The organism is Streptomyces sp. NPDC091292, assembly GCF_044757265.1.
Classification (GTDB): Bacteria; Actinomycetota; Actinomycetes; order Streptomycetales; family Streptomycetaceae; genus Streptomyces.
The window spans coordinates 309,045-366,000 of record NZ_JBIVUQ010000006.1; the positions used below are offsets into that span (position 1 = coordinate 309,045).

At 71.0% G+C, this 56,956-nt stretch carries 50 protein-coding genes and 1 pseudogene (1 of these 51 running past the window's edge); 22 read left to right on the forward strand and 29 right to left on the reverse strand.

Annotated elements, in window-relative coordinates; translation table 11 throughout:
• The 6 genes from ACIQNU_RS19745 to ACIQNU_RS19770 all read right to left on the reverse strand — a co-directional run.
• Positions 1-355 (reverse strand): LacI family DNA-binding transcriptional regulator (locus ACIQNU_RS19745; RefSeq protein ID WP_401367771.1); only part of this gene is annotated, 355 nt, incomplete at its 3' end.
• 83 nt (positions 356-438) lie between these two features.
• A complete protein-coding gene (locus tag ACIQNU_RS19750) occupies positions 439-759 on the reverse strand; it encodes an L-rhamnose mutarotase (protein WP_401367774.1) in 321 nt (106 codons plus the stop codon).
• 42 nt (positions 760-801) lie between these two features.
• A complete protein-coding gene (rhaS, locus tag ACIQNU_RS19755; RefSeq protein ID WP_401367777.1) occupies positions 802-1,884 on the reverse strand; it encodes a rhamnose ABC transporter substrate-binding protein in 1,083 nt (360 codons plus the stop codon).
• A gap of 95 nt (positions 1,885-1,979) precedes the next feature.
• Positions 1,980-3,065, reverse strand: coding sequence for an ABC transporter permease (locus ACIQNU_RS19760; RefSeq protein ID WP_401367780.1), 1,086 nt, complete (start codon positions 3,063-3,065; stop codon positions 1,980-1,982).
• Complete coding sequence (locus tag ACIQNU_RS19765; RefSeq protein ID WP_401367783.1) at positions 3,058-4,098, reverse strand: ABC transporter permease; 1,041 nt, start codon at positions 4,096-4,098, stop codon at positions 3,058-3,060. The genes ACIQNU_RS19760 and ACIQNU_RS19765 overlap by 8 nt, the downstream gene beginning before the upstream one ends.
• On the reverse strand, positions 4,095-5,618 hold the full coding sequence (locus ACIQNU_RS19770; protein ID WP_401367785.1) for a sugar ABC transporter ATP-binding protein: 1,524 nt from the start codon (positions 5,616-5,618) through the stop codon (positions 4,095-4,097). Before ACIQNU_RS19770 ends, ACIQNU_RS19765 begins: the two co-directional genes overlap by 4 nt.
• Before the next feature lie 197 nt (positions 5,619-5,815).
• Between ACIQNU_RS19770 and rhaI the strand changes: the two genes are divergently transcribed.
• From rhaI to ACIQNU_RS19805, 7 genes are all read left to right on the forward strand, one after another.
• Complete coding sequence (rhaI, locus tag ACIQNU_RS19775; protein ID WP_401367788.1) at positions 5,816-6,985, forward strand: L-rhamnose isomerase; 1,170 nt, start codon at positions 5,816-5,818, stop codon at positions 6,983-6,985.
• Between the two features lie 62 nt (positions 6,986-7,047).
• Entirely contained in the window at positions 7,048-9,093 is a 2,046-nt protein-coding gene (locus ACIQNU_RS19780; RefSeq protein ID WP_401367790.1) for a bifunctional aldolase/short-chain dehydrogenase, read from the forward strand.
• Positions 9,090-10,541: a rhamnulokinase family protein gene (locus tag ACIQNU_RS19785; protein WP_401367792.1), complete on the forward strand. Its 1,452-nt coding sequence runs from the start codon at positions 9,090-9,092 to the stop codon at positions 10,539-10,541. The genes ACIQNU_RS19780 and ACIQNU_RS19785 overlap by 4 nt, the downstream gene beginning before the upstream one ends.
• Before the next feature lie 169 nt (positions 10,542-10,710).
• The gene (locus ACIQNU_RS19790; protein ID WP_401367794.1) at positions 10,711-11,466 is read left to right on the forward strand and encodes a (Fe-S)-binding protein; all 756 of its coding nucleotides are present in this window, start codon (positions 10,711-10,713) and stop codon (positions 11,464-11,466) included.
• Positions 11,463-12,947 carry a LutB/LldF family L-lactate oxidation iron-sulfur protein gene (locus ACIQNU_RS19795; RefSeq protein WP_401367797.1) on the forward strand — a complete coding sequence of 495 codons (1,485 nt, stop codon included), beginning with the start codon at positions 11,463-11,465 and terminating at the stop codon, positions 12,945-12,947. Before ACIQNU_RS19790 ends, ACIQNU_RS19795 begins: the two co-directional genes overlap by 4 nt.
• Positions 12,944-13,591 (forward strand): lactate utilization protein C, encoded by a 648-nt coding sequence (locus ACIQNU_RS19800; RefSeq protein ID WP_401367800.1) that lies wholly within the window; start codon positions 12,944-12,946, stop codon positions 13,589-13,591. The genes ACIQNU_RS19795 and ACIQNU_RS19800 overlap by 4 nt, the downstream gene beginning before the upstream one ends.
• Before the next feature lie 22 nt (positions 13,592-13,613).
• Positions 13,614-14,777 carry an ABC transporter ATP-binding protein gene (locus tag ACIQNU_RS19805; RefSeq protein ID WP_401367806.1) on the forward strand — a complete coding sequence of 388 codons (1,164 nt, stop codon included), beginning with the start codon at positions 13,614-13,616 and terminating at the stop codon, positions 14,775-14,777.
• A gap of 123 nt (positions 14,778-14,900) precedes the next feature.
• On the opposite strand, the gene ACIQNU_RS19810 is transcribed toward ACIQNU_RS19805, so the two are convergent.
• The 10 genes and pseudogenes from ACIQNU_RS19810 to ACIQNU_RS19855 form a co-directional block, all read right to left on the reverse strand.
• On the reverse strand, positions 14,901-15,842 hold the full coding sequence (locus tag ACIQNU_RS19810; protein ID WP_401367807.1) for an ABC transporter substrate-binding protein: 942 nt from the start codon (positions 15,840-15,842) through the stop codon (positions 14,901-14,903).
• Positions 15,839-16,516: an ABC transporter permease gene (locus ACIQNU_RS19815; protein WP_401367809.1), complete on the reverse strand. Its 678-nt coding sequence runs from the start codon at positions 16,514-16,516 to the stop codon at positions 15,839-15,841. The genes ACIQNU_RS19810 and ACIQNU_RS19815 overlap by 4 nt, the downstream gene beginning before the upstream one ends.
• Positions 16,513-17,193 (reverse strand): ABC transporter permease, encoded by a 681-nt coding sequence (locus ACIQNU_RS19820; RefSeq protein WP_401367812.1) that lies wholly within the window; start codon positions 17,191-17,193, stop codon positions 16,513-16,515. Before ACIQNU_RS19820 ends, ACIQNU_RS19815 begins: the two co-directional genes overlap by 4 nt.
• 105 nt (positions 17,194-17,298) lie before the next feature.
• Positions 17,299-18,012: a GntR family transcriptional regulator gene (locus tag ACIQNU_RS19825; RefSeq protein ID WP_401367814.1), complete on the reverse strand. Its 714-nt coding sequence runs from the start codon at positions 18,010-18,012 to the stop codon at positions 17,299-17,301.
• 110 nt (positions 18,013-18,122) lie between these two features.
• Positions 18,123-19,124: a proline racemase family protein gene (locus ACIQNU_RS19830; RefSeq protein ID WP_401367815.1), complete on the reverse strand. Its 1,002-nt coding sequence runs from the start codon at positions 19,122-19,124 to the stop codon at positions 18,123-18,125.
• 70 nt (positions 19,125-19,194) lie between these two features.
• Positions 19,195-20,058: a dihydrodipicolinate synthase family protein gene (locus ACIQNU_RS19835; protein WP_401368082.1), complete on the reverse strand. Its 864-nt coding sequence runs from the start codon at positions 20,056-20,058 to the stop codon at positions 19,195-19,197.
• A 261-nt stretch (positions 20,059-20,319) separates the two neighbouring features.
• Positions 20,320-21,741, reverse strand: a pseudogene (locus tag ACIQNU_RS19840) (FAD-dependent oxidoreductase); the annotation flags it as partial.
• On the reverse strand, positions 21,722-22,030 hold the full coding sequence (locus ACIQNU_RS19845; RefSeq protein WP_401367818.1) for a (2Fe-2S)-binding protein: 309 nt from the start codon (positions 22,028-22,030) through the stop codon (positions 21,722-21,724). The pseudogene ACIQNU_RS19840 and the gene ACIQNU_RS19845, both read right to left, overlap by 20 nt.
• Positions 22,031-22,032: 2 nt before the next feature.
• Entirely contained in the window at positions 22,033-23,205 is a 1,173-nt protein-coding gene (locus ACIQNU_RS19850) for an NAD(P)/FAD-dependent oxidoreductase (RefSeq protein ID WP_401367821.1), read from the reverse strand.
• Between the two features lie 134 nt (positions 23,206-23,339).
• Positions 23,340-25,664: a M9 family metallopeptidase gene (locus ACIQNU_RS19855; protein ID WP_401367824.1), complete on the reverse strand. Its 2,325-nt coding sequence runs from the start codon at positions 25,662-25,664 to the stop codon at positions 23,340-23,342.
• Positions 25,665-26,233: 569 nt separating this feature from the next.
• Between ACIQNU_RS19855 and ACIQNU_RS19860 the strand changes: the two genes are divergently transcribed.
• Positions 26,234-27,979 carry a stealth family protein gene (locus ACIQNU_RS19860; protein ID WP_401367827.1) on the forward strand — a complete coding sequence of 582 codons (1,746 nt, stop codon included), beginning with the start codon at positions 26,234-26,236 and terminating at the stop codon, positions 27,977-27,979.
• Between the two features lie 6 nt (positions 27,980-27,985).
• Here ACIQNU_RS19860 and ACIQNU_RS19865 read toward each other — a convergent pair whose 3' ends face one another.
• The gene (locus ACIQNU_RS19865; protein WP_401367830.1) at positions 27,986-29,242 is read right to left on the reverse strand and encodes an MFS transporter; all 1,257 of its coding nucleotides are present in this window, start codon (positions 29,240-29,242) and stop codon (positions 27,986-27,988) included.
• A gap of 97 nt (positions 29,243-29,339) precedes the next feature.
• Between ACIQNU_RS19865 and ACIQNU_RS19870 the strand changes: the two genes are divergently transcribed.
• The 4 genes from ACIQNU_RS19870 (at position 29,340) to ACIQNU_RS19885 (ending at position 31,548) form a co-directional block, all read left to right on the forward strand.
• Positions 29,340-29,918 carry a sugar O-acetyltransferase gene (locus tag ACIQNU_RS19870; protein ID WP_401367833.1) on the forward strand — a complete coding sequence of 193 codons (579 nt, stop codon included), beginning with the start codon at positions 29,340-29,342 and terminating at the stop codon, positions 29,916-29,918.
• Positions 29,919-29,941: 23 nt separating this feature from the next.
• Entirely contained in the window at positions 29,942-30,493 is a 552-nt protein-coding gene (locus ACIQNU_RS19875) for a TetR/AcrR family transcriptional regulator (RefSeq protein WP_401367836.1), read from the forward strand.
• Between the two features lie 125 nt (positions 30,494-30,618).
• Positions 30,619-31,173 (forward strand): hypothetical protein, encoded by a 555-nt coding sequence (locus tag ACIQNU_RS19880; RefSeq protein WP_401367838.1) that lies wholly within the window; start codon positions 30,619-30,621, stop codon positions 31,171-31,173.
• Between the two features lie 72 nt (positions 31,174-31,245).
• Positions 31,246-31,548 (forward strand): hypothetical protein, encoded by a 303-nt coding sequence (locus ACIQNU_RS19885; protein ID WP_401367841.1) that lies wholly within the window; start codon positions 31,246-31,248, stop codon positions 31,546-31,548.
• Positions 31,549-31,587: 39 nt separating this feature from the next.
• On the opposite strand, the gene ACIQNU_RS19890 is transcribed toward ACIQNU_RS19885, so the two are convergent.
• Together ACIQNU_RS19890 and ACIQNU_RS19895 are read right to left on the reverse strand one after the other, a co-directional pair.
• A complete protein-coding gene (locus tag ACIQNU_RS19890; protein ID WP_401367844.1) occupies positions 31,588-34,533 on the reverse strand; it encodes an FAD-binding and (Fe-S)-binding domain-containing protein in 2,946 nt (981 codons plus the stop codon).
• 82 nt (positions 34,534-34,615) lie between these two features.
• Positions 34,616-35,791 (reverse strand): pyridoxal-phosphate-dependent aminotransferase family protein, encoded by a 1,176-nt coding sequence (locus tag ACIQNU_RS19895; protein WP_401367846.1) that lies wholly within the window; start codon positions 35,789-35,791, stop codon positions 34,616-34,618.
• Positions 35,792-35,890: 99 nt separating this feature from the next.
• Here ACIQNU_RS19895 and ACIQNU_RS19900 point away from each other — a divergent pair, with 99 nt between their 5' ends.
• Both ACIQNU_RS19900 and ACIQNU_RS19905 read left to right on the forward strand, forming a co-directional pair.
• Entirely contained in the window at positions 35,891-36,643 is a 753-nt protein-coding gene (locus ACIQNU_RS19900) for an IclR family transcriptional regulator (protein WP_401367849.1), read from the forward strand.
• A 310-nt stretch (positions 36,644-36,953) separates the two neighbouring features.
• Positions 36,954-38,444, forward strand: a complete 1,491-nt coding sequence (locus ACIQNU_RS19905) for an SLC13 family permease (protein ID WP_401367852.1) — start codon at positions 36,954-36,956, stop codon at positions 38,442-38,444.
• 58 nt (positions 38,445-38,502) lie between these two features.
• Here ACIQNU_RS19905 and ACIQNU_RS19910 read toward each other — a convergent pair whose 3' ends face one another.
• Entirely contained in the window at positions 38,503-39,375 is an 873-nt protein-coding gene (locus ACIQNU_RS19910; protein WP_401368084.1) for a serine hydrolase, read from the reverse strand.
• Positions 39,376-39,461: 86 nt separating this feature from the next.
• The gene (locus ACIQNU_RS19915; RefSeq protein WP_401367855.1) at positions 39,462-40,451 is read right to left on the reverse strand and encodes a LysR family transcriptional regulator; all 990 of its coding nucleotides are present in this window, start codon (positions 40,449-40,451) and stop codon (positions 39,462-39,464) included.
• A gap of 86 nt (positions 40,452-40,537) precedes the next feature.
• Here ACIQNU_RS19915 and ACIQNU_RS19920 point away from each other — a divergent pair, with 86 nt between their 5' ends.
• A complete protein-coding gene (locus ACIQNU_RS19920; protein ID WP_401367858.1) occupies positions 40,538-42,190 on the forward strand; it encodes a penicillin-binding transpeptidase domain-containing protein in 1,653 nt (550 codons plus the stop codon).
• Between the two features lie 33 nt (positions 42,191-42,223).
• Here the strand turns inward: ACIQNU_RS19920 and ACIQNU_RS19925 are convergent, their stop codons facing one another.
• Together ACIQNU_RS19925 and ACIQNU_RS19930 are read right to left on the reverse strand one after the other, a co-directional pair.
• Positions 42,224-43,870 (reverse strand): APC family permease, encoded by a 1,647-nt coding sequence (locus tag ACIQNU_RS19925; protein WP_401367861.1) that lies wholly within the window; start codon positions 43,868-43,870, stop codon positions 42,224-42,226.
• 92 nt (positions 43,871-43,962) lie between these two features.
• Positions 43,963-44,946, reverse strand: a complete 984-nt coding sequence (locus tag ACIQNU_RS19930; protein ID WP_401367863.1) for a LysR family transcriptional regulator — start codon at positions 44,944-44,946, stop codon at positions 43,963-43,965.
• A gap of 84 nt (positions 44,947-45,030) precedes the next feature.
• Between ACIQNU_RS19930 and ACIQNU_RS19935 the strand changes: the two genes are divergently transcribed.
• Positions 45,031-45,792, forward strand: a complete 762-nt coding sequence (locus tag ACIQNU_RS19935) for a sulfite exporter TauE/SafE family protein (protein WP_401367864.1) — start codon at positions 45,031-45,033, stop codon at positions 45,790-45,792.
• 11 nt (positions 45,793-45,803) lie between these two features.
• Positions 45,804-46,370: a hypothetical protein gene (locus ACIQNU_RS19940; protein WP_401367867.1), complete on the forward strand. Its 567-nt coding sequence runs from the start codon at positions 45,804-45,806 to the stop codon at positions 46,368-46,370.
• Positions 46,371-46,380: 10 nt separating this feature from the next.
• Here ACIQNU_RS19940 and ACIQNU_RS19945 read toward each other — a convergent pair whose 3' ends face one another.
• Entirely contained in the window at positions 46,381-46,593 is a 213-nt protein-coding gene (locus ACIQNU_RS19945; protein WP_401367869.1) for a DUF4287 domain-containing protein, read from the reverse strand.
• Between the two features lie 141 nt (positions 46,594-46,734).
• Here ACIQNU_RS19945 and ACIQNU_RS19950 point away from each other — a divergent pair, with 141 nt between their 5' ends.
• Positions 46,735-47,349, forward strand: a complete 615-nt coding sequence (locus tag ACIQNU_RS19950; protein WP_401367872.1) for a TetR/AcrR family transcriptional regulator — start codon at positions 46,735-46,737, stop codon at positions 47,347-47,349.
• 42 nt (positions 47,350-47,391) lie between these two features.
• Here ACIQNU_RS19950 and ACIQNU_RS19955 read toward each other — a convergent pair whose 3' ends face one another.
• From ACIQNU_RS19955 to ACIQNU_RS19965, 3 genes are all read right to left on the reverse strand, one after another.
• Entirely contained in the window at positions 47,392-48,117 is a 726-nt protein-coding gene (locus tag ACIQNU_RS19955; protein WP_401367875.1) for a uridine kinase, read from the reverse strand.
• A gap of 29 nt (positions 48,118-48,146) precedes the next feature.
• Complete coding sequence (locus tag ACIQNU_RS19960) at positions 48,147-49,493, reverse strand: diacylglycerol/lipid kinase family protein (protein ID WP_401367878.1); 1,347 nt, start codon at positions 49,491-49,493, stop codon at positions 48,147-48,149.
• Between the two features lie 142 nt (positions 49,494-49,635).
• Positions 49,636-50,085, reverse strand: coding sequence for a hypothetical protein (locus ACIQNU_RS19965; protein ID WP_401367880.1), 450 nt, complete (start codon positions 50,083-50,085; stop codon positions 49,636-49,638).
• A 140-nt stretch (positions 50,086-50,225) separates the two neighbouring features.
• Here ACIQNU_RS19965 and ACIQNU_RS19970 point away from each other — a divergent pair, with 140 nt between their 5' ends.
• Positions 50,226-51,059, forward strand: a complete 834-nt coding sequence (locus ACIQNU_RS19970) for a helix-turn-helix domain-containing protein (RefSeq protein ID WP_401367883.1) — start codon at positions 50,226-50,228, stop codon at positions 51,057-51,059.
• Between the two features lie 6 nt (positions 51,060-51,065).
• Here the strand turns inward: ACIQNU_RS19970 and ACIQNU_RS19975 are convergent, their stop codons facing one another.
• The gene (locus tag ACIQNU_RS19975; protein WP_401367886.1) at positions 51,066-51,521 is read right to left on the reverse strand and encodes a MarR family winged helix-turn-helix transcriptional regulator; all 456 of its coding nucleotides are present in this window, start codon (positions 51,519-51,521) and stop codon (positions 51,066-51,068) included.
• Positions 51,522-51,720: 199 nt separating this feature from the next.
• Between ACIQNU_RS19975 and ACIQNU_RS19980 the strand changes: the two genes are divergently transcribed.
• Positions 51,721-53,181, forward strand: coding sequence for an MFS transporter (locus ACIQNU_RS19980; protein WP_401367888.1), 1,461 nt, complete (start codon positions 51,721-51,723; stop codon positions 53,179-53,181).
• A gap of 99 nt (positions 53,182-53,280) precedes the next feature.
• On the opposite strand, the gene ACIQNU_RS19985 is transcribed toward ACIQNU_RS19980, so the two are convergent.
• Positions 53,281-54,390: a hypothetical protein gene (locus ACIQNU_RS19985; protein WP_401367891.1), complete on the reverse strand. Its 1,110-nt coding sequence runs from the start codon at positions 54,388-54,390 to the stop codon at positions 53,281-53,283.
• A 381-nt stretch (positions 54,391-54,771) separates the two neighbouring features.
• Between ACIQNU_RS19985 and ACIQNU_RS19990 the strand changes: the two genes are divergently transcribed.
• The gene (locus ACIQNU_RS19990) at positions 54,772-55,284 is read left to right on the forward strand and encodes a DUF2690 domain-containing protein (protein WP_401367893.1); all 513 of its coding nucleotides are present in this window, start codon (positions 54,772-54,774) and stop codon (positions 55,282-55,284) included.
• An 8-nt stretch (positions 55,285-55,292) separates the two neighbouring features.
• Positions 55,293-56,956 carry the 5' portion of a hypothetical protein gene (locus ACIQNU_RS19995; RefSeq protein ID WP_401367895.1) on the forward strand. It continues 1,369 nt past the right edge of the window, so only the first 1,664 of its 3,033 coding nucleotides appear in the window; it begins with the start codon at positions 55,293-55,295; its stop codon lies beyond the right edge, outside the window.

Consider the following 56,956-nt stretch of genomic DNA (forward strand, 5'->3'; position numbering starts at 1 on the left):
GGGGGTGTGCGGCTATGTGGGGATGTTTCTGGGCGGCCGGGGGGGGTTTGTGGTCGTTGTGCGACCCATCGCGGCCCTCCCCCGGCGCGCGGGGGGGGGGGGGGCCGCCGCGCGCGACGTCCACGAAGAAGGGGTTGCCCATGTCGAGGACGAGGAGGGACATGATCCGGCTGCGGCCGGCGCGCAGTTGGCGCGCCGACTCGCTGCGTACGTATCCGAGCCGCTCTATGACGGACTGGACCCGGCGCCGGGTCTCCTCGGAGACCATGTCGGGCCGGTTGATCACGTTCGACACGGTGCCAACGGACACTCCGGCGTGCTTCGCCACGTCCTTGATGCCGACCATGTGTGCCACGTGCTCCGTCCTGCCGCGGGGGCGGCCCGTTGCGGGCCGAAGGTGTCAGGGTATGCCGCCCCGGGCGCCTCCGGGGCGGCATGTCATCCGAGGTGGAACACCTCTTCGAGCGGGCGCATGGCGGCATCCGGTGCGGAGCCGTCGAGCGCCTCGAAGAATCCGGCCATCTCACGCTGCCAGCGGGCGTTGACGCCGGTCGCGTCCATGGCGGCGCGGGCACGGTCGAAGTCCTCGGTCTCCAGATAGCCGACGAGCAGCCCGTCGTCCCGGAGGAACAGCGAGTAGTTGCGCCATCCGGCCGCGCTGAGCGCGTCGAGCATGGCGGGCCACACCTCGGTGTGGCGCTCCCGGTACTCGTCGACGCGGTCGGCGCGGACCTTCAGCAGGAAACAGACGCGCTGCACGGCTCGGCCTTTCGGAACGTGACTCTCGGAACGTGAGTTCTCTCAGAACTTGAACTGGTCGATGTTGTCCTTGGTGAACACCGTCGGCGCGCCCAGGTCGACGACGCCCTTGTCGCCGATGGTGAAGCTGCCGAGGTCGCCGGCCTTGAAGGTCTCGCCCTTGGCGCCGGTGATCTGCCCGGACTTCAGTGCGACGGCGGCGTGCGCGGCGAGGGCGCCGAGCTTCGCCGGGTCCCACAGCTCGAAGCCCTCGACGGTGCCGTTCTTGACGTACTGGCGCATGTCGTTGGGCGTGCCGAGACCGGTGAGCTTGACCTTGCCCTTGTACTTGGAGCCCGACAGGTACTGGGCCGCCGCCTTGATGCCGACGGTGGTGGGCGAGATGATCCCGGCCAGCTTCGGGAACTCCTGGAGGAGGCCCTGGGTCTGCTGGAAGGACTGCTGCGCGTCGTCGTTGCCGTAGGCGGTCTTGACGAGCTTCATGTCCTTGTACTTGGGCTTCTTCAGCTCGTCCTTCATGAAGTCGATCCAGGTGTTCTGGTTCGTCGCCGTCTGCGCGGCGGACAGGATCGCGATCTCGCCCTTGTAGCCCAGCTGCTCACCAAGGAGTTCCACCTGGGTGCGGCCCAGGGCCTCCGCGCTGGCCTGGGAGATGAACACGTCACGGCACTCGGGGTTGGTGTCCGAGTCGTAGGTGACGACCTTGATGCCGTTCTTCATGGCCTGCTTGAGCGCGGTGCACAGGGCGCCGGGGTCCTGCGCGGACACGGCCATCGCGTCGACCTGCTGCTGGGTGAGCGTGTTGACGTAGGAGACCTGGCCCGAGGTGTCCGTGGCGCTGTTGGGGCCGGTCTCCTTGTAGGTGGAGCCCAGCTCCTTCAGCGCCTGCTCGCCGCCCTTGTCGGCGACCGTGAAGTACGGGTTGTTGACCTGCTTGGGCAGGAAGGCGACCGTGAGGCCCTTCTTGGTGGCCGCGTTCGGGTCGGCCTTGGCGTCGGACGTCTTGGCGGTCTCCTCACCCTTCGATGAGTTCTTGGTGGTGCCGCCGCAGGCGGTGGCGGCGAGGGCGAGGGAGGTCACCGCGGCGAGCGCCGCGCAGGAGCGGCGGAGAGCGGGAGAGAACATCGTCGGTCCCTTTCGGACTGTGCGTTGAGGGTGGGGCGGGACAGGGGGGCGGCTGGACTGCTGGGACTGCGGGTAAGGCGGGTGGTGCTGTGGGGTCAGGGGACGGGAGCGGTGGCCTGCTGGCCCTCTCCCTTGCGGGGTCCGCCACCGGCCGCGTCGCCGCCGACCGGATCGCCACCGGCCGGGCCGCCACCGGCTCTGCGGCCGGCGCGTGCCGTGCCGATCTGCCGGGCGACGCGCGGCCCGAGGACCGAGACGACCAGCAGGACGCCGGTGACGACGATCTGCGACTGGGCGGAGACGTTGAGCAGGCTCATCGCGTTCTGGAGGGCGCCGAGGAGGAACACTCCGGCGATGGCGCCGCCGAGGGTGCCTTTGCCGCCGTCGAAGTCGATGCCGCCGAGCAGGACGGCCGCGACGACGGACAGTTCGAGGCCGGTGGCGTTGTCGTAGCGGGCCGACGCGTAGTGCAGGGCCCAGAAGACGCCGGTGAGCGAGGCCATCAGCCCGGTCGCGACGAACAGCCACAGCTTGTGCCGCTTGACGCGGATCCCGGCGAACCGGGCGGCCTCCTCGCCTGCGCCGATGGCGAACAGGGAGCGCCCGAACGGGGTGGCGTGGAGCACGACCACGGCGATGGCGAGCAGGACGAGGAAGGGCAGCAGGGCGTACGGGAGGAAGGTGTCCCCGATCCGGCCCGCCGCGAAGTCCAGGTACTGGGTGGGGAAGTCGGTGACGGCGTCGGAGCCGAGGACGATCTGTGCGATGCCCCGGTAGGCGGCCATGGTGCCGATCGTGACGGCCAGCGAGGGCAGGCCGAGGCGGGTCACGAGGAGTCCGTTGACGAGGCCGCAGACCACACCGAGCAACAGACAGATCGGGATGATCGTCTCGATGGACAGGCCCGCGTTCCACAGGGAGCCCATGACGGCGCCGGAGAGTCCGGCCGTCGAGGCGACGGACAGGTCGATCTCGCCGGAGACCACGAGCAGCGTCATCGGCAGGGCGATCAGCGCGATCGGCAGGGTGTTGCCGATGAGGAACGACAGGTTGAGGGCGTTCCCGAAGCCGTCCACGAAGGAGAACGACATCAGGAGCAGCACCACCAGGAGGACCCCGACGGCCGTGTCCCAGCGCAGCGGAAGGGAACGGCGGGCGAGTGGCGCGGATGTGTCAGCCATGGCGGGCGTTCCTCTTCTTCAGGGCCTTGGCGACGCGCAGGGCGACGATCCGGTCGACGGCGATGGCGAGTACGAGCAGCACGCCGTTGATGGCGAGGACCCACACCGAGCTGACGCCGAGCGCGGGCAGCACGCTGTTGATCGAGGTCAGCAGGAGGGCGCCGAGCGCGGCTCCGTAGACGCTGCCCGAGCCGCCGGTGAAGACGACACCGCCCACGACGACGGCGCTGACGACGGTGAGTTCGTAGCCGGTGCCGGTCGAGGAGTCGACGTTGCCGAAGCGGGCGAGGTAGAGGGCGCCCGCGAGTCCGGCGAGCGCGCCGCAGGCCGTGTAGGCGGCGAGGATGCGCTTGCGGACGGGGATGCCGGCGAGGCGCGCGGCCTCGGGGTTGGAGCCCAGCGCGTACAGCTCGCGTCCGCCGCCGAACTGCCGCAGGTAGTACGCGGTGGCGGCGACGACGGCCGCGGCGATGAGCGCGAGGTAGGGCACCGCGGAGATGCCGCCGGAGCCGAAGTCGACGAAGCCGCCGGGCAGGTCGGACGCGGTGATCTGGCGGGAGCCGACCCAGATCGAGTCGATGCCCCGGATGATGTAGAGGGTGCCGAGGGTGACGACGAGGGCGGGGACCTGGCCGAGGCTGACGAGGGCGCCGTTGAGGAGGCCGCAGCCGATGCCGAGCGCGACGGCGATGGTGAGCGCGACGACGCCGTTGCCGCCGCCCTGGAGGTAGGTGCCCGCGGCGAAGGCGCTGATGCCGAGGGTGGAGCCGACGGACAGGTCGACGTTCTTGGTGATCACCACGAGTGCCTGTCCGGTGGCGACCAGGACCAGGATGGTGGCGTTGAGGAGCAGGTCCTTGATGCCCTGCTCGGACAGGAACTCGCTGTTGCCGGCCTGGGTGACGCCGATCATGACCAGGAAGACCAGCAGGATGGCGAGTTCCCGCATCTTGAAGACCCGGTCCACGAGCCGGGTTCCGGCGGCCTTCTCTGGGTCGACGGCGGGGGCTGCGGGGCGTTCGGTGACGGTCACGCGGCCCTCCCGTGGTCGCGTCCGGTGGCGGCGGCCATGACGGACTCCTCGGTGGCGTCGGCGCGGGGTATCTCGGCGGTGAGGCGGCCCTCGTGCATGACGAGGACGCGGTCGGCCATGCCGAGGATCTCGGGCAGGTCGGAGGAGATCATCAGGACGGCGACGCCGTCGGCGGCGAGGCCCGACAGGAGCCGGTGCACCTCGGCCTTGGTGCCGACGTCGATGCCGCGCGTGGGCTCGTCCACGATCAGGACCTTGGGGCCGGTGGCCAGCCACTTGGCGAGGACGACCTTCTGCTGGTTGCCGCCGGACAGGGTGCCGACGGCGTCCGCGATCCGCGCGTACTTGACCTGGAGGCGTACCGCCCAGTCCAGGGAGCGGCTGCGTTCGGCGCGGCGGTCCATCAGGCCCGCGCGTACGGTGTCGCGCAGCCCGGTGAGCCCGATGTTCCGCTCGATGGACATGTCCATCACGAGGCCCTGGGCGCGCCGGTCCTCGGGGACGAGCGCGATCCCGGCGGCCATCGCGGTGCTGGGCGCGCCGTTGACAAGGGCGTGCCCGTCGACCTCGACGGTGCCGGCGTCCCAGCGGTCGACGCCGAAGACGGCCCGTGCGACCTCGCTGCGGCCCGCGCCGACGAGTCCGGCGAGCCCGACGATCTCACCGCGCCGCACCTCGAACGACACATCGGTGAAGACGCCCTCGCGGGTCAGCCGCCGCACGCTCAGGGCGACCTCGCCGATGTCGGTGGTCTGCTTGGGGTACAGCTCGTCCAGGTCGCGGCCGACCATGCGGCGTACGAGATCGTCCTCGGTGAGGCCGTCCAGGGGTTCGCTGGCGATCAGGGCGCCGTCGCGCAGGGTGGTGACGCGCTGGCACAGCTCGAAGATCTCCTCCAGGCGGTGCGAGATGAACAGCACCGCGGCGCCCTGGGCGCGCAGGGTCCGTACGACGCCGAAGAGGCGGGCGACCTCGCTGCCGGTGAGGGCGGCGGTCGGCTCGTCCATGATCAGGACGCGGGCGTCGAAGGAGAGGGCCTTGGCGATCTCCACGATCTGCTGGTCGGCGATGGACAGGCCGCGCGCGGGCTGCTCCGGGTCCAGGTCGACGCCGAGCCGGGCGAAGAGAGCGGCGGCGGCGGCGCGTACGGCCTTGTGGTCGACGCGGCGCAGGGAGCGGCGGGGCTGGCGGCCCATGAAGATGTTCTCGGCGACGGACAGGTCCGGGAAGAGCGTCGGCTCCTGGTAGATCACGGCGATCCCGGCGTCGCGGGCGTCGGCGGGTCCGTGCAGGACGGCGGGCTCGCCGTCGAGCAGGACGGTACCGGTGTCCGGGCGGTGCACGCCGGCCAGGGTCTTGATGAGTGTCGACTTGCCGGCGCCGTTCTCGCCCGCGAGGGCGTGTGCCTCCCCCGCGTACAGCCGCAGGGACACGTCCCGCAGCGCGCGCACGGCGCCGAAGGATTTGCTCACCCCCCGGAGCGCGAGGACCGGAGCGGTGTCCGGTTCCGACTGGGTCATGAGGCTGCTCCCGCTGACGAAGAGATGAAATGTTTCAATCGAGTTGCCGGGAAGCTAACCGTGGGCCGGAACCACGTCAAGAGGTTCCGGCCTTCCAATTGCCTAAAGCGCCCAAGTGTAGGTGGGGGTCTTGACGTCGGGGCCGAGTCGCGCAAGGGTGCCGGTTGTTCGATTGAATCGTTTTCAGAGGTGGCCTCATGCCAGACCTGTCGGCCGTGAAGTCGGCGCTCGCGACCCAGCGGATCGAGACACCCTCCTGGGCGTACGGGAACTCCGGCACCCGGTTCAAGGTGTTCACGCAGCCCGGGGTTCCGCGTAACCCCCGCGAGAAGCTCGACGACGCGGCCCGTGTCCACGAGTTCACCGGCGTGGCGCCGACCGTGGCGCTGCACATCCCGTGGGACCGGGTGGACAGCCCGGACAGCTACGGCGCGCTCGCCGCGTACGCGGCGGAGCGCGGCCTGCGGCTCGGCGCGATCAACTCCAATGTGTTCCAGGACGACGACTACAAGCTGGGCTCGGTCACCAACCCCGACCCGGCGGTCCGGCGCAAGGCGCTCGGGCACCTCCTGGAGTGCGTCGACATCATGGACGCCACGGGCTCCCGCGATCTCAAGCTGTGGTTCTCGGACGGCACCAACTACCCGGGGCAGGACGACCTCCGCGACCGCCAGGACCGGCTCGCCGAAGCGCTCGCCGCGGTCTACGAGCGGCTGGGCGAGGGGCAGCGGATGCTCCTGGAGTACAAGCTCTTCGAGCCCGCGTTCTACGCCACCGACGTCCCCGACTGGGGCACGGCGTACGCGCACTGCCTCAAGCTCGGCCCGAAGGCGCAGGTCGTCGTGGACACCGGGCACCACGCGCCCGGCACCAACATCGAGTTCATCGTGGCCACGCTGCTGCGCGAGGGGAGGCTCGGCGCCTTCGACTTCAACTCCCGCTTCTACGCGGACGACGATCTGATGGTCGGCGCCGCCGACCCCTTCCAGCTGTTCCGGATCATGTACGAGGTGGTGCGCGGCGGCGGGTTCACCGACGACACGGCGTTCATGCTCGACCAGTGCCACAACATCGAGGCGAAGATCCCGGCGATCATCCGCTCGGTGATGAACGTCCAGGAGGCGACCGCGAAGGCGCTCCTCGTGGACGCGGACGCGCTGCGCGACGCACAGTCGGCGGGTGACGTCCTGGCCGCGAACGCGGTGCTGATGGACGCCTACAACACCGACGTCCGGCCACTCCTCGCCGAACTGCGCGAGGAGTCCGGGCTCGCCCCCGACCCGATGGCCGCCTACCGGGCGTCCGGCTGGCAGGAGCGGATCGTGGCCGAGCGGGTCGGCGGCGAGCAGGCCGGGTGGGGCGCGTGAGCGGGACGACGGGGAGCGGAGCGGCGGGGAACGGGACGAGTGTGACGGGTGACATGACAGGTATGACGCAGCGTCAGAATGTGGTGGTCGGTGAGCTGTTGGGCCGCTCGCACCGGCTGGGGGCGGACCCCCGTAACACCAACTACGCGGGCGGCAACGCCTCCGCGAAAGGCTCGGAGGTCGACCCGGTCACCGGTGCCGACATCGACCTGATGTGGGTCAAGGGCTCCGGCGGCGACCTCGGCACGCTCACCGAGGCGGGCCTCGCCGTCCTGCGCCTCGACCGGCTGCGCGCACTGAAGGACGTGTACCCGGGCGTCGCGCGCGAGGACGAGATGGTCGCGGCCTTCGACTACTGCCTGCACGGCAAGGGCGGCGCCGCGCCCTCCATCGACACGGCGATGCACGGCCTGGTGGACGCCCCGCACGTCGACCATCTGCACCCCGACTCCGGTATCGCGCTGGCCTGCGCGGCCGACGGTGAGCGGCTGACCGCCGAGTGCTTCGGCGACAGCGTGGTGTGGGTGCCCTGGCGCCGCCCCGGCTTCCAGCTCGGCCTGGACATCGCGGCGGTGAAGGAGGCGCACCCCGAGGCGATCGGGTGCGTACTCGGCGGCCATGGCATCACCGCGTGGGGCGCCACCTCCGAGGAGTGCGAGCGCAACGCCCTGCACATCATCCGCACCGCCGAATCCTTCCTCGCCGAGCGGGGGCGGCCGGAGCCGTTCGGGCCGGTCGTCGCCGGGTACGAGGCGCTGCCCGGGGACGAGCGCCGGGCGCGGGCCGCCGCTCTCGCGCCGGTGATCCGGGGCCTCGCCTCGCAGGACAGGCCGCAGGTCGGCCACTTCACGGACTCCGACGTGGTCCTCGACTTCGTCGCGCGCGCCGAGCACCCGCGCCTCGCGGCCCTCGGCACCTCCTGCCCCGACCACTTCCTGCGCACCAAGGTCAGGCCGCTGGTCCTCGACCTGCCGCCGACGGCACCCCTGGACGAAGCGGTCGCACGGCTGCGGGAGCTGCACGAGGAGTACCGGACGGAGTACGCCGCCTACTACGGGCGGCACGCCGACGCGGACTCGCCCGCGATGCGCGGCGCCGACCCGGCGATCGTCCTGGTGCCGGGCGTCGGCATGTTCAGCTTCGGCAAGGACAAGCAGACCGCGCGGGTCGCCGGCGAGTTCTACGTCAACGCGATCAACGTGATGCGCGGCGCCGAGGCCGTGTCCTCGTACGCGCCGATCGAGGAGTCGGAGAAGTTCCGTATCGAGTACTGGGCGCTGGAGGAGGCCAAGCTGCGGCGGATGCCGGCGCCGCGTCCGCTGGCCACCCGGGTCGCGCTGGTGACCGGGGCGGGCTCCGGGATCGGGCGGGCCATCGCGCACCGCCTGGTCGCGGAGGGCGCGTGCGTCGTCGTCGCCGACCGGGACACGGCGAACGCCGAGACCGTCGCGAAGGAGTTGGGCGGCCCGGACAAGGCGGTGGCCGTCACGGTCGACGTGACGAGCGAGGACGAGATCGCGGCGGCGTTCCGTACCGCGCTGCTCGCCTTCGGCGGGGTCGACCTGGTCGTGAACAACGCCGGAATCTCCATCTCCAAGCCCCTCCTGGAGACGACCGCCCGGGACTGGGACGTCCAGCACGACATCATGGCGCGCGGCTCGTTCCTGGTGTCCCGGGAGGCCGCGCGGATCATGTGCGGTCAGGGCATGGGCGGCGACCTCGTGTACATCGCGTCGAAGAACGCCGTGTTCGCCGGGCCCAACAACATCGCCTACTCGGCGACCAAGGCCGACCAGGCCCATCAAGTACGGCTGCTCGCGGCCGAGTTGGGTGCGCATGGCATCCGGGTCAACGGGGTGAACCCGGACGGTGTGGTGCGCGGCTCCGGCATCTTCGCCGGCGGCTGGGGCGCGCAGCGGGCGGCCGTGTACGGCGTGGCCGAGGACAAGCTCGGCGAGTTCTACGCCCGGCGCACCCTGCTGGGGCGCGAGGTGCTGCCGGAGCACGTGGCGAACGCGGTCTTCGCGCTGACCGGGGGCGACCTGTCGCACACGACCGGTCTGCATGTCCCGGTCGACGCGGGTGTGGCCGCCGCGTTCCTGCGATGACGGCTCGGCCGGGCGGCGCCTTCGCCGCCGTCGACCTCGGCGCGTCCAGCGGCCGGGTGATCGTCGGCCGGGTGGCGCCCGGCACACTGCGGCTCACCGAGGCCCACCGCTTCCGCAACCGGCCCGTGCGGGTCGCGGAGGGGCTGCGGTGGGACGTTCTCGGCCTGTACGCGGGTGTCGTCGACGGGCTGCGCGCGGCGGGCCGGGTCGACTCGGTCGGCGTCGACAGCTGGGCCGTCGACTACGGCCTCCTCGACGCGGACGGCGCGCTCCTCGGCAATCCGGTGCACTACCGCGACGCCCGCACCGAGGGCGTCGCCGAGCAGGTGTGGGCGACGGTCCCGGCGGCCGAGCTGTATGCCGCGACAGGCATCCAGTACGTGCCCTTCAACACCCTTTATCAGCTGGCGGCGGCGCGCGGGACCCGTCAGCTGGCCGCCGCCGAGCGCCTGTTGCTGATCCCCGACCTGATCACGTACTGGCTGACGGGTGAGGAGGGCACCGAGCTGACCAACGCGTCGACGACCCAGCTCATCGACCCTCGCACCCGCGACTGGGCGCACGGCGTCGCGTCCCGGACCGGCGTCGACCTCGGCCTGTTCCCGCCGCTGCGGCAACCGGGCGAACCGGCCGGGCTGCTGCTGCCGCGCGTCCTGGCCGAGACCGGTCTCGACGGGCCCGTCGCGGTGACGACGGTCGCCTCGCACGACACGGCGTCCGCCGTCGCCGCCGTCCCGGCCGCCGCCGGTGAGCGCTTCGCGTACATCTGCACCGGCACCTGGTCCCTGGCGGGCCTGGAGCTGGACGCCCCCGTACTGACGGAGGCGAGCCGGGCGGCCAACTTCACCAATGAGCTGGGGATCGACGGCACGGTCCGCTATCTGCGCAACATCATGGGCCTGTGGCTGCTCCAGGAGTGTCTGCGGGAGTGGGGCGAGCCGGAGTTGGCGCCCCTGCTGCGGGACGCGGCGGACCTGCCGGCGCTGCGGTCCGTCGTGGACGCCGGGGATCCGGCGTTCCTGGCGCCCGGCCGGATGCCGGAACGGATCGCGGAGGCGTGCCGCGCGTCGGGGCAGCCGGTGCCGGACGGCCCGGCCGCGACGACCCGCTGCATCCTCGACTCGCTCGCCCTCGCCCACCGCCGCGCGATCGAGGAGGCCCAGACGCTCGCGGGCCACCCGGTCGACGTGGTGCACATCGTCGGCGGCGGCGCCCGCAACGCCCTGCTCTGCCAACTCACCGCCGACGCCTGCGGGTTGCCGGTGGTGGCGGGTCCGGCCGAGGCGGCGGCGCTCGGCAATGTCCTCGTCCAGGCGCGGGCCCACGGCACCCTGGCCCCGGACCGCTCGGCCCTGCGGGAGCTGGTCGCCCGCACCCAGGAGGTACGGCGCCATGAGCCGAGGGGCGACACGGCGGACTGGCGCGAAGCGGAATCCCGTATCACCTGACTGGAGGGCGACCCCCGGAAACAATCAGCCGGCGACGTACCGCCACCCACAACAAGGGCGGGTGGGTGGGAACACCCCGCACCAAGAGAGTCGGCACCCCGGATCTCCCGGTCAGCCAGCCGCACGGCTACCCTGCATCCATCCGATGATCGATGAGGAGGAACCAGCGATGCGTGTCGCCCTGTTCCTGACCTGTGTCAACGACACGCTCTATCCCGATACGGGCCGTGCCGTGGTGAAACTGCTGGCCAGGCTGGGGGTCGAGGTCGAGTTCCCGAGCGCGCAGACCTGCTGCGGACAGGCCCACTACAACACTGGATATCGGCATCAGGCCGAGCCCATGGCCCGTCATTTCTCCGATGTCTTCGGTGGGTACGACGCGATCGTGACGCCGTCGGGTTCGTGCGGGGCGATGGTGCGGGAGCTGTATCCGAGGCTGGGCGAGCGGGCCCGCGCGGAGGGCCGGGGCGGTGCGCTGGCGACGGCGCTGGCCCCGGTGGTGCCGAAGACGTACGAGCTGACGGAGTTCCTGGTGGACGTGTTGGGGGTGACGGACGTGGGCGCGTACTACCCGCACACGGTGACGTACCACCCGACGTGTCACGGGCTGCGGTCGCTCGGCCTCGGGGACCGGCCGACACGGCTGCTGCGGGCGGTGAAGGGGCTGGACCTTGTGGAGCTTCCCGGGGCCGACGAATGCTGCGGCTTCGGCGGCACGTTCGCCGTGAAGAACTCCGATGTCTCGGCCGCGATGGGCGCCGACAAGGTGCGCAACGCCGTGTCGACGGGCGCCGATGTGCTGTGCGCGGCGGACAACTCGTGCCTCATGCACATCGGCGGCACGATGACCCGGTTGCGCACGGCCCAGCGCCCCGTCCACCTCGCGGAGATCCTGGCGAGCACGGAAGAGGAGCCCCTGACATGAGCGGGACCTTCGTCGGCATGCCGGCGTTCCCGGTGGCCGCGCACGACGCCGTACGCGACGAGACGCTGCGCGGCAATCTGCGGCACGCCACCCACACCATCCGGGACAAGCGGGCCCGCGCGGTCGCCGAACTCGACGACTGGGACCGGCTGCGCGAGGCGGGCAAGCAGATCAAGGACCACACGCTGCGCCATCTCGACCGGTATCTCGTCCAGTTGGAGGAGGCGGTGGTCCGGGCGGGCGGCACCGTGCACTGGGCGGCCGACGCGGACGAGGCGAACCGGATCGTCACGCGGCTGGTCAAGGAGACCGGCGAGAGCGAGGTCGTGAAGGTCAAGTCGATGGCCACGCAGGAGATCGGCCTCAACGAAGCCCTGGAGGCCGAGGGCGTCCACGCCTACGAGACGGACCTCGCGGAGCTGATCGTGCAGCTCGGCAAGGACCGCCCTTCGCACATCCTGGTCCCCGCGATCCACCGCAACCGCGGCGAGATCCGGGACATCTTCACGCGCGAGATGGGCGCGTGGGGCCGCCCGGCGCCCGACGGTCTCACGGACACGCCGGCCGAGCTGGCGGAGGCCGCGCGGCTGCATCTGCGGGAGAAGTTCCTGCGCGCGAAGGTCGGGATCTCCGGCGCCAACTTCATGGTCGCCGAGACGGGCACCCTCGTCGTGGTGGAGTCCGAGGGCAACGGCCGGATGTGCCTGACCCTCCCCGAGACACTGATCTCGGTCGTCGGGATCGAGAAGATCGTGCCGACCTGGCGTGACCTGGAGGTCTTCCTCCAGACCCTCCCCCGCTCCTCGACGGCCGAGCGGATGAACCCGTACACGTCGATGTGGACCGGCACCACGGACGCCGACACGGCCGACGGGCCGCGCGTGTTCCATCTCGTGCTCCTCGACAACGGCCGCACCGACACCCTCGCCGACGAGGTCGGCCGCCAGGCGCTGCGCTGCATCCGCTGCTCGGCGTGTCTCAATGTGTGTCCGGTGTACGAGCGGGCGGGCGGCCACGCGTACGGCTCGGTGTACCCCGGGCCGATCGGGGCGATCCTCAGCCCGCAGCTGAGGGGCACGGCGAGCGAGATCGACGCGTCGCTGCCGTACGCGTCCTCGCTGTGCGGCGCCTGCTACGAGGTGTGCCCGGTCGCCATCGACATCCCTGAGGTGCTGGTACGGCTGCGGGAGCGGGTCGTCGAGGGCGGTCCCGTGACCCGGGACGGCGCGCGGGTCACGCTGAAGCCCGCGAAGGGGCACGCGGCGGAGCGCGCCGCGATGCGCGCCGCGGGCTGGGCGTTCGACCACCCGGGCGCTCTGCGGGCCGGCCAGCGCCTGGCATCCCGGACCCGCCACTTCCACCCGCGCCGGCTGCCCGGTCCCGGCAAGGCGTGGAGCGCGACCCGCGATCTGCCGAAGGTGCCGCCCGAGCCGTTCCGCGACTGGTGGCGGCGGACCAACGGCGGAAAGGACGCACGATGAGCAGCAGGGACCTGATCCTCGGCCGGGTACGCCGCGCACTCGCGGACGCGCCGCCCGACGACACCCCGTACGAGGAGGCCGTCGACCGGAGCTATCTGCGGGAGCACGGGCAGCGGACGACCGCCGAGACCGTCGATCTGCTCGCCGAGAACCTGGCGGACTACCGGGCGATCGTGCACCGCACGGACGCCGGGGAGCTGCCGATGCTGATCATGCGGCTGCTGGCCGCGCGCGGTTCGGCGTCCGTCCTGGTGCCGCCGGGACTGCCGCCGGGGTGGATGTCGGCGGCCGATCCGACCCTGGTGCACGACCGGGCGGTCAGCACGGCGCGGATGCTGGACGAGGTCGGGAGCGTGGTCACGGGCTGTGCCCTCGCGATCGCCGAGACCGGCACGATCGTCCTGGACGGCGGCCCCGAGCAGGGCCGCCGCCGGATCACCCTGGTCCCCGACCACCACATCTGTGTCGTACGGGTCCCGGACCAGGTCGTCGCGTCGGTGCCGGCGGCGCTGGAGCGGATCGACCCGGTCCGGCCGCTCACCTGGATCTCGGGCCCTTCGGCGACCAGCGACATCGAACTCGACCGGGTCGAGGGGGTGCATGGTCCGCGCACGCTGGAGGTGGTGCTGGTGAGCGGCGGCTGACGGACCCGGTTAGCGTGAGGTCATGATCCGGTTCGAGCAGGTGAGCAAGCGCTACCCGGACGGCACGACCGCCGTGGACGACCTCTCCTTCGAGGTCGGCGCGGGCGAACTGGTCACGCTGGTCGGACCCTCCGGCTGCGGCAAGACGACCACCATGATGATGGTGAACCGCCTGATCGAGCCGACCGGGGGCCGCATCTTCCTGAACGGCGAGGACATCGCCACGGTCGACCCGGTCCGGCTGCGCCGCCGGATCGGCTACGTCATCCAGCAGGTGGGCCTCTTCCCGCACCGGACCGTCCTCGACAACACCGCGACGGTGCCCTCGCTCGTCGGCTGGAAGAAGGCGAAGGCCAGGGCTCGGGCCGCCGAACTCCTCGACCTGGTCGGCCTCGATCCGAAGACGTTCGGCTCCCGCTACCCCGACCAGCTCTCCGGCGGTCAGCGGCAGCGCGTCGGGGTGGCGCGGGCGCTCGCCGCCGATCCGCCGGTGCTGCTGATGGACGAGCCGTTCGGCGCGGTCGACCCCGTGGTGCGGGAGCAGTTGCAGGACGAGTTCCTGCGGATGCAGGCCGCGGTGCGCAAGACCGTGCTGCTGGTCACGCACGACATCGAGGAGGCCGTCCGGCTCGGCGACCGCATCGCCGTGTACGGGCAGGGCCGTATCGAGCAGTACGACACACCCGGCGCCGTCCTCGGGAATCCGGCGACCCCGTACGTCGCCGAGTTCGTGGGCGCCGACCGGGGTCTGAAGCGGCTGTCGGTGACCACGATCGAGCCGGACGACCTGGAGCAGCCGTCCGTCGTCCGGGCCGGCATGTCCGCCGCCGACGCCACCGCGCAGCTCCGCGCCGAGCACGCGCGCTGGGCAGTGGTCCTCGACGAGGACGGCGATCTGCACGGCTGGGTCGGCATCGACGAGGTGACCCTCGCGGGGCCCGGCGGCACGGTGGGTGAGCTGGCGCACCGGATGAAGGCGTGGGTTCCGGTGGGGGCGCCCCTCAAGCAGGCGTTCGGCGTGATGCTCCAGCACGACGCCGGATGGGTCGCCGTGATCGACGGCGCCCGCTTCCTCGGCGTACTGACCCCGGCGAAGCTGCATGAGGCGCTGCGGAGGTCGGTGGACGCGGACGCGCAAGGGGTGTCCCGGGACGAGGTCCGCTTCGACTCGGTATCAGACGCGTAAGCGCTCCGCTGGTTGAGCGGGTCTTCAACTGCGGGGCCGCTGTGGCTGGGCGCGCCCGCGCGGCGGAGCCGGACAATGTCACAGGCCCGCGCCCCTTCAGGGGCGTCTCAGGCATCGGGTGACTCAGAGCAAGCCCTTCTCCTTCAAATAGGTGCGCGCCACGTCCTCCGGCAGGCGGCGCCAACTGTCGACCTGTTCGTTGAGGGATGCCAGGTCTTCGGTGGTGAGGACCTTGTTGAGGGCGTCGAGGGTGCTGGTGACCCGTTCGCTGCCCGCGCGGGAGCGGTTGACGACGGGGACGATGTAGTCCGCGTTCTGAAGGTGTTTGTCGTCGGCGAGCAGGACCAGGTCGAATTGGGAGAGCGTGGCGTCGGTGGTCGTGGTGAGCACCATCTGGTCCTGGCCGCGCTGCACGGCCTGCTTGGCCTGGGTGGTGCCGACGCCCTTCGGGTCGATCCCGGTGATGTCGATCCCGTACACCTTCTTCAGGCCCGGCTCGCAGTACGGCCGCTGTACGCATTCGTCGCCCGCCGCGAGCCGTACCTTGAGGCCGGACTTCCCGAGGTCGCTGAGGGTCTTGAGGTGGTGCTGCTCGGCGTAGGACGCGGCCACGGCGAAGGCGTTCTGATCGACGGCACGGCCCGGGTCGAGGACGGTCAGGCCCCGGGGCGTGGCGAGTTTACGCAGGGCGGTCATGGTGGTGTCGAGGTCGGGTGAGCCGACGGGCGGCGCGTCGGGGCCATTGGTCTTGGTGTTGAGCCAGTCCGCGAAGGTGGCCGCGTACTCGGGGACGACATCGATCTGCCCGGACTCCAGGGCGGGTTCGTAGAGTTCCCGGTTGGACACGGTCAGGATGTCGGTGTGGTAACCGGCCTTGCCGAGGAGCAGCGCGTACATCTGCGCGAGGACATCGCTCTCGGTGAACCCGGCGGACCCGATGGTCAGGTGCTTGCTGTCGCCGGGCGGGGCGGTGACGTTGCCGCGTGTCTCCAGGGACGGTCCGGTGGCGCAGCCGGTGAGGAGGCAGAGGAATGCGGCCACCGCTCCCGCCGCCCGGCGCCTCATCCGGCCCTCCTGCCGCGCGCCCAGCCGGGTACTACCCGCTCGGTGATCTCGAAGACGGCCTCCACGAGCAGGGCGAACACGGCGACGAGGAAGGCGCCCGCGACCACCTGCGGCGTGCTGGCCAGATTGAACCCGGCCGTGATGATCCGGCCGAGTCCGCCGCCACCGGCGAGCGCGGCGATCGTGGCGGTCGCGACGAGTTGTACGGCGGCGATCCGGACGCCGTTGAGCACGAGCGGCATCGCGAGGGGCAGTTCGACCCGCCACAGCATCTGTCCGCCGGTCATCCCCATCCCGCGCGCGGCGCCGACCACGTCGCGGTCGACCTCGCGCATGCCGACATAGGCGTTGGTGAGCAGCGGGGGCACGGCGAACAGGACCAGGGCGACGACGGTGGGTCCCTCGCCGAACTGCCCGAGGGGGGTGAGGAGCAGGAGGACGAGGACGGCGAAGGTGGGGACGGCCCGGCCGATGTTGGAGATGTTCACGGCGAGCGCGCCGCCCTTGCCGAGATGGCCGAGTACCAGGGCGACGGGCAGCGCGATGAGGCAGCTGATGACCAGGCAGACGACGGTGAGGACGAGGTGCTGGAGGAGCCGGTGCCAGATGCCGTTGTCACCGGCCCAGTGCGCGGGGTCGGTGAGCCAGTGCCAGGAGTCGGTCAGGGTCGTCACGCGCGGGCCGCCCTCGTCCAGGGCGTGAGCAGCCGCTGGGCGCCGAGCAGCAGCACGTCGGCCACCACGGCGATGATCACGCACAGGACGGACGCGGTGAGGACCTGGGCCTTGAAGTAGGTGTTCATGCCCGCGTAGATGAGGTTGCCGAGCCCGCCGAAGCCGACGATCGCGCCGACGGTGACCAGCGACACGGCGGAGACGGTGGCGATCCGCAGTCCGGCCATGGCGGCGGGCAGGGCGAGGGGGAGTTCCACGGTGAGCAGCATCCTGATGGGCCCGTACCCCATGCCCCGGGCGGCCTGCCGGGTGTCCTCGGGGACGGCCCGGAGCCCGGCGAGGATGTTCCGCACCAGCAGGGTCAGCGAGTACAGCACGAGACCCGCGACGACGAGCGAGGCGGAGAGTCCGTACGCGGGCAGCAGCAGCGAGAACATCGCGAGCGACGGGATCGTGTAGAGGATCGTCGTGATCGCGAGGACGGGTCCGGCGGCCCAGCCCCAGCGGCGCGCGGCGACGGCCAGCGGTACGGCGAGGACGAGGGCGATCAGTACGGCGAGAAACGTGAGCTGGAGATGCTGGACGACGGCGTCCCACAGGATGTGGCGGCGGGTGGTCAGATACGCGCCGCAGATCCAGTCATTGCGCGCGAGGCAGTCGTCCGGGGGCGCGGTCACCCGTCCATTGCACCGGGCGGCGGCGGGGGACGGCGCATTGTGGTGACCCGTACGGGCGGTTTCCCGGGCGGTTCGCCGGGCGGCGAGGCCGGGACGGCACTGCGGTCAGCGGCTGCCGCCCAGGCGCAGCGCCGACTCCTGCTGCGGCTCCCCGTGCTGTTCTGCCGCCCAGAGGGAGCGGACGTGGTGCAGATGGCGGCGCATGACCTCCATGGCGGCGTCGGCGTCGCCGGTGAGCATCACGTCGAGCAGTTCGACGTGCTCCCGCGCGGAGTCGACGAGGCGGCCGTCGAGGTCCAGCTCGGTCAGTCCGTAGAGCCGGGACCGCTTGCGGAGGTCGTCCACGACGGTGACGAGGTGGCGGTTGCCGGCGAGGGCGAGGACGGCGAGATGGAAGCGGCGGTCCGCTTCGAGGTAGCCGATGAGGTCGTGGTCGCGGGCGGCCGTGACGATCTCCTCGGCGGCCGGGCGCAGCGCCTCCAACTGCTCGCGGCTCGCGGTGCGGGTCACCCGGCCGATGGTGGGGATCTCGGTGAGGGCGCGGATCTCGGTGTACTCGTCGAGGTCGGCCTCGGTCATCTCGGTGATCCGGAAGCCCTTGTTGCGTACGGCTTCCACCAGGCCCTCCCGGGCGAGGTCGAGCATGGCCTCGCGGACGGGGGTCGCGGAGACGCCGAAGTCGGCGGCGAGGGTGGGCGCGGAGTAGATCACGCCGGGCCGCAGCTCACCCGCTATCAGCGCGGCACGCAGGGCGTTGGCGACGCGGTCACGGAGATGTTCCTGCGCCGAGAGGAGTCGGCGCGCCTTGGGGTCGGCCATGCTGCGTGCTCCCGCGCGGGGTGAGGTGTCAGCGTGCGTGCGATGCCACGTGCAATGTCACGTGGCCCTGATCGTACACGCCGAACGGGCCCTGCCGGCCGCGCGGGTGGTCACAGCAGGAAGCCTTCCGGGAACGGGTCGGAGGGGTCGAGGAAGAACTGCGCGTTGCCGGTGATCCAGGCCCGCCCCCGCACGGTCGGTACGACGGCGGGCAGGCCCGCGACCCGGGTCTCCTCGGTCAGCCGGCCGGTGAAGGACGTGCCGAGGAACGACTCGTTGACGAAGTCGCGGTCCAGCGGGAGTTCGCCCCTGGCGTGCAGCTGCGCCATCCGGGCCGAGGTGCCGGTGCCGCACGGGGAGCGGTCGAACCAGCCCGGGTGGATGGCCATGGCGTGCCGGGAGCGGACCGCGTCCGAGCCGGGCGCGAGGAACTGCACATGGTGACAGCCGTTGATCGCCGGGTCCTCGGGGTGCACGGGCCGGTCGGTGGCGTTGACGGCGTCCATGACGGCGAGTCCGGCGCGCAGGATGTCGTCCCCCCGGTCCCGTGCGAAGGGCAGACCGACCGCGTCGAGCGGGAGGATCGCGTAGAAGTTGCCTCCGTAGGCGAGGTCGTAGGTGATCGGGCCGAGGCCGGGGACCTCGGCCTTGCGGTCGAGCGCCACGGAGTACGCGGGCACATTGCGCAGGGTGACGGCGAGGGCGGCGCCGTCGCGGACCTCGACCTCCACGACGACGAGTCCGGCGGGGGTGTCGAGGCTTACCCGGGTGACCGGTTCGGTGACGGTCACCATGCCGGTCTCGACCAGCACGGTGGCGACGCCGATCGTGCCGTGGCCGCACATCGGCAGCAGCCCGGAGACCTCGATGAACAGCACGCCCCAGTCGGCGTCGGGCCGGGTGGGCGGCTGGAGGATCGCGCCGCTCATCGCCGCGTGGCCGCGCGGCTCGTACATCAGGAAGGTCCGGAGGTGGTCGAGGTGCTCCTGGAAGTACGTCCGTCGTTCGGCCATGGTGGCGCCGGGTACGGTACCGATTCCGCCGGTGACTACGCGGGTGGGCATGCCCTCGGTGTGCGAGTCGACGACATGGATGGTGCGGTTGCTGCGCATGGGCGCGGCTCTCCTTCCGTGACGGACCTCTGCCGATACGAGTCTTCGCCGATCCGGGTACGGGGTCCGCTCAGGCCAGGCCCTCGGCGACGAGCTTCTCGGTGAGGGCGCGGACGGTGGTGTCGGCGGCGGCAGGCAGCGGGGACCGGGGCGGCCGGCACGGACCCCCGTACAGCCCGGCGACGTCCATCGACACCTTGATGGCCTGCACGAACTCCGGCTTGGAGTCCCAGCGCAGCAGCGGGTGCAGGGTCCGGTAGAGCGGCAGCGCGGTGTCGAGGTCCCCGGTCACGGCGGCCCGGTAGAGGGTGGCGCAGGCGTCGGGGAAGGTGTTGGGGACACCGGCGATCCAGCCGACCGCCCCGGCGAGCGCGAGTTCGAGGAGGACGTCGTCCGCGCCGACGAGCAGATCGAGACCGGGTGCCGTCTCGGCGATCTCGTAGGCCCGGCGGACATCGCCGCTGAACTCCTTGACGGCGACGATGCTTTCGGCCGCGTACAGCTCCCCGAGGAGCGCGGGCGTGAGGTCGGTGCGGGTGTCGTACGGGTTGTTGTAGGCGACGACGGGGAGTCCGGCGCGGGCCACTTCGGCGTAGTGGGCGCGGACCGCTTCGCCGTCGGCGCGGTAGGCGTTGGGCGGCAGGCACAGGACGGAGCCCGCTCCCGCGTCGGCGGCGTGCTCGGCCCAGCGCCGCGCCTCGGCGCTGCCGTAAGCGGAGACCCCTGCCATCACCCGGCTCCCGTGCCCGGCCGCGCCGACGGCCGTGCGCACCAGCCGGGCGCGCTCCTCGTCGGTCAGGGTCTGGTACTCGCCGAGGGAACCGTTCACGACGACGCCGTCACAGCCGGACCCGGTCAGCCTGCGGATCTGCTCGCCGTACGCGTCGTGGTCGACGGAGAGGTCGGCGCGCAGCAAGGCAGGCAGGGCGACCATGACACCGCGCCAGGGACGGGAGGGGCTGTGCGCGTACGGGGCGTGCTCGGTGTCGGCGTGGTCGGCGTGGTCGGTCATACGGGAACTCCTCTTGAATCGCTGGGCAGTTGGTGCGGGAGGGGCAGCGGGCGGCACTGTGTCCGTGTCGGCGGGGGGAAGGGCGGCGAGGCGCCCGAGCGGTACGGGAGTGGAGAGGGGACGCCGTTCGGCGCCGAGGGGTGCGGCGCCGTCGCCCCCGGCCGCGAGGCAGGCGACGGCGGTGCCGCACATCCGGCCCTGGCACCACCCCATACCGGCGCGGGTCAGCAGTTTCACGGTGCGTGCGTCATCGGCGCCGTACGTGCCGACCGCCTCGCGGACGGCGGACGCGGGGACCTCCTCGCAGCGGCACACCTCGGTCGCGCCGGTCAGCCACCCGGTCCAGCCGGGCCCGGGGCGGTGCACGGCGGCCATCGCGTCGGCGAACCGGCGCCCCCGGTCCCGGCGGCGCCCGAGCACGGCGGTACGGGCGGCCCGCCGCGCGAGGTCCGGCCCCGGGCTCGGACGAAGGTCGGCGGCAGCGGCAAAGCCCGCCAACTCGCCTTCACACCAAGCAAGTTGCACGCCGCCCACTCCGGCGACCTCGCCCGCCGCCCACACCCGCTCCACGGTCGTACGCTGCGCCGCGTCCACGACCAGCGCGGGCGTACCGTCGGGCGTCGTGCGGGTCTCGCAGCCGAGGGCGAGGGCGAGTTCGAGCTGGGGCACCAGACCGTGGCCGACGGCGAGCGCGTCACAGGCGACGGTCCGTTCCGAGCCGGGCAGGGGCCGCCAGTCGCGGTCGAGCGAGGCGACGGTGACGGCTTCGACGCGCCGCCCGCCGTGCGCCTCGATCACGGCGGCGCGCGACCGGAGCCGTACGCGGTGGCGCAGCAAGGTGGCGCCGAGCCGTGCGCCTTCGACGGCCTTGCCCGGTTGGGCGGCCAGCGCGCGGACGTTACGGCCGTACGCCGGGTACCCGGCCGCCTCGACGACCACCGGGACCTCCGCACCCGCCCCGGCGAGCGACACGGCGACGGCCAGAAGCAGGGGGCCGCTCCCCGCGACGACGATCCGCCGCCCCGGCAGGACGAGCCCCGCCTTGAGCATGGCCTGCGCCCCGCCCGCGCCGACGACACCGGGCAACGTCCAGCCGGGGAAGGGGAGTTGGCGTTCGTACGCCCCGGTGGCGAGCAGCAGTCCCCCGGCCCGTACGGTGCCGTCGCCGGGCGGGTCGGCGGCTTCGGTCGGTTCGGTGCGGGTCGGTTCGGTGTCGTTCGCTTCGGTCGCGAGGGTGCGCACGGCCCAGCGGGCACCATATGTGTCCTCGCGCTGCACCGACCACACCTGGAGTCCGGCGAGGTGGGTGATCCGGCCGGCGCGGCGGTGGGCGTCCAGCCGGTGGCTCAGCGCGGTGAACGCGGAGCGTCCGCGCCGGGCCGACGCGGGCCCGGCGGCGCGGAGTTCGGGGGCCGCGTGCCGGTGGTACTGACCGCCGGGGCGTGGCGCCGCGTCGATCAGTGCCACGGCGAGCCCGTGGTCGGCGGCCGTCACGGCGCCCGCGAGCCCGGCCGGTCCGGCGCCGACCACCACGAGGTCGTACGGGGTGGCGGCCACCCGGTCCCTATCCCGATCCCGGTCCCGTTCACTCGGCGAGGTCGGCATGGCCGTGGCCCTCCTGGGTGGTGAGTACGTCGCCGGGGCGGGCGGGGACGAGGCAGGCGCGCTGGTTGGGCCGGCCGTTGACGGTGATGAGGCAGTCGAAGCAGACGCCGATCCCGCAGAACGCCCCGCGTGGCCGTCCGCTCCCCCGCGTGGTGCGCCAGCCGACAATGCCCGCCGCCCAGAGTGCGGCGGCGACGCTCTGACCGGGCAGGGCCCGCAGGGGTGTGCCGTCGTACCGGACGAGGAATCCGGCTCCGGACCCTGCCCGTTCGGCTTCGGCGTGCGACACGGCTACTTCCCCTCCTTGGTGAACCGTTCGGGACGGAACGGCGCGAGATCCGTCGCGGGCGTGGTCCCGGTCAGCGCCTGGGCGACGAGGAGACCGGTCGCCGGGGCCAGCCCGATCCCGGCGCCCTCGTGCCCGCACGCGTGGTACAGCCCGGGGACCGCCGGGTCGGGCCCGATCGCCGGGAGATGGTCGGGGAGATAGGGACGGAACCCGCAGTACGTACGGATCACAGCGGTCCTGGCCAGTACGGGGAACAGCGCGACCGCCGCCATGGCGAGACGTCTCAGCACCTCGGCGGAGAGGGTCCGGTCGAAGCCGACGCGCTCCCGGCTCGCCCCGATGAGCACCGGGCCCGACGGGGTGCTCTCGACGACGGGTGAGGTCTGGAGCGCGGCGGAGCCGCTGGCCACGTCAGCGACGTATCCGGCGGCGTAGACCTTGTGCCGGACGAGCTGCGGCAGGGGTTCGGTGACCAGGACGAAGCCCCGGCGGGGCAGCACGGGCAGCCGCGCTCCGGCGAGCCGGGCCAGGTCGCCGCCCCGGACTCCGGTGGCGTTGACGACGGCGGGTGCCGGCACATCCCGCCGAGGGGTGCGCACCGCGCGTATCGCGCCGTCCGGTCCGGTGAGGATGTCGGTGACCGCTTCCCCGAAGTGCAGGCGGGCGCCTGCCTCGCGGGCGGCCCGGAGCAGTCGGGCGGCGGCGAGCGCGGGCTGGACCTGGGCGTCCTGCGGGTAGTGGACTCCCCCGGCGAGGCCCCGGGCGAGGTGGGGTTCGAGGTCGGGGAGCCGGTCGGCGGTGACGTCGCGGGTCTCCACTCCGGCACGGGCCTGGTCCGCCACCAGGCGGTGCAGCGCGGCCAGTTCGGCGGAGTCGGCCGCGACGACCAGTCCGCCCTTCGCCTCGTACTCGATGCCGCGCGGCCCGTCCGGAAGTGCGTCGGCCAGGTCGCGCCAGAGGCGGGCGGAGAGCAGGGCCAGGTCCAGTTCCGGGCCCGGTTCCTTGTCCGAGACGAGCAGGTTTCCCTCGCCCGCGCCGGTGGTCCCGCCGGCCGGGCCGCCCTGGTCCACGACGGCGACGGAGAGTCCGGCGCGCGTCGCGTAGTAGGCGCAGGCGGCGCCCACCACACCGGCACCGACGACGACAGCGTCCACAGAATGCCCCCGGACTCCCATAGCTCAGTAATATGTCACATGGCTCAAGGCCTGCCAAGGTCGCGGAAGGGGAGGGCGGGGAGGGCGGGGACCCGCGGTGTCTCCTCGACCGCTGGTCCCCGCCCCGGCTCACCTCGTCAGGGCCTTCCGCCCTGTCAGTACTCGGACGTGACGGTCACCCCCGAGAAGTCGGTGACCCCGGCGAGGCTGATGTAGTGCCAGCCCGCCGCCGGGCCGTTCACGGTCAGCGTCTCGGCGTTGCCGGAGCCGGTGGACCGGCTGGTGTACGAACTCGTCGTGGCCCAGCCGGTGTTGCTGTAGTAGAGGTCGGCGTTGCCGGAGCCGCCGGCCGTGGTCACCTTGAACTGCTGGACCCCGGCCGGCAGATGGACGTACAGATAGGCGTAGTTGCCCACCGTCCCGGACACCCCGGACCGCCGGCAGTTGCGGTCGAGCTGACGTGCGTCGCCTCCGGTGCACTCGGGCAGGCCGGGCGGGTTCGTGGAGCCCCCGCAGCTCCCGGCCGCGCAGGCCGCGAGCCAGGAGTACCAGTCGCTGTCGTAGCGCGAGCCGATCGTGGCGGTCAGATGGCTGCGGGCCGCGCTCCAGTTGCCCGCGCGGTAGTACCCGAGCACGGTCGCCATGTCGTCCGGATGCGACTGGAGCATGTACCGCACGGCGAGATAGCCCCACCGGTATATCCGGGTGGTGTCATGGCTGTACGTGGTGTCGAAAAGGGTGCTCAACGCATAGGTACGGCGGCCCGCTTCGGTGATCGCGGCGTCGTAGGTGACCTTGCGGTACGAGTAGGACACGTACTCGGCGAAGCCCTCGATCCACCAGATGGTCGGCGTGGCCACATTGGCGGTGAAATCGCCGTACATGTTGAACCGGCCGTCGAGGTAATGCGTGTACTCGTGGTTCAGATTCCAGATCTCGAAGGACGGCAGCCACTCGGCCTCGTACGCGATGAACCGCGGCTGGTTCCCGGTGGCGGAGGGGTCGCCTTCGAGATACATGCCGCCGTTGTTCGTGTCGATGCCGAACATCGCCCCGGCATACGTCTGGTAGTCGGTGCTGGAGTTGAACGCCACGACTTCCAGCGTGGTGTTGCGGTCGCCGGAGACCGGGCCGCCGTCCTTGACGATGCCGTGGAAGTAGGCGTCCTGGTTGGCCAGGCTCGCGCAGGTCGCGGAGAGCTGGGCGGCCGTCATCTCCTGGGCGCGGACCCGGAGGCTTGAGCTACAGGTGTGGTTGACGGGAAGCACCGCCGCCGCGAGGCGGTTCTGGAGGTCGCAGGTGCCGTAGAGGGAGCAGTTGGCCTTGTCGTAGTAGTCGGTCATCTCGGCGACGCCGACCCACAGGGGTGCGGTGCGGCCGGTGATCGCGGACTGGCCGAGCAGACCGTTGACGAGGGGACGGACCTTGCCGAGCAGGGTGCTGTGCTGGAGGAAACGGCCCAGCTCACGGCCCGCGTTGGAGACGAGGTAGCCCTGGTCGGTGCCGAGCAGGGCGGTGTGCGAGGACGCGAAGGTGTACACGGTGTCGGTGACGCTCGGGTCGGACTGCACGGCGGTGACGAACGCGGGTACCTGGTGGCCCCGGAACAGCACGGTGTACACGTTGTTGACCGCGTTGAGCATCCACCACGACGCGTTGTACGAGCTGTCGTAGCCGTTCAACAGCCGCTTCACGACGTACAGATAGCGGGCGTTCTCCTCGGCGCTGTCGATCAGCGTGACCGCCTCGGACAGGGTCTCGCCGTTGGCGTCACTGACGTCCTGCGCGTGGGAACTGGCGAAGAACGCGTCCAGCCCTGACCGGATGGCCGTCGTCAGGGCCGGGCCGTAGGTGCCGACGGTCGACGGGTTGTACCAGTGCACGTAGTAGCCCGCGCGCAGATAGAGCACGAGCTGCGGCATGCCGGTGGAGCTGTTGCCCGGGTAGGCCGCGGAGCCGTCGCGCAGGGCGTAGGCGACGCTCACCATCTGCGCCTCGCGGAAGGCCTGGTACGCGTCGCTTCCCGTGACGTTGAAGAGGGTGTTCACGCAGTCGGTGGTCGACGCCTTGATCTGCTGGACGAGGGCGGCGCCGGTGCGGCCGGTGAAGTCGGCGACGTCGCAGGCCGCGGCCTTGCCGTTGATCGTGCGGGACGCCTTCATCGAGGGGCTGAGGCGTGGCGCGGGTGACGCCGGATCGTCGTAGTCCCGCTTGAGGGCGTCCTTCGTCGACGCCAGCGGGGGGCGGTCCTTGGGCTTCAGCGGGGTCTCGCGGACGTGCTCGGGGTCGTCGCCGCGGGGATCGGCCGCGGAGGGCGCGGGTGGCGCCTTCCGCGGGGTCGAGGCACCGGGCGCCTTACCGGTGACCGGGTTCAGGGGGCTCGCATGGCCCGGCGCCGCGAACACGCCGATGCCCAGACACAGCGCCAGCGCCGTGACGAGGAGTCTGACGACGGATGGTCGTCGTACCTTCGGTCTCACTTGCCGCCTCCAGCGGGGATGGGGGGAGCCGCGCCGGGGCGCGACCCGGTGAGGGTTGGTCGCGCACGCGGGCTGATGGACCGAAGAGTTCGCCCTGAGTCCACCCTTGACATGCCCATGCGTACGCCATGCGACATGTACCATTGCACACATCACATTCCGCAGGAACCCTTCGGTCGCGCGCCACCTGAGACGTGAATTAACTCTCTGGTCACATTGCGGATGACTCGGGCGGAATCTCCCGTTCACACTTGACGGATCGCAGGCCCCGACTTCATAGTTTCTTTACTTTCAGTTAGCAGGCTTTTCAGAGCTTTACCGCCACATTCCGGCACCGGAGCCTGCAACAGGCAGGAAACGAGGATGTGGATCTGTGAAGCGCCTGTGCCCCCAGTTTCGTTCGGTGCGCCATGCGTGACGGATAGTGAGGACTGACCGGTCCCCGGCGGTCATTCCCCGGCCATCACCCCCTCTTTCGCCGCATCACCCCCTTCACCCCCTTTCCCGCCGCATCGCCGCCTTTTCCCGCGCGATGGGCTCTCTCTTCATGTGTTCAGGTAGGAGCAGGCATGCCGTCACGCGTCACGTCACTCGGGGAGCGTCTGCTGCCCGGCCGCATACGCGAGCAGCGCGCGGTGGAACGCGCCGCCGTCCGCGACGCCGCCGCGGATCTCAGACGCGACGAGCGGATCGCCGAGCGGCGGCGTGAACTGCTGGCGTCCGACTACACCGTGCGGACCGTGACGGTCGACGGACACACCTTCTACGGCCGCCAGGTGCGCGCCTTCACGGCGGCCGGCGCCTCGGCCCACAACCTGAACCTGGTGACCGACGCGCTGGACCGCGCCGGAATCGACTACTTCCTGGTCCCGGGCCGCACCCTCACCCGGCACTGCGTCGGTGTCCGCCGCACCGACCGCAAGGACCTGCTGGCCACGCTGCGTTCGATGTACGGGGCCTCTCCCCTGTACGCGCTCAAGCCGGGCGGCGACCGGATGCCGGCGGACGCCACCCTCTACGCCGACGGTTCCCTGCCGACCGCCCTCAAGCGCGGGTCCGTCATCCGCTTCGGCGAGATCCTGCTCGGCCCGGACGGCCAGATGCTCTCGGACCTCGGCTACGGCTGCGACGTCGAGTTCTGGCGCCCCGGTCAGGCGCTCCTCGACGACGAGGAGAGCGGTCCCGAGCAGATCAAGGCGCTCCGCCACCAGGCGCCGCCCGACGTGCTCGCCGAGGCCCTGGTCGGACCCCGCCCCAACCCGGTCACCGACGTACTGCCCACCAAGACGCTCACCGCCTCGGTCCGCACGGTCCAGGGCCGCGCCCATCCGACGTACGAAGATCTCTTCCGGCCCCGGGTCGAGACCACCGACATGCCCCTCGATGTCGTGTACACCTGGGTCGACGGCGACGATCCCGAACTCGCCGCGCGCCGCGAGTCGTTCCGCAACTCCGGCGGGGCGCCGCGCATCCACGGCCGCGAATCGGGTGCCTCGCGCTACGCCAGCCACGACGAGCTGAAGTACTCACTGCGGTCCCTGGAGACGTTCGCCCCGTTCGTCCGCAACATCTACGTGGTCACCGACGGCCAGACACCTCCCTGGCTGAACACCGACGCCCCCGGCATCCAGATCGTGGACCACAAGGACATCTTCAGCGACGCCAGCGCGCTGCCCGTCTTCAACTCGCATGCCATCGGCACCCAGTTGCACCACATCGAGGGCCTGTCGGAGCGGTACCTCTACTTCAACGACGACGTGTTCCTCGGCCGCCCGGCGACCCCCGACCACTTCTTCCACGCCAACGGCATAGCGAAGCTGCCCTTCTCGCCGTCCCAGCTGGGCCTGGGCGCCCCGCACCCCGACGAGCCCGCACCCAACTCCGCCGGCAAGAACGTGCGGGAGCTGCTGCTCGGGACGCACGGGCGGTTCACCACCAACAAGTTCATGCACACCCCGCACCCCCAGCTCCGTTCGGTGATGCGGGAGTTGGAGGAGCGCTTCGCAGAGGACATCGCACGCACCAGCCGGTCCCGCTTCCGCTCGGTGCACGACATCGCGATGGGCGCGTCCCTGCACCACCACTACGCGTATCTGACCGGCCGCGCCGTCCCCGGCAAGTACAAGCTGCGGTACATCGACATCGCCCGGCACGACGCCGAGGAGCGGCTCGTGGACCTCGCCACCACCCGCCGGTTCGACTTCTTCTGCCTCAACGACGTCAACACGCCCGAGGAGGAGAAGGAGAGCGTCACGGCCCGGCTGCACGCCTTCCTGGAGTCGTACTTCCCGTTCCCCAGCCGGTACGAGCGCTGACGCGGGTCACGAAGGGTTCCCCTGCTCCAGGTCGGGGACCGGCGTGTGACCGTCGGACGTGGGCCGCGCGCCGGTGTGCTCCCCGTGCCTCGGGGCGAGCGCGCCGGCCAGCGTGGCCGCGATCACCAGGAAGGCCAGGACGACCGTCATCGTGAGGCGGAGCCCGATGTGGCCCGCGAGGAATCCGAGGGCGGGCGGGCCGACCAGGAACGCGACATACCCGGCGGTGGCGACGGCCGCCACGCGCGTCGCCGCGTCGTGCGGGTGGTCGCCCGCGGCGGACAACGTCACCGGGAAACCGAGCGAGGCGCCGAGGCCCCACAGCACCGTGGCCGCCCCGGCGACCAGCGGACTGGGCGAGACGATGACGAGGATCAGCCCGGCCACGGCGATCAGGGCGCTCACCCGGACCACGTGAACGCGGCCGAACCGTTCCAGGAGCGGTCCACCGGTGAAGCGGCCCACGGTCATCGCCGACGCGAACACCAGGAAGGTCAGGGAACCGGCGGTGGCGCTGACGTGGTGGCCGTCGACCATCAGCAGCGGCAGCCAGTCGTTGGCGGCCCCTTCCGAGAAGGCCATCGCCAGCACGATCAGCGCGATGCAGACGAGCCGCCGGTCCCGCCACACATCCGACCGCCGGCGCGGTCCGCCCTTCTCGCGCGCGCTGTCCGGGTCGGCCGGCGCGTCCTTACCGGTACCGCCCGGGATCGCGAGGACGGCCCACAGGGCAGCCGCCGCGATCAGCACCGCGACGGCGGACAGATGCCATCCGACCGGAATCCGGGCCGCGGTCAGCCCCATACCAAGGAGCGCGCCCAGCACCGTACCCAGGCTGAAACACCCGTGGAGTACGGGGAGTACGGGCCGTTCGAGAACCCGCTCGACGGCGGCGCCCTCGATGTTGAACGCCACCTCGGCAAGGCCGAGCCCCGCGCCGAACAGCGCGAGCCCGCCGAACACCCCGGCGGCCAGCGACAGACTCGTGGCCCCTGCGACGACGAACAGGCCGGCGACGATCAGGGCGGATCCGCCACTGATGGCCACCCTGCCCCCGTACCGGCGGACGACCCGGGCCGACAGCATGACTCCGGCCATCGACCCCGTGGACAGCCCGAACAGCACCAGACCCATCGCGGCCGTGGACACCTCAAGCCCGTCCCGGACGGCGGGCGTCCGCGCCACCCAGGAGGCCATGCCGGTACCGGCCGCGAGCATGAAGAGGAACAGGGCGGCACGCCAGCGGCGGGTGGCAGCATCCATGACAGCGGGGCCTCAGCAGACGAATCGGGAGTACGGATCGGGGGCACGCCGCACCGGAGAATGTACGACCGTACGCCCTGAGTGTACGATCGTACGCGTGAAGGACTACTTCGCGGGAGACCCCCGTACCCAGCACGAGCGGATGCTCGCCGGAGACCTGTACATCTCGGACGACCCCGACATCGCCAAGGCGCAGCAGCGGGCGGTGCGGCTGGCGGCCGAGTACCAGACGCGCTATGCGGAGGACGCCGAGGCCGCGCAGCCCGTCGTCCGGGAGCTGATCGGGAAGCTGGGCGCCGGCGCCCACATCAGGCCGCCGCTGTTCGTCGACTACGGCACCTACCTCACGATCGGCGACGACACCTTCGTCAACTACAACCTCACCGCACTCGACGTGGCACCCATCACCATCGGCCGTGACTGCCAGATCGGTCCGAACGTGCAGTTGCTGACGCCGACCCACCCGGTGGAGCCGGAGCCTCGGCGCGACAAACTGGAGGCGGCGAAGCCGATCACGATCGGCGACAATGTGTGGCTCGGCGGCGGGGCGATCGTGCTGGCCGGGGTGGTCATCGGGGACAACAGCGTCATCGGCGCCGGGGCAGTCGTCACCAAGGACATCCCCGCCAATGTGGTCGCCGTGGGCAATCCGGCCCGCGTCGTCCGCTCGATCTGACGCATCCAGGAGGCAGGCACACCGTGGCGACCGGACGCACCGATCCCGAACGGCGGGACCGCATCATCACCGCCACGCTCGACCTCATCGCGGAGGAAGGCGTCGCGGGCACCTCGCACCGCAAGGTCGCCGCTCGCGCCGGTGTGCCCCTGGGTTCGATGACGTATCACTTCGACGGGATGGACGAGTTGCTGCGGGAGGCGTTCACGCGGTTCTCCAGCGGCATCGTCGCCGTGTTCGAGGAACGGCTCGGCGCCGCCGGCACACCGGACGAGGCACGGGAGGCGGTGGCCGACCTCGTCCACCATCTCTCCAGCGGCAATCAGCGCGAACTCGTTCTGACCCATGAGCTGTACACCCTCGCGGCCCGCAAGCCCGCGTTCCGTGCCCTGACACGGGAGTGGATGGGCCGCAGCCGCCGGGCCCTCGAATGGCACTTCGACCCGGCGACGGCCCGCCAGCTCGATGCCCTCATCGAGGGCCTGTCGATCCACCGGGCCCTGGAGACGGAACCCCACGACCGCGCCCTGACGCTGGAAGCGGTGACCCGCATCACCAGCGCCCGCACCCCCTGACGCCCCCACCCCTCAACGCCTGGCCGGCGCCCGACCTGACCAGGGCGCCGGCCAGGTTCCCCCTCTCTCCCTCGACAGCGCACGCCGCCTTCCCCTCGCGCGCCGGTCCGGGCAGGATCGGGGCCATGGATCAGGGGGTTGCCGCGGTGTGGGCCGCGGGGGTGGCCGGATTCGCCAGTGCGGCGGGGGCAGTTGTCGGAGCGGGGCTCGCGGGCCGCTCGGCGCAGAGCCAGGTCACCGCGCAGGAATCGGTCGACAGCGCACGCCGCGTGGAGGACCACCGCCGCCAGGTCTACGCGACCTTTCACGAGCGGATGAAGGCGGCGATACTGGCCATCGACGAGTGGGAGCGAGCCATCCGGCAGCGGACGGCGCCCCCGTCCACGGACGCGGAATCCGCCGTCCGCACGACCTGCCACGACGCCCTGATGTGCACCTTCGAAATACGGTCGTGCGGGCCGGCCGACGCGGCCGATTTCGCGAACTGGGCCTGCATGGCGCTCCAGGAGTCCCGCCTCGCGCTGGCCGGACTCCGGTCGGCCCCCGACGCGGCGGCGGACCCCGAATCGCCCGCCAGCCGCGACTGGGAACAGAAGAGGCTCAGGGTCACCGCCTGGTACACGATGTTCTCGGACGCGACCCGCCGCGCGGTGAACGAGACCGGTACCCAGGGCCGCTGACGAGGCCCTGACCAGGGGCCCGGCACGCGGGACCCGAAGTGCCGCCGAACCGGGCTGTCGTACCCTCGCGGTATGGGGAGATGGAGACGATCACTGGCGGATGGGTTCTGGGCCGTGGATCGGGCGCTCGGAGGTCGGCTGCCTCCGACCCGGCTGCAGAAGTGGGTGGCCCGGCATCCGGTCGGGGCCGGGCTCTGCGCGGGCGCACCCTTCACTCTCTTCTTCCTGGCGCTGCCGTCCGAGGGCGAGCCCTCCGACGCGTTCTTCGCCGTACTGTTCGGCATCGTGATGGGGCTCGTCTTCGGCCTGACGGCTCTGGCCGAGCGGTTCCGTCAGCGTCGGCTTGCCCGTCCGGGCCCCGGACACCGCTCCTGACACGGCGCCCACCTCTCCCCGTTGATCGGAGCCCTCGGGTCAGACGATCAGTGCCTCCCTGATGAGCTGGACCGGATGCCAGGCGTCGCGTCGGGTGCCGTGGAAGATCTGCTGACGGCAGGACACGCCCGTGGCGACGATGACCGTGTTCTCGGGCTCCGCCTCGACGGCGGGGAACAGCCGGTCGTCGCCGACGGTCATGGAGACGTCGTAGTGCTCCGCTTCGAAGCCGAAGGAGCCGGCCATGCCGCAGCAGCCCGCGTCCAGTTCGACCACCTCCACGCCCGGGATACGGTTCAGGAGTGCGATCGTGGCGGCGGTGCCGACCTCGGCCTTCTGATGGCAGTGACCGTGGTAGAGGAGCCGTCGCCCGGCGGGCCAGGCGGCGTCGCTCAGCCGGATACGGCCGGCGTCGATGGCCTCCACCAACAGCTCCTCGACCTGGCGTACCCGCCCGGAGATGTCCTTGACCGCCGTGTCGTCCGGCAGCATGGCCCGGTGTTCGTCGCGCAGGGTCATCAGGCAGGAGGGTTCGCAGCCGACGATCGGTGAGTCCGCCGGGGTGGTCTCGGCGAGGAGGTGGGCGAGCTTGAACGCCTTCTCGTTGGCGTCGTCCACGAGCCCCTTGGAGAGACTGGACCGTCCGCAGCAGCCACGGCTCTCCAACCGCACGTCCCAGCCCGCCTGTTCGAGGAGTTCGACGGCGGCGCGCCCGATACTCGGTTCCGTATAGGTGGTGAAGGAGTCGGCGAGGTAGGTGACGGTCCCCTGCGGGGCCACCAGGCGGGGGCTCTTCGGCCGGCCGCCGAACCAGCGCACCAGATTGCGCCGTTCGAAGCGGGGCAGGGGCCGCGCCGCCGCGATGCCCAGCCGGCGTTGCATCAGCTTGCGCAGGGGTCCGATCCGGCCGGGCAGGTTGGACAGGGGCGCGGTGGCCGAGCCGAGCCGGTTGAGGAAGCGGATCGAGCCGAAGATCCGGGACCGCAGGGGTATCCCGTGCTCGTCGTGGTGGTGGGAGAGCGCCTCCGCCTTGAGGGTCGCCATGTCGACGCCGAGCGGGCACTCGCTCTTGCACGCCTTGCACATCAGACACAGATCGAGGACCTCGTGCAGCCGCTCGTCGCCGAGCGCCTTCCTCGGGTCGGGCTCCGACAACGCCTTGACCAGGGCGTTCGCCCGGCCCCTGGTGGAGTCCTGCTCATTGCGGGTCGCCATGTAGGAGGGACACATGGCGCCGCTGCCGCTCTTGCGGCACAGCCCGATGCTCATGCACCGGTCGGCGGCGCCCCGCATGCCTCCCACCACGTCGAAGTCCAGCCGGGTGCGCAGCTCGGCCGCCGGGGGCAGCGCCGGGTCCCGGAGGTTCTCGGTCATGGCGGGCGCGTCCACGATCTTGCCCGGGTTGAGCCGGTCCTGCGGATCGAAGAGGCCCTTGACGGAGCGCATCGCCTCGTAGAGGTCGTCTCCGAAGATCTCCCGGTTGAACTCGCTGCGCGCCAGACCGTCGCCGTGTTCGCTGGAGTTGACCCCGCCGTACTCGGTGACGAGGTCCTTGATGCGTTCGGCGACCGTCCGCATGGTGGTGATCTGGTGCGGGTCGGCGAGGTCCACGAAGGGCCGGATGTGCAGACAGCCCACGGAACAGTGGCCGTAGAACCCGGCGCTGAGGCCGTGCTCGTCCAGGATGCCCTTGAAGCGGCGGGTGTACTCGGCGAGATGGACGGGGTCGACCGCCGTGTCCTCGACGAACGCGAGTGGCCTTCGGGTGCCCTCGCCCGCCGCCATCAGCAGCCCCAGGCTGGACTTGCGGACCTTCATCAAGGCCGCCTGCTGCTCGGGGGTGACGGCCCGCAGGGTGTGGTAGCCGTGCCCGTGGCGCTTCCACAGAGTGGTCAACTGGCGTAGCTGGTCGAGGAGTTCGGTCTCGTCGTCGCCGGTGAAGCTGACGAAGAGGAGCGCTTCGGGGTCGCCCTGGAGGAGGGCGCCGAGCGAGGCGTACTCGATCTTCTGACGGGACAGGTCGAGGATCGTCTTGTCCATCAGCTCCACGGCGGACGGATGGCAGGTGAGGGCGGACTCGGTCGCCTCGATGGCGCCGACGACCGAGGTGAAGTGGCCCACGGCGATGACGGTCCTGGCCGGCTTGGGCACCAGGTCGACCAGCGCCTGGGTGGCGATGGCGAGGGTTCCTTCAGAGCCGACGACGAATTTCGCCAGGTCGAAAAGGGTGTCCTCACGGGCCAGCCGGTCCAGACGGTAGCCGCAGGCGCGGCGCCAGAAGTCCGGGAACCCCTCGGCGATGGCGTCGGCGTTGGCCCGTACGAGCGGCGGCAGATCCCGGTAGAGGCGGCCTTCCAGCGTGGGCAGGTCGGCGCGCCGTTTGCGTTCGGTCTCGTCCACGGGCTCCAGGCGGACCGTACTCGCGTCGGACAGGACGACGTCCAGGGCGCGGACATGGTCGATGGTCATGCCGTACCGCAGGGAGCCGCTGCCCGCGGAGTTGTTGCCGATCATCCCGCCGATGGTCGCGCGGTTGCTGGTGGAGGTGTCGGGGCCGAACATCAGGCCGTGCGGTGCGGCGGCGCGGTTGAGCTGATCCTGTACGACTCCGGGCTCGACCAGGGCGGTACGCCCCTCGAAGTCGAGGTCGACGATGCGGTTCATATGGCGCGAGAAGTCGAGGACCAGGCCGGGGCCGACGGTCTGTCCGGCGAGGCTGGTCCCGGCGCCGCGCGGCAGGACCGGGATGCCGTGGTCGGCCGCCGCCGCCACGGTGGCCTGCACATCGCCGGTGTGGCGGGGGAAGACGACTCCGCGCGGAGTGATGGAGTACATGCTCGCGTCACGCGAGAAGAGATGCCGGGTGTAGTCGTCGAAGGCGACCTCACCATCGAGATCACGGCTCAACCGCTGCTGGAGTTCACGGTCGTCGGAGGACGCGGCGGCCGGCGGAGCTGTTCGGGTCTCACCGTGGGGCGGTGTCATGGATGCGACTCCAGGGGTGCCGGGGGTACGAGTTCCAGGGGTGCCGGGGGGTGCGGGTGGCGAGTGTGCGGGTTGCCGGGGGTCATGGGGTGCGCAGGACGTCGAGTGCCGCGCCGAGGCCCGCCGGGTCGACCGGCACCCCGGCGATCTCCAGGCCCATCTGGACCCCGGCGAGGGTGCCGGCGAGGGTCAGATCGTTGAAGTGGCCGAGATGGCCGATGCGGAAGATCCGGCCGGAGAGTTTCCCCAGGCCCGCGCCGAGTGACATGTCGAACCGCTCCAGGATCACCTTCCGGACCTGGTCGGCGTCGGGTCCGTCGGGGCTGTCGGGCATCAGTACGGCGGTGAGCGAGCCGGAGTGTTCGCGCTCGTCGGCGCAGAGCACCTCAAGTCCCCAGCCCCGTACGGCGGCCCGGGTCGCCGCCGCGTGCCGCGCGTGCCGCGCGAACACCTGGGGCAGCCCCTCGGCGGCGAGCATGCCCAGCGCCTCGTGGAGCCCGTAGAGGAGGTTGGTGTTCGGGGTGTACGGGAAGGAGCCGCGCCGGTTGGCCTCGATGATCGGCGCCCAGTCCCAGAACGACTTCGTCAGCCGGGAGGTCTTGGAGGCGGCGAGCGCCTTGTCGCTGACGGCGTTGAAGCTGAGCCCCGGCGGCAGCATCAGCCCCTTCTGCGAGCCGGCGACGGTGACATCGACGCCCCATTCGTCGTGCCGGTAGTCGATGGAGCCGAGCGACGAGATGGTGTCGACGAACAGCAGCGCCGGGTGGTCCGCGTCGTCGAGCGCCTGACGGATCTCGGCGATCCGGCTGGTGACACCGGTCGAGGTCTCGTTGTGGACGACGCAGACCGCCTTGATCGACTGGGTGATGTCGGCGTCGAGGCGGCGGGCGAGTTCGGCGGGGTCGGCCCCATGGCGCCAGTCCCCCGGCACGAAGTCCACCTCCAGGCCGAGCGCGCTCGCCATCTCCTGCCAGAGCGTCGCGAAGTGCCCTGTCTCGAAGCACAGGACGCGGTCGCCGGGGCTGAGCGTGTTGACGAGGGCGGCCTCCCAGGCTCCGGTGCCGGTCGCGGGGTAGATCACGACCGGTCCCTGGGTGCCGAACACCGGCTTGATCTCGGCGAGCAACCGGACGGTGAGGGCCGCGAATTCGGGGCCGCGATGGTCGATGGTGGGGGCCGCCATGGCGCGCAGCACCTGGTCGGGGACGTTGGTGGGGCCGGGGATCTGGAGGAAATGGCGGCCGGTGCGAAGCGTCATGGGACGGACTCCTCCAAAGTGCTTGTGCCGTGTCGCGGCACGCTATACCGTGTGATGGCATGGGGGAGCATAGGTTTCCCCGAGCGAGGGAGTCAATGGATGCAGAACGTCCTCAATGCGCTGCGCACCCTGGAAGAGGTCGCGGCGCGACAGCCGATCGGTGTCGCGGACCTGGCGCGCGCCATGGAGTTGCCCAAGAGTTCGGTGCAGCGCGCGCTGGTCACGCTGCACACGGCGGGCTGGATCCGGCAGGCCGCGGGGACTCCCACGCGCTGGATGGTGACCGCGAAGGCGCTGCATGTCGGCCGGAGCGCGACCGGTGAGCTGAGCCTGCGGGACATCGCGGTGCCGGTGATGGAGGAGTTGCGCCGGCAGACCGACGAGACGGTGCATCTGGCGGTGCCGGAGGGCGGCAAGATCGTGCTGATCGAGCGTCTGGAGACCAGTCAGCCGGTTCGGATCATCCTGCCGCTGGGGCAGAATCTGCCGGCCCACGCGTCGGCGAACGGCAAGGCGGTGCTGGCGGCGAGCCCGGACGAGACGGTGGAGAACTACATCACCGAAGGGCTCTCGCGGTTCACCGACACCTCGATCACCGACCCCGATGAGCTGCGGAAGGAGCTGGCGGAGATCCGCGCGCGGGGCTATGCCACCAACTCCGGCGAGTGGCGCGACGACGTGTCGGCGGTGGCCGCCGCGGTCATCGGCGAGGCGGGCACTCCGGTGGCGAGCATCAGCGTCAACGTGCCGACGAGCCGGCTGACCGACGCGTCACGCGCGGCCTTCGGGGCGGCCGTGCGGGAGGCGGCGGAGCGGGTCGGGAAGCTGCTGGGGAGGGCGCCGGGAGACTGACTCTCCGTCACGCCGGCGGTGACCCGACGGTGACCGTGCGGCGACCCTGGCCGTGACCCTGGCCGTGACCCAGGTCCCGACCCGGCGCGAAAAAACTTCTGCCGCGCCCCCTTGACGCACCCACTTTTACGAGGCTTCCATACTCCCCATCGCGGAACCACCCTTCCGCATAACGGAATTCGACGCGCCGGGACGGGACATCCCGACGCCATGCCGGGCCACGGCACAACCCTTTTCCCACAGTCCTCCTCGGGGAGGACCGCGCCCGCACGCCCGCACCATGACCGTCGACCGAAGGCGAGGAAGCCTCGTGTCAGATCACGTCATTTCCATCATCGCGTTGGCGTTGGTGTTCACCGTCGCCACCTTTACCTCGGTGCATATGGGAGCGCTGGCAATCGTCGCCGCTTTCCTGGTCGGCACCCTGTTCGTCCATGAGAGTACGGACGAGATCTTCGGAGGTTTTCCCGGCGACTTGTTCGTCGTACTCGTCGGCGTCACCTTCCTGTTCGCCATCGCCAAGAACAACGGCACGGTCGACTGGCTGGTCCATGCCTCAACTCGGGCCGTACGGGGCCGCATTGCCCTGATCCCCTGGGTGATGTTCCTGGTCACGGCCGTCCTCACGGCGGTGGGCGCGGTCGTGCCCGCCGCCGTGGCGATCATCGCCCCGATCGGTATGGGATTCGCCGTCCGCTATCGGATCAATCCGGTACTGCTCGGCCTCTTCATCATCAACGGAGCGAGTGCCGGCGGATTTTCCCCGGTCAGTATCTTCGGCAGTATCACGAATGGTGTGGTGTCCCGGAATGACCTGCCGGGCAACCCGATGCTGCTGTTCGCCAGTTCCTTCGTCTTCAACGCGCTGCTCTGTGTCGTGGTGTTCTTCATGTTCGGCGGAAAGAAGCTCATCGGGCGCCGGGCCGACGACTTGGAAGAAGCTATCGCCGGGAATTCGGGGGGCGAAAGCACGGGACAGAGCACGAGCGAAAGCACGGGAGGAGGTGCGGGGGAAGGTACGGGAGGAGGTACGGGTGGCCTCCCGGAGCCCAGGTCCAAGGGTGGCGGCGACGGCTCAGGCGCCGGAGTCCCGGTGGGCGTGAGTGCGGTGGCCCTCCGGACCGCGACCACCACGGCGACCACGGTGTCCGACACCACGGACCCCACGGCCCCCACGGACCCCGACGACCCGTCGGCCCTGCGCCTCAACCGCGTCCGCGTCCTCACCCTGCTCGGACTCCTCAGCCTGGTCGTCGGGGCGCTGTTCTTCGACCTGAACGTGGGACTGCTCGCGCTGACCGTGACGGTCGTCCTGTCGCTGCTCTCGCCCGAGTCCGCGAAGGGAGCCGTGGACCGCTGCGCCTGGTCGACGGTCCTGCTCGTCTGCGGCATCGTCACCTTCGTCAGCATGATGGAGCGCATCGGCACCATCGACTGGCTCGGCAAGAGCGTCGCCGACATCGGCGCCCCGCTCCTCGGCGCGCTGCTGATCTGCGCCATCGGCGCGGTGGTCTCCGCTTTCGCGTCGACCACGGGCATCCTCGGCGCGCTCATCCCGCTCGCCGTGCCGTTCCTGCTCGGCGGCGAGGTCGGCGCGGTCGGCATGGTGACCGCCCTGGCCATCTCCTCGTCGGTGGTCGACTCGTCACCCATCTCGACCAGCGGCGCCCTGGTCACCGCCAACGCACCGGAGGACCAACGCGACGCGGTCTTCAAGCGGTTGATGACCTGGGGGCTCACCATGGCGGTGGTGGCGCCCCTGGTGACGTGGGTGATCTTCGTGGTGCCCGGCTGGCTCTGAGCAGGTCCGAGTGAGTACGCGGCAGGGGCGCCCATCGGTCGGGCGCCCCTCTCACCCGTCAGTGGGCCCGCAGGGCGCGTACCGCCAGACGCGCCGCCGTGCCGATCGCCGCGTCGGCCGCGGGCTGCCGGGCCGCCGTGCGGGCCGCGCGCGTGAACACGGCCACCGCGTACCGGCCGCCGTCGGGGTACTCGACAACCCCGACCTCGTGGCGCAGCGTCGGCAGCGTGCCGGTCTTGCCGTAGACCCGGACGTCGTCGTACGGGAATCCGGCGGCGAGCCGGTGCGGCCAGACCTGAAGTCCGAGCACGGCCCGCAACTCGCGCGCCCGGTCCGGTGAACACGCCTCGTCGCGCCAGAGCGCGGTGAGCAGCCGGGTCATGTCCCGGGGGGTGCTGCGGTTGGCGCGGGCCGGGTCGAGGACGCGCAGCCGGGCGAGCAGCGCCGGGTCGGATCTGAGCCGCGCCTCGTCGCCGCCGCTGTCCTCGTCGATGGTGGCGAAGAGGTCCCGCATGGTCTGCACCGCGACGGTCCTGCGCAGCCCGACGGCGCGCATCGCGTCATTGACGGCGGCGAGTCCGACCCGGTCGAAGAGGAGATCGGCGGCCGTGTTGTCGCTCACCGTCAACGCCATCGCGACGAGGTCCCGTACCGACATCCGTACCGGACCACTCAGCATCGCGAGGCCCGTGGGGCCGGGGGTGCGATCACCGGGAAGCGACTCGACCTGCTCCTCGGGGTCGAGGCGTCCCTCGTCGGCGAGCCGCTGCACGGTGACCGCCAGACACAACTTGTGCACGCTCGCCGTACTCACCGGCGTCTCGGCCCCGTCCGCGACCTCGGCCCCGCTGTCGATGTCCACCGCGTGCATCCACCCGGTGACCCCCGCGTCCCCGAACACCGCCCGGATACGCGCCCGAACCCCACCCATACCCTGGTGGCCCTGATGGCCCTGGTGACCTTTGTGCACCGACTCCACTGATTCCGCCGGATCCATGCCGGCCGCCTCCGCCGCGCTCATACCGTGTATCCGTACGCCGGGTGTGGCCGCGCGGTGTGTCGGGCCGTGGCCGTCTCCATCACCGGGACCATTCCTCCTTGTTCGGTGAGCACACTCTCCACCACCTCGGCGAAGAGGCGCACCACCGGATCGTCCTGCCGTCCGCGCTGCCAAGCCGCGGACACCTGCTCCAGCAGGGGTTCGCCCTCCAGGGGGTGCCAGATCGTGCCGGGCGGGAGTTTGCGGTCCCGTGACGCGAAGGTCACGGCCGTCCCGGACATGACCATGCCGTCCACGAACTCGGGGTCCTGCCCCGCGATCACCGAGCCGGGTTCGAAGCCGTGCCGACGGCAGACCGCCAGGGTCTCGGCGTGCAGAGCGGGCGCCGACTGCTGAGGGAAGAGCACCAGGTCGAGTCCGCTGAGCGAGGCGAGCCATACCGGAGGCCCCACATCCGGGTGCGCGTGGTCGCCGTCATCGGACTCCCGTGCGCGGGGCAGCAGCACACCGTACGGCCGGCACAGGACCTCGCCGAGACCGAGCCCGGCCACGTCCACGGGGTGCCGCACCACCCCCACGTCCAGGGTCTCCGCCCGCAGTTCGGCGAGTTGCAGACCGGCTCCCAACTCCCGCAGCGCGAGCCGTACGCCGGGTGACCGCTCCCGGAAGCCGCCGACGAGGGCCGCGACGACCGCGCTGCCCAACTCCGGCGGAACGGCCGCGCGCAGCACACCCGCCGCGCCGCTGCGGACCCGTGCGGCCACGCCGAGCAGGGCGTCGGCCTGAGCGATCAGGGGCCGCGCCTCGGCGAGCAGCAGTCGGCCGCCCTCGGTCAGTTCGACGCCCCGGCTCGTACGGTCGAAAAGGCGCACGCCGAGTTCCCGTTCCAGCCGCTGGATGCGTTGCGACAGCGAGGGCTGGGCCAGACCGAGCCGGGCCGCCGCCCGCCCGAAGTGTCTTTCTTCTGTAACGGTGACGAAGTACCGGACATGCTTCACCAGGTCCACAACCAGCAATGATAGCCATTCGGCTATGGGTCACGGCCACATAGGACTCTTGGCCTTGCCGCGCTCCGGCCTGTTGAGGTGGCCCCATGTCCGACTACATCGCACACACCGGCCCGGCATACCCCGCACACCCGGACCCCGATGCCGGTCACGACCCGATACCCCCGGTGCGCCGCCGCCGGCGTCTGCTGCCCGCCGTGATCGCGCTGGCCGTCCTGGGCGGCGGCGGGTACGCCGCGTGGAGCCTGCTCGGTGGCTCCGGCGAGAAGCCCGACGAACGGGCCGTCGCAGCCGACGCCTTCCTCAACGCCTGGGCGGCGGGCGACACCGAGCAGGCCGCGCGGCACACCGACGCACCGGCAGCGGCGAAGGCGCGGCTCACCGCGCTCGCCAAGGATCTGCCCGCCGGCAAGGTGTCCTTCGCCCGTGGAGAGCCCACCGAGCAGGGCGCCTACGCCTTCCGCGCGACGTTCCGCCTCCAGGGCGGCAGCTCCTGGAGCTACGGCTCGTCGGCACCGGTGATCGAGAAGGACGGGCGGTGGGTGGTGCGCTGGAGCCCGGCCGTGATGCACCCCCGTCTCACCGACGGCAGCAAACTCGCCCTGCGCCCCGACACCGACGGCCGCGGGGAGATACAGGCCGCCGACGGCACCCCGCTGGACGGCCTCGCGCCGGCCCTGGTGGGCAGCCCCGGCAAGAGCGGCCTCCAGTACCGCTACGACAAGCAGCTCGCCGGAGCGTCCGCGGACTCGGTCGCCATCGTCGGCACCAGCAGCGGACGTACCCTCGCCACGCTCCACACCGCAGAGGGCAAGTCGGGCGAACCGGTCCGTACGACGCTGGATCCCGGGGTTCAGAGGGCCGCCGAGAAGGCGCTGCGCGGGATGGACAAGAACGCCGCGATCGTGGCCGTACGGCCGAGCACCGGGGAGATAGTCGCCGCCGCCGACAATCCGCCGACCGGTGAGAACCGTTCCCTGCGCGGCCGTTACGCGGCGGGCTCCGACTTCAAGGTGGTCACCGCCGCGGCCCTGATCGGGAAGGGGATACACGAGAGCACACCGGTGCCCTGTCCCCGCTACGAGCGGGTGAACGGCCAGAGCTTCGAGAACCAGGACCTGTTCTCGCTGCCCGCCGGTTCGACCTTCCGGGACGGTTTCGCCCGGTCCTGCAACACCGGCATCATCGGGCTGCGGGACCGGCTGGACAGCGAGAGCCTGTCGGAGGCGGCCGGCTGGTTCGGGATCGGCCGGGAGTGGAGCGTGGGCGCGACGACGTTCGACGGGTCCGTGCCGGCCACCACGAGTGAGAACGACAAGGCCGCCGCGATGATCGGGCAGGGCCGGGTCGAGGCGAGCCCGCTGGTGATGGCGTCGGTCGCCGCGACCGTGAAGGACGGGACCTTCCGGCAACCGGTCCTGGTGCCGGACGGGGTGAAGAACCGGGCGAAGGCCACGACCCCGCTCGCCCCGGCCATGGCGGCCGAACTGCGGTCCCTGATGCGGGCGGTGGTCACCGAGGGCTCCGGCAAGGCCCTGCGCGGGATGTCCGGCGAGCCGGGCGCCAAGACGGGCACCGCCGAGTACGGCACCGAGTCCCCGCCGCGCACTCACGCCTGGTTCATCGGTTTCCGGGGCGATCTGGCCTTCTCGGTCCTCATCGAGGACGGCGGCTCGGGCGGCGCGGACGCGGGCCCGGTGGCCGCCGCGTTCCTCAAGGGTGCGGTCGACGGCGGCTGACAAGGGGCCGCTTGCTGCTGACTCCCGGCCGGGTCAGTGGAGGGTGGACTTCTCCGGAGCGACCACCTGGTCGACCATGCGCTGGATCTGCGCGGTGGGCAGGGCGACCGCGAGGGCCCAGTAGTAGATGCCGAGGCTGAAGACCGCGACGACCAGCATGTCCCACCACAGCGGGAACCAGGGGTGCGCGAGCGGTCCGAAGTCACTGGCGTAGACGATGAGGCCCATGCCGAGCAGATAGACGGGGAGCCACTGGGCGGCGCGCAGGTCGAGTTGGGGCTGGATCGGGTTCATCTTGAACACACGGTTCGCGATGAGGACGACGTAACCGATGAGGATCGCGACGCCCAGTTTCCAGTCGGTGGTCCAGCCCGACCACAGGATCAGGAGGTTGGCGACGACGAACGCCAGTGGGGACATCCACCGGCCGCCGGGCAGCCGGTACGGCCGTTCGGTGTCCGGCAGCCGGCGGCGGAACACCCCGAACGACAGCGGCGCACCCGCGTACATCAGCACGCTGGCGCTGGTGATCAGCCCGACGAGGGAGCGCCAGCTCGGGAAGGGCAGGAAGCAGACGCAGCCGATGACGAAGGCGACGACGAGACCGGCCCAGGGCACCCCGCGCCGGTTGGTCGCCTCGAAGGCCGACGGCACATAGCCGTTGCGGCTGAGGCCGTAGGAGACCCGCGAGGCACCGGTGATGTAGATCAGGCCGGTGCCTGCGGGTGAGACGACCGCGTCGAGGTAGAGGATCGTGGCCAGCCAACCGAGGCTGACGAGTGTGGCGACCTGGGCGAACGGGCCGGTGAGGGTGTTGAAGGCGGCGCTCGCCCAGGTGCCCTGGATCTGGGAGGGCGGCAGCGCGGCGAGGAACACGACCTGGAGCAGGATGTAGATGATCGCGCCGATGACGATGGAACCGATGACGGCGCGGGGGATGTCGCGTTTCGGGTTGGCGCTCTCGCCTGCCAGTTGATCGGCCTGTTCGAAGCCGAGGAGCGCGAAGATGATGCCGCTGGTGGAGACGGCGGAGAGGATGCCTTTGGCGCCGTAGGGGTCGAATCCGTTGGCGGCGGTGAAGTTGCTCGTGTGGAACTGGGCGATGGCGAACACGAAGATGGTCAGCAGCGGGATGCCGACTTTCCACCAGGTCGCCGCGCTGTTGGTGCGGGCCAGCAGACGGATGCTGAGGAAGTTGACGGCCGTGATCACCGCCATCAGCCCGACGGCGACGACGATTCCGGACGCGGTGAGGACGTGCTGCCCGCCCTGTGTCTTGAGCCAGCCGTTCGCCCAGGAGTAGTGCTGGCCGTACGTGATCATCGCCAGCACCTCGATCGGTGCGACGGTGGCCGCCTGGAGCCAGGAGAACCAGCCGAACGACGCGCCGGCCGCGCCGCCGAACGCGTAGTGCGGGAAGCGGGCGGTGCCGCCCGAGACGGGATACATCCCGCCCAGCTCCGCGTGGACCAGGGCCAGGATGAGGATCGCCACGCCGCCGATGCCCCAGGAGATGATCGCGGCGGGACCGGCGACACCGAGGGCGCCCTGCGCTCCGAAGAGCCAGCCCGAGCCGATGATCGACCCCTCCGAGGCCCAGATCAGCCCGATGAACCCGACCTCGCGCCGCAGGCCCGGACCTCCGGTGCGCCTGACGGGCGGCGCTTCGGAACTGCCCATGGCCCTCACCCCTCCACCGAAACCGGAGGTGACACACATCACGATGCGTCAATTTGACATTCTATACGCCTCCTGATAAAGGAGCGAGCTATTCAGTCGCGGTGGGCGCCGGACGGTGCCGGGGGTTCGGAGCGGGACGCCCTGCGCAGGTGGTCGGCGAGCGCGGATACGGCGGGGGCCTTGGCGTCGGTGTCGGTGCCGGTGTCCGCATGGGTGGCTGTGTCCGCGTGCGTGGCCGGTGGGGTGCGGGTCTTCGCGCCCCAGGCCAGCAGATGTCCGCGGCGCGACCAGGGGTCCTGGAGGTCACAGACGTCCAGCGGCTGCCCGGGGTCGATGGCGCGGCGCGGCACGACGGCGAGTCCGACGCCTGCCGCCGCGAGGGCGACGACGGCGGTGAGGTGGGCGACGCTGGTCCGGTACCGCACCACCGGGGCGTGCGGACCGAGGTTCTTCTCGATCCACCGCCGCAGCGAGGAGTCGGCGTCGAGCCCGACGAGAGGGTGCTCGGCGACCTCGCTGTACGCCAGCGCGGTACGCCCCGCGAGGATCCCGCCCGCCTGCCCGATCACCACGAGGGAGTCGTCGCCGAGCGGTTCCGTGTCGAGGCCGCAGTCCCGGGCCTCGTCGTCGATGACGATCCCGAGGTCCGCCTCACCGTCGGCGAGCACCCGTACGGTCCGTGGGGTGCGGCTCTCGGTGACCGTGACATCGACGTCGGGGTGCGCGCCGAGAAACGTGACCAGGGCTTGCGGCACCAGCCGGTGCAGCGCGGATCCGCCGCCCAGCAGGGTCAGCGGAGCGGCCGGGGAGCGGGCGTAACCGGCCACCGCGCCTTCGAGCCGAGCCGTCTGCGCGAGGACGTCGCGCGCGTGGCGGGCCAGGGTCGTCCCCGCCGGGGTGGGCCGCACACCCCGGCGGCCACGAATGAGCAGGGTCACACCCGCGTGGTGTTCCAGGGAGCGCACCCGGGCGCTGGCGGACGGCAGGCTCAGATGCATCCGGCGGGCGCCCGCCGTGATCGAGCCCTCCGCCACGATCTCGACGAAGAGCCGCAGGTCGTCCAGGTCATAGCGCACGGCACCCAGCCTATGGCACAGCCTTAGGCTGGGTACGCCGATGACGCATTGTGGGCCCGCAGGTCACGGGGTGATGCTCGGCAGGTGTCCGAGATCCTGCTCGTCCTCCTCGCCGGTGTCGCGGCCGGCGCGCTGAACGCCGTGGGCGGTGGCGGCACGTTCGTGGCGCTGCCCGCCCTGGTCGCGGTCGGCCTGTCCCCGGTGACCGCGAACGCGTCGTCGACGGTCGCCCTCGCGCCCGGAGCCCTGGCGAGCGCGTGGGTCTACCGGCGCCAACTCACCCCGGTGGGAACGGTGTCCACGACGTCGCTCACCACGGTCAGCGTGATCGGCGCCGGGCTCGGTGCCGGGCTGGTCCTCGCGTTGCCCGCCGTGTCGTTCGCCGCCGCCGTGCCCTGGCTGCTCGCCTTCGCGACGCTGGTTCTCGCCTTCGGGCGCCGGGTCTCGCGGGCGGTGGGCGCGGCGACGGGCCGCTCCGTCGGGATGACTTCCCGGGCGGTCCTGATCTGTCAGTTCCTGCTCGCGGTGTACGGCGGATACTTCGGCGGTGCCGTAGGCATCATGATGCTGGCCCTGTGGAGCATCGGACTCGGCATCGACACCGCGGTGAGCAATCCGATGCGGATCACGCAATTCGCGGCCATCTGTCTCAGCGCGTCCGCGCTGTTCCTCATCGCGTCGGACGCCCTGGACTCCCCGCTCTTCCTGGCCGCGCTGCTGGCCGGAGCGGTGGCCGGCGGCCTCGCGGGCGCCCATCTCGCGCTGCGTCTCCCGGCGCGGCTGCTGCGGGGCACGGTCCTCACCACGGCCGCGACCATGACCGTCCTCTATTTCCTGCGGAGTTGAGGCGCACAGCCATGCCCGAACACGACGCCGAGGCGCCCACACCCGCACCCGATCCTGACACCGGCCCGGCCGGACCGTACACGGACGCGACCCGCGCCAGGGTGGCGGCGGCCTACGAGGCCTGCGAACTGGCCGACCTCGCCCGCGCCACCGTCCCGATCGGCGCACACGAACTGACCACCGACGGCGCTGTCCGCTCCCCGGGTTCCCTGCTCGCCGACGCGGCCCACGTCCTCGCCGCAGCACACCGGTTCTTCGAGGCCGCAGCGGTGTACGAGCGGCTGGGTGGCGCCGGCTGGCAGGGCGTCGGCGATGTCCTGGGCGTATCGGCGGATGCCGCGCGGGAGCGCTTCGCGGCGGCCGAGGCCCGCTTCCACACCGAGCTGCACTCCGCCAGGGCCACGCCCGACGTGACCACGGCCTCGCCCGACGTGACCTGGTGGCGGGCCCACCTGGTCAGGGAACCGCTGGAAGCGGCGCTCGACCTGGACGACTGGGTACGGCGCCACGCGGACGGCGACGTCGATCTCGGCGCCGCGCCGGTGTCGGGCGGCCTCGTCCGCGGGGACCGCGGGTGACGGGCAGGGCTCACCTGCCGCTGTCCTCGGCGAGGGTGTGTCCCACCAGGGCGTTCGCATGGCCGTGCCCCAGACCGTGTTCGGTCTTGAGCCAGTTCACGAGTTCCATGTGTTTGGTGAGCGGCGAGGCGCGGATGAGGTCCTTCCACTCGGCTATGGGGCGGCCGTACTTCTTCTCGATGGAGGGGAAGTAGCTGGCGGGGCCCTTCACGGGTGAGGTCATGGCTGTGTCCCATCTGATCGGCCTGAACGGTTGGCCTGAACATTTTGAGTACTGGACGGTTTGGTACTACATCGGAACTGGACGGTACAGTACCCACCCAAGAACTGGACTGTCCAGTACTGCTCCATCGGAGGAGGCGGCGTGGAAGAACAGAGCCGGTCGGCCCGTAAGCACCAGGCGATCATGGAGGCCGCGACGGAGGCGTTCATGGAGAAGGGCTACTCCGGCACCAGCATGGAGGACATCGCCAAACAGGCCGCGGTGTCCAAGCAGACCGTCTACAAGCACTTCGCCGACAAGGAGAAACTGTTCTCCGAGATGGTCCTCGCCACCACCGACCGGATCGACGGCATGATCGACCTGGTGGCCGACATCCCCGCGGACTCCGCCACCCTGGAGGACGACCTCACCGAACTGGCCCGCCGGTTCCTGACCGCCCTCACCCAGCCCCAGGTGCTCAAACTGCGGCGCCTGATCATCGCCAACGCGGACACCTTCCCCGCCCTGGGCACCGCCTGGTACGAGCGGGGTTTCGAGCGCGTACTCGCCACCCTCGCGGCCACCTTCGAGCGGCTGACCGACCACGGACTGCTCCGGATCGACGACCCCGTCCTGGCCGCACACCACTTCTCCGGCCTACTGCTCTGGATTCCCGTGAACAAGGCCATGTTCACGGGCGGTTGCGCGTACTCCCCCACCGAACTCGACCACTGGGCCACGGCAGGCGTCCGCACTTTCCTGGCGGCCTACCGCTGACCCGCCACCGCCGCCCCGCTGCCCTGACCCGCTACGGAAGGCTCAGGGCCCCGTGATGCGGGGACTGGCGAACTCGGAGTTGTCGATGACGGCGTCCATAGACTTCAGGGGGTCCACCTCGTCGAGATAGATCCGCTCGGCGACCAGGTACCGGTCGCGGTGGATGGATTCCGCGTCGGATCCCGCCCAGTCCTGGTCGCGTTCGGCGCCGCGCCGCACGGAGAGTTCCGCGTCGACGTCCAGCCAGACGCGGAAGTCCCAGTAGTGGTCGATCTCCGGGCGGAACGCGAAGACGCCGTCCACGATGAGGACGGCGTCCGGCGCGACGGGTGTCGTGCGCGACGAGTGGTCCACCTGGGTGAGCGGGTCGATGGAGCAGAGCGAGCAGGACGCCTCGCCCCGGGAACGGCACGGGTCGAGGAGCAGACGCTTGGCGGCGTCGTAGTCATAGGCGTTGCGGTAGTAGCCCTCGCCCGACTCGCGGTCGTAGAGGTGGCGGTCCTTCCAGGGGTTCTTGAAGTCGTCCAGGGTCGCCCGGAGCACAGGCCGTCCCGCTTCGCTGATCGACCGGGCGACCTCGTGTCCGAAGCTGGTCTTGCCCGCTGCGGTGAAGCCGTCGATCCCGACGAGGAGACGGCCTTCGCCCAACGTCGTGATGCGCTGGGCGATATGCGCCACCAGCGCGGCCCGTTCGGGAGAAGCCGGCTCGGGGCACGGCTGCTGCCATGTCGAATCCGAGTACGTCACATCCGCGCGTCGCAGTTCCATCGGATCAACGTATCTTCGTGTTCCGCAGATCAGGACGTGGTGCGGCCGAGGGCGATGGTGAGGATCGCGCGCCAGTCCACGGGCTGTGTGGCCTTCATCGTGCCGGGGCGGTGTCGGGGCACCAGGACGCGCAGGGCGCGCGGGCGGATGGTGCAGGTGACGGGTGTCGGGAGGCGGAGCGCTTCGCCGTCGACGGCGACCGGGACGGTCTCCGCTTCGGAGTCGAGGGTGATCCGAGGGGTCGTCAGGACGTGCAGGGCGTCGGCGCGGCTGCCCCGCAGGGCGACGTCCGCCGCCTGGGCCGCGGTGGTCACCCGGACGGCGACGACGCCGAGGGTCCCGCCGTCGAGCCGGGGTCTGCGGCCACCGGCAGTCATCGGTTCGGGGCGGGCGTAGGGGTTGTTGCTGACCAATACCGCCTGCGGTGTCTCCAGGCGGGTGTCGTCCGTACGCGCGTCGAGGGCGGAGCCGGAGTATCCGAGCAGGAGGTCAGGCAGGGCGGCGAGTGCCGTGTCGGCCTTGGCGTCGCGGTACTCGGGGCGTTGCACGATCTGTGCGTAGACCCCGAACGAGACCGTGTTGACGAAGGCGCGCCCGTCGACCATGCCCAGATCGACGCGGAGTTCCTCGCCGTCGGTCAGCGCGTCCAGACAGCGGGCCGGGTCGTCGCGGTCCAGGCCGAGGTCCAGGGCGAAGTGGTTACGGGTGCCCGCCGAGATCACGAGGAAGGGCAGTCCGTGGTCGGCCGCCACCTGCGCGACCCGGGCCTGGGTGCCGTCGCCGCCCGCGACCCCGAGCAGGTCCGCTCCCCCGGCCACGGCCTGCCGCGCGATCTCCGCGACGTCCGTCTCGACGGTCGTGTCCAGGAGCACCACCCGCGCCCCGAACTCCTCCGCCTTCTCCACCAGCCCGAAGCGCCCGACCTTTCCGCCCCCCGACTTCGGATTCATGATCAGTACGGGGTTTCGGGGACGGACGCCCTCGGTGGCGCGTATGGCGTGGGACCGGCCGTGGGGCCGTACCCGGCCGAGCGCCGCACGCATGCACGCCACCGCGGCGGCCAGCAGGAGGACCGAGGTCAGCGCGGCCGGCCACAGATTCGCCCAGGCGTAGAGGACGACGACACCTGCGGGAGCGGCCAGGGCCAGCAGGGCGGCGGCGACGCGTACGACGCCACGGCGCGAGAGCACCCACCAGATCCCGGCCGCCGTGACCGCGAGGCCCGCCACCCCGACGGGCAGGATCAGCAGACCGCCGATCCCGCTCACCGCCAGCAGCGCCACCACGGCGGCCAGCACGAAGAGCAGGGCGAGGCGGGCCAGGAAGCGTGCCTGCGCTCCCGCGCGGGAGACCGTCGAACCCACCACACGCACCACACGCGCTCCTTCCGCCCACGACCGGCCGCCCCATCATGCTCCGTGGGGCGACGTCCGGACCGCCGACCTGCAAGCCTGGCAGGCCCTACGGACGGGACCTCACCGGTCTGGCCTCACCGGGTCCGGCCTCATCGGTCCGACCTCACTGGTCGAGAGGGTGGGGCGGTGCCGCCTGGAGGCGCCGGAGGCCGATGAACTCGACGTCGGCGAAGGCCGCGACCACCACCGCTCCGACGACCATGAAGGTGGTGCCGAGGCCGGTGAGCGGAATGGCGTCCGTGAAGGTGAGGACGAGCATCGCCACGCAGGACAGGGTGTTGCCCACGACGACGGTCGCGCCGAGGCGCGGCGGGATCCGGGGGTGGCCGGCGATGAGGGCGAGCGCGGCGGCGCCGCCCAGCATGGCGATCCCGAACGGGACGGACCATGTCGTCGGCAGTCCGAGGGGGTCGCTGAGCCAGGCGCCGCCGGCGAGCAGGATCACACCGAAGACGGCGGTGCTCCAACTGTCGACGCGAAGGGTGGTGCGGAGCAGGTCGGACGCGGCGGTGCCGGCCGCCGGGCGCGGGGCGGTGGTGGCGGTGACGGACATACGGGTCTCCTTCGTCCACGGGGGTCCGGCCGGGGATTTCCGTGCCCGGCCCTGGGGAGACCGTGACATCTCGCAGGTCACGGTCTCAATGACCTCCGAGGTCATGGTCCGTGTGATCCGGGGGCGGTTATCCTCCGGGCATGGATGCGCAACAGCCGTCGCGGGTGGGTGCCCTGCTCCGGGACTGGCGCCGGCGCCGCAGGTTCAGCCAACTCGACCTCGCCCTCCTGGCGGACACCTCCGCGCGCCACCTGTCCTGTGTGGAGACCGGCCGCGCCCATCCGAGCCGGACGATGTTGCTCCGGTTGTCCGTCGCCCTGGACATCCCGCTGCGTGAGCGCAACACCTTGCTGCTGGCGGCGGATTACGCGCCCGCGTACCGGGAGAGCGGCCTCGACGACACCTACATGGCGTCGGTCCGTACCGCGCTCGGCGCGATGCTGACGGCGCACGAGCCGTATCCCGCCGTCGTGATCGACCGCTGCTGGAACATCCTGACCGGCAACCGTGCCATGTCCCTCCTCATGGACGGCATACCACCGAGCCTTCTGGAGCCGCGCCCGAACGTGTACCGGCTGACCCTGCACCCCGACGGGCTGGCCTCGCGGCTGTCCAATCTCGAAGAGGTCCGTGCCCTCGCCCTCGAACGGCTGCTCCGCCAGGTCAACGCCACCGGGGACCCGGAGCTGCGCGCGCTGTACGAGGAAGTGCTCCGCTATCCGGTACCGGAGAGCGAGGGGAAGCCGGAGGCCGACGTACCGGCGGTGGCGCCGAGCCCGATCGAGGTGCCGCTGCGTATCACCACGCCGATCGGCGAGCTGTCGATGTTCAGCACCATGGCCACGTTCGGCGCCCCGGCCGATGTGACGCTGTCGGAGCTGGCGATCGAGCTGTTCTATCCGCTGGACGAGTTCACGACGAACACATTGCAGGCGCTCGCGGCGGCACCCGGCCCGGGGAGCCCCGCCCTCTGAGGGGCGTCATGGCCTCGGCCACGGGCGTCCGCCGAGGCGTTCGATGTCCATGTTGAAGCGCCGCAGGTACGTCGCGAAGGCCGCGATGTCCTCGTCCGCCCAGTCGGCCATGACCCGGTCCAGACTGGCCACCGTGTGCCGGCGTTCCTCGTCCAGGATGCGGGCGCCCTCGTCCGTGATGCGGAACTTGCGGGCCATGCCGCCCTCGGGGTCCGGGATGCGCTCGACCAGGCCCGAGCGCATCGCCGCGGCGGTCTGCCGGTTGAGGGTGGACGCGTCCAGGTTGAACGCCTCACTGAGTTCTCCGATGGACATGGGGCCCTGGATGCGGATACGGCTCAGCAGGATGTAGGCGCTGCGCTCCAGGGTGCTGTGCTGCGGGCGTCCCCCTTGGTGACGCACGAGCCCGTGTCGGCTGAGCAGCATCTGCTCGTACTCCAGATCATGGGTGGGCCTGGCCATGCGCGTACTGCCTCCTACGTCGTGCCATGGGCCGCCGCCGTGCGGTCACCGGCGCCCTGCCGCCATACTCCCACAGCCATATGCACCCACCACATAATGTGCGCGTTACATAGCGCGTGTACGATGCACATCGATACGTCGAGATGCACATCGTCACTCCGTACAAATACTTCGTACAGATACTCCGAGGAGTCCCCTGATGGACGCCCCCCAGCCGTCGGCCCGCGCCGGTGGCGTGGTCGCCACGCTGGCATTCGCCGGCACCACCGCCGCGATCATGCAGACCTTGGTCACCCCGCTCATCGCGGAGCTGCCACAGATCCTGAACACCACGTCGTCGAACGCGACCTGGGTGATCACCGTCACGCTGCTGGTGGGAGCGGTCTGCGTACCCGTCACCGGGCGCCTCGGCGACCTGCTCGGCAAGCGCCGCATGCTGGTGGCGTGCTCGGTCCCGCTCATCGCGGGCTCGGTCGTGTGCGCGCTCTCGTCCTCCGTCGTCCCGATGATCATCGGGCGTGGTCTCCAGGGCATGGGGATGGGCATGGTGCCGCTGGGCATCGCCCTGCTGCGTGACGTGGTGCCGCAGGAGAAGCTCAGCTCGTCGATCGCCCTGGTCAGCGCGTCGATGGGCATCGGTGGCGGTCTCGGTCTGCCGATCGCCGCAGCCGTCGCCCAGTACGCCGACTGGCGTGTGCTGTTCTGGGGCTCCGCCGTGCTGGCCGTCGTGATCGCCGCACTGATCTGGTTCCTGATTCCGGATGTCCCGGCGAGCGCGAAGGGTCAGCGCTTCGACGTGCCCGGCGCGGTCGGCCTCGGTATCGGCCTGGTCTGTCTGCTCCTCGCCGTCTCCAAGGGCGCGGACTGGGGCTGGGGTTCGGCGACGACTCTCGTCCTGTTCGTCGGTGCGGCGGTCGTGCTGCTGAGCTGGGGCTGGTGGGAGACCCGCACCCGGGACCCGCTGATCGATCTGCGTACCACCGCCCGGCCGCGCGTGCTGTTCACCAACATCGCCTCGGTCTTCGTCGGCTTCGGGATGTACGCGAGCATGCTGGTGATGCCGCAGTTGCTCCAGTTCCCCGAGGCGACCGGCTACGGTCTCGGTCAGTCGATGCTCGCGGCGGGTCTGTGGATGGCTCCCGGCGGCATCATGATGATGGTCGTCTCGCCACTCGGCGGGAAGCTCACGGATGCCCGTGGCCCGAAGTTCACGCTGATCTGCGGGATCCTGGTGCTGGCCGCCGGGTACGGTCTCTCGCTCGCCCTGATGAACTCCGCGTGGGGCATCATGCTGGTCACCATGGTCATCAGCAGCGGTGTCGGTCTCGCCTACGGTGCGATGCCCGCGCTCATCATGAGTTCCGTGCCGCGCTCGGAGACCGCAGCCGCCAATGGCTTCAACACCCTGATGCGGTCCCTCGGCACCTCGATCGGCGCGGCGGTCGTCGGCGTGGTCCTCGCCCAGATGACCACCACCATGGGTGGCGTCAGCATCGCGTCGGAGGCCGGTTTCCGTACGGCGCTGACGGTGGGCGGCGGCGTCGCGGTCGTCGCCGCGCTGATCGCGGCCGTCATCCCGGCGGTACGGGCCACCCCCGGTACCGAGGCGGACACCGAAGCGACCCCGAAGGACAAGGCACCGGCCAAGGCCACGACCTGACATCGCCGACGACCACCACACCGAAGCCCCGGAGCCGCCACCACTGCGCTCCGGGGCTTCGTCTCCTTCGCCTGTCAGGCGCGGGTCAGGAGAAGACCGCTAACTCGCCCGCCACACAAGGGGCTTCACCTTCTTCCCCTCTCCCGCCTGCCCCTCGAAGGACACCATCGCCGGACGGTCGCCCTTCGGGAGGAGGTGGATGGTGCAGAGGGCGAGGGTGGAGTTCGGCTGGAGGCGGGTGTTGGGGACGCTGCCCCGGCACTTGTCGATGCCCTCGCCCTCTCCGGTGCGGGAGAAGGACAGATCGAGCAGGGACAGCGGCTGCACATCGCGGCCCCCGGCGCTGCGTACGCCCACACCGTCGTCCATGACCGGGAGGAGCTTCCGCTTGCCGGTGTTGCGGTACTCGATGGTCACGTACCACGGCACCATCTTCTGCTGGGTGTCGCTCAGTTCGTAGTCGCCCAGGTCGGCGAGGCTGCCCGCGCGGACACTTTTCGGGGTGACGCGGATCGGTACGGCCTCGCCCTTGGTGGTGACGTCCTCCGACGACGAGTCGGCGGTGGTGCCCGGGGGCAGCAGGTCGCCGTCGTCGCCCTTGCCGTCGCCGACCTTCCACAGGAGGGTGTCGCCGCCCTCGTCGGAGTAGGCGACGGTGGCGGCCTCATGTCCCTTGGGCACCATGACGAGTTGGCACACGGTGGCCGAGCCGCCCGAGGCGACGGAGGCGGGCCCCGCCTTGTCGCAACCGTCCGGCAGGCTTGAACCGGACGCGGTGGCAAGGGGGTTGGAGTTCCACAGCGAGATCGCCCTGCCCGGTGTGCCGTCCGCGAGGGCGACCGTGAACTGCGACTCCGGGTCCGGTCGGCTCAGTCCCGTCGAGCCGGTGTTGGTGTACCGGACGGTCAGGTAGTACGGGACCATTCCCTTGAGGTCGTCGTCCAGTTGTACGTGTTCCAGATCGGCGGCCGTCCCCCGCGCGAGCCGCTCGGGCGCGATCTTCAACTGGTGTGTCCCGCTCTGCCCGGTCCACGTGGCCTGTCGTACCGTCGACTCGACCCGAAGCGCCTCGGCCGCAGCCGGCTTGTCCGCCCCCTTGCCCGTACCGCCGCCGCTGTCCCCACCGGATCCACCGGCACCCGAGGCGCACCCCGTCACCACCGACGCGAGCACTCCGAACCCCGCGAGTCCCCTCGTCATCCTGCGCATGCGTATCCGCACCCCCGTGCCACTCCCCTGATCCATTTCTGATGCTGCGCTTCCGTTGCCTTTCGCAACGTGATCACTTTACGTGCGGCCGGGTCGCGGCGATGTCGGCGGGCAGGGGCACGCCCTGACACTCCGTCGGCGGCCGGACTTCCGTACCCCGCCGAATGGTGGTCGACGGCACCGGCCACTCGGGGGATCGTGACTGCTCAAAGGCCCCATTCCATGAGATGTACACGACACACATCGAGCCTGTGTGCCATGATCGCCGCGCGCGGGCCTGTTGGTCAGGTTCATGCAAAGAGTGCCATGCCCGGTCCGTCTCGCGCCCCTCACCCCTGTGGCACGGGACCGGCCCGTGCCCCCACAGGGAGAGGAAGAGACGTGCGAGCGAAACGCCATTTGATCGGCGGCGTCGCGGCCCTGCTACTGGCCTTGTCCACCTCGCAGTTCGCCGCGGCGCCCAGCGCCTCGGCGGCGGAGTGCTGGCGTGCCACCTGTACGGGGAAGGACCCGTACACCATGGGCTGCGACGACGACGCGGAGGTCCTGGACCAGGTCAACTCCGGTAACGACATCGAGGTGAAGCTGGTCTGGTCCCCGTACTGCCAGGCGGCGTGGGCCAAGGTGACGATCGACCCCGGCTACGCGGAGAAGGTGTACGCGGCGCTGTGGTACACGCCGACGCTGGGCGGCATCGAGAAGCCGTACCCCACGACGAGCGTCACCAAGGACAACCCGACCGGTTACTCGGCCATGGGCAACTGGAAGGCCACCAACAAGGCGTGCTGGAACATCCAGGGCGACGACTGGGATCCCGCTCCCCTGGTCTATGAGCAGGGTGGCCATGCGATACCCCAGCCTCTTGTCAACGGCACTTGCACGGACTGGATATGAGAGGGCCCATGACGAACCATCTGCGCATACCGCGGCCTCGCCTGACCAGTCCGGTGGTCGCGACGGCGGTGCTCGCCGCGTCGATGACACTGGTTCCGCTGGCGATGCAGGACGCGCCCGCCGAGGCGTCGCAGGCGCACACGAACACCCTGTTCACCGAGCCGGTCAAGGCGCTGGGCAGTAGCTACGAGGCGTCCGGTGACAGCGTTGTCAGTGGCACCGGTGACACGGACGGCTTCCACATCATGGCCGCCGAGGAGCAGGACGGCTTCGCCTTCCGCGAGGTCGCGCGCCTGACCCGCAAGGACCTCGACGTCGGCCCGTGGACCGGGTACGTGTGCACGACGGGTTCGGGCCGGTACGCGGCGGCCGTCTACATGCCGTCGATGTGGACCAACAAGCCCGGCGCCACCTACCGGGGCGCGTTCGCCGCCGTGGTGCGTCTCGCCGACGGCAAGGTGACCGAGGTCGCCGAGGGCGTGCAGCTCTCCTACTTCTCGCCGGGCTGCGGTACGGGCGACCGGGTGCTGTTCTCCTCCAGCTCGGCGACGGACAGCGACGCCGGGAAGACGACGGTCATCGAGGCGGACGCCGCCACCGGCTGGATCACGAAGGACCGGACGGTGAAGGGGCGGCTCACTCACCTCCTGCCCACCGACCGGGGCGACTTCGGGGTGCTGAACGGCAATCTGGTCCAACTGACCGGCGCCGGAAAGTCCGTGAAGGCCGAGAAGGAGACGAAGCTTCCCGGACCGGTGTTCGCCCTGACCTCGTCCGCCGACGGCGCGCTCGACCTGGGCACCGTACAGAAGAAGAAGAGCGTCATCACCCGCTGGCACGGCGGGAAGCTGACCACGCTGGGCTCCGGCCCCGTCGGTTCGGTCAAGCTGTTCCCGCGCAAGGGCGGCGACCTGGTGGTGGGTGACGTCGAGGCCATCGACACCACGGCCGCGCCGGGCCTCAAGGCGCAGAAGTTCGACGGCCGCCCGGTGGGTGTGTCGCGGGAAGGGCACCTGGTCACCACGTCGGTGTTCTCGGACGGCATGAAGGGCATCACGCCGAAACTCGGCTCGCCGTCCCGCGAGGGCGCGGGCACGATCCGTATCAAGGCGACGGCCGTCCGTACGGGGTCGCAGGCGTCGGCGGCGGTGGAGACCGGCGCGGCGCAGGCTCCGGCTCCGGCTCCGGCTCCGGGGAAGGCGTCGGGGAAGGACGCGCCGTCCCCCGCACTCGACCCGGCGGCCTTCGCCGCGGCGGACCCGGACGACACGGACCCGCGTACGTGCGGCGAGGGCAGCCCCGAGTCGCTGTGTCTGTCCGGTACGGGTGTGCCGGTCTACGGTTCCGTCCTGGGGTTCGAGATTCCCTGCCTGGTCAAGCGGAACGACCCGAAGCGGCAGGCCCTCCAGCCCAGCGCGAACCAGGTGGAGTGGGCCGTCGACCAAGCGGTGCACGGGTATCTCACCAAGCAGCGCCCGGCCGACTGGCACGACACCGGGCTTCCCGCGTACAGCCCCCAGGGCCTGTTCCCCAAGCCGGCGCTGTCCGGCGGCGGTGACATTCCGGCGCAGGTGGTGCTCGGCATCCTCGCGCAGGAGTCGAACTTCAAGCAGGCGTCCTGGCATTCGGTGAACGGTACGGCGGGCAATCCGCTCCAGGCCGACTGGTTCGG

Bases quoted from the DNA above. Each gene is read 5' to 3' on its own strand.
- ACIQNU_RS19850 (WP_401367821.1), bottom strand. From the start codon at position 23,205: ATGGGAGTCCGGGGGCATTCTGTGGACGCTGTCGTCGTCGGTGCCGGT.
- ACIQNU_RS19860 (WP_401367827.1), top strand. From the start codon at position 26,234: ATGCCGTCACGCGTCACGTCACTCGGGGAGCGTCTGCTGCCCGGCCGC.
- ACIQNU_RS19835 (WP_401368082.1), bottom strand. From the start codon at position 20,058: ATGGTCGCCCTGCCTGCCTTGCTGCGCGCCGACCTCTCCGTCGACCAC.
- ACIQNU_RS19810 (WP_401367807.1), bottom strand. From the start codon at position 15,842: ATGAGGCGCCGGGCGGCGGGAGCGGTGGCCGCATTCCTCTGCCTCCTC.
- ACIQNU_RS19920 (WP_401367858.1), top strand. From the start codon at position 40,538: ATGTCCGACTACATCGCACACACCGGCCCGGCATACCCCGCACACCCG.
- ACIQNU_RS19925 (WP_401367861.1), bottom strand. From the start codon at position 43,870: ATGGGCAGTTCCGAAGCGCCGCCCGTCAGGCGCACCGGAGGTCCGGGC.
- ACIQNU_RS19830 (WP_401367815.1), bottom strand. From the start codon at position 19,124: ATGCGCAGCAACCGCACCATCCATGTCGTCGACTCGCACACCGAGGGC.
- ACIQNU_RS19780 (WP_401367790.1), top strand. From the start codon at position 7,048: ATGACGCAGCGTCAGAATGTGGTGGTCGGTGAGCTGTTGGGCCGCTCG.
- ACIQNU_RS19940 (WP_401367867.1), top strand. From the start codon at position 45,804: ATGCCCGAACACGACGCCGAGGCGCCCACACCCGCACCCGATCCTGAC.
- ACIQNU_RS19895 (WP_401367846.1), bottom strand. From the start codon at position 35,791: ATGACGCTTCGCACCGGCCGCCATTTCCTCCAGATCCCCGGCCCCACC.
- ACIQNU_RS19985 (WP_401367891.1), bottom strand. From the start codon at position 54,390: ATGCGCAGGATGACGAGGGGACTCGCGGGGTTCGGAGTGCTCGCGTCG.
- ACIQNU_RS19890 (WP_401367844.1), bottom strand. From the start codon at position 34,533: ATGACACCGCCCCACGGTGAGACCCGAACAGCTCCGCCGGCCGCCGCG.
- ACIQNU_RS19825 (WP_401367814.1), bottom strand. From the start codon at position 18,012: ATGGCCGACCCCAAGGCGCGCCGACTCCTCTCGGCGCAGGAACATCTC.
- ACIQNU_RS19865 (WP_401367830.1), bottom strand. From the start codon at position 29,242: ATGGATGCTGCCACCCGCCGCTGGCGTGCCGCCCTGTTCCTCTTCATG.
- ACIQNU_RS19880 (WP_401367838.1), top strand. From the start codon at position 30,619: ATGGATCAGGGGGTTGCCGCGGTGTGGGCCGCGGGGGTGGCCGGATTC.
- ACIQNU_RS19975 (WP_401367886.1), bottom strand. From the start codon at position 51,521: ATGGCCAGGCCCACCCATGATCTGGAGTACGAGCAGATGCTGCTCAGC.
- ACIQNU_RS19760 (WP_401367780.1), bottom strand. From the start codon at position 3,065: ATGGCTGACACATCCGCGCCACTCGCCCGCCGTTCCCTTCCGCTGCGC.
- rhaS (WP_401367777.1), bottom strand. From the start codon at position 1,884: ATGTTCTCTCCCGCTCTCCGCCGCTCCTGCGCGGCGCTCGCCGCGGTG.
- ACIQNU_RS19945 (WP_401367869.1), bottom strand. From the start codon at position 46,593: ATGACCTCACCCGTGAAGGGCCCCGCCAGCTACTTCCCCTCCATCGAG.
- ACIQNU_RS19885 (WP_401367841.1), top strand. From the start codon at position 31,246: ATGGGGAGATGGAGACGATCACTGGCGGATGGGTTCTGGGCCGTGGAT.
- ACIQNU_RS19785 (WP_401367792.1), top strand. From the start codon at position 9,090: ATGACGGCTCGGCCGGGCGGCGCCTTCGCCGCCGTCGACCTCGGCGCG.
- ACIQNU_RS19770 (WP_401367785.1), bottom strand. From the start codon at position 5,618: ATGACCCAGTCGGAACCGGACACCGCTCCGGTCCTCGCGCTCCGGGGG.
- ACIQNU_RS19955 (WP_401367875.1), bottom strand. From the start codon at position 48,117: ATGGAACTGCGACGCGCGGATGTGACGTACTCGGATTCGACATGGCAG.
- ACIQNU_RS19910 (WP_401368084.1), bottom strand. From the start codon at position 39,375: ATGGGTGGGGTTCGGGCGCGTATCCGGGCGGTGTTCGGGGACGCGGGG.
- ACIQNU_RS19790 (WP_401367794.1), top strand. From the start codon at position 10,711: ATGCGTGTCGCCCTGTTCCTGACCTGTGTCAACGACACGCTCTATCCC.
- ACIQNU_RS19965 (WP_401367880.1), bottom strand. From the start codon at position 50,085: ATGTCCGTCACCGCCACCACCGCCCCGCGCCCGGCGGCCGGCACCGCC.
- rhaI (WP_401367788.1), top strand. From the start codon at position 5,816: ATGCCAGACCTGTCGGCCGTGAAGTCGGCGCTCGCGACCCAGCGGATC.
- ACIQNU_RS19800 (WP_401367800.1), top strand. From the start codon at position 12,944: ATGAGCAGCAGGGACCTGATCCTCGGCCGGGTACGCCGCGCACTCGCG.
- ACIQNU_RS19805 (WP_401367806.1), top strand. From the start codon at position 13,614: ATGATCCGGTTCGAGCAGGTGAGCAAGCGCTACCCGGACGGCACGACC.
- ACIQNU_RS19970 (WP_401367883.1), top strand. From the start codon at position 50,226: ATGGATGCGCAACAGCCGTCGCGGGTGGGTGCCCTGCTCCGGGACTGG.
- ACIQNU_RS19795 (WP_401367797.1), top strand. From the start codon at position 11,463: ATGAGCGGGACCTTCGTCGGCATGCCGGCGTTCCCGGTGGCCGCGCAC.
- ACIQNU_RS19980 (WP_401367888.1), top strand. From the start codon at position 51,721: ATGGACGCCCCCCAGCCGTCGGCCCGCGCCGGTGGCGTGGTCGCCACG.
- ACIQNU_RS19900 (WP_401367849.1), top strand. From the start codon at position 35,891: ATGCAGAACGTCCTCAATGCGCTGCGCACCCTGGAAGAGGTCGCGGCG.